Raw genomic sequence first — 51,769 nt, 5'->3', positions numbered from 1 at the left:
GCTCGCCTCCTTCCCCTCCCACCCGCACGATTATCATTACCATCTAATTTATTTTGAGTATTTTAACTGATTGACAAAATGCGCTTTATCTTAACCTATCACCGATGGGAGCTAGTTCAAAGGTTTGGCTTTGAAGAGTGCGATCGCTGCCCTTGATTACTGATATTAAAGTATAAATATATACCAAAATATCTGAGAGTTATTTTCAGTACATAATTATCGTATATTATGTCGGATAAAAGATAAGAGTACCTTATTTTGTGTTGTGGCGTTATCTGGTCGTGGGGGGAAGTCGGAAGTCGGAAGTCGGAGGTCGGAAGTAAGAATGTAATAATATGGAGTGAGTGTAATTGTGTAATTGTGGATAAAAGCGTTAGTATTACTGACAGGACTAAGGTATTTGCGATTAGAATCATCAAAGCTTGCAGCTTTCTTGATGAGAAAAGTGGAGTTTGTCGCACGCTATCAAAGCAACTGTTGCGTTCTGGTACAAGTATCGGTGCTAATGTACGGGAATCTCGTTCGGCTCAGTCAGATAAAGATTTTTTACATAAGATGGAAATTGCTTTAAAAGAGGCGCGTGAAACCGAGTATTGGCTGGAAATACTGATTGAGTCTGAGCTTGTAGAAAAATCTAAATTTTATCCGTTGCTTCAAGAAGCTGATGAAATAGTGAAGATACTTGTATCCTCTACACGCAAAATCAAGGAAAGATTAAATGGCAGCAAATCCAACGGCAGGATAATAGAGGCAACAAGCGAGAATCAATAATTTAACTCTGCATAGAAAATAAATATATAGATAATTACTTCCGACTTCCGACTTCCGACTTCCGACTTGAGATGTTGTCACTGTAAGTATAAGATGAGCAATTTGCTCACTTTATGGTTTCAAACCGGGTTGCTCAAGTTATGCGCCCCAAAGTGAAGAAAGTGAACCCAAAGAGTGAGAGTAGCTCTGTTACTTTATCTGAGCCGTTTTGATAGAGCGTAGACGCGCAAGCGGCTTGTCGCAGACATCGCTTGAGTATCTGCTTATCTCAAAGTTCTATTCTTTTATGTTTGATTGTCATTAAAGTAAAGTTATTGAAAATAAGCTTTAGTGTTAAACTCCTGCTATGTCTAGCTTTCACGGTTTGAAAGGAGAAATCAGGTTGTTTAATATTCTGCGATAGTATGTTTGCTCAGATTCTGGTTACAGAACAGCACCTTCGCTCAAGTCATGATTTCAAAACCTATTTTTGACGAATAATTCCTAACGCAGTTAAAAGGCTTTGAGTAACTTAGTTGCTCGACTTATGGTTTCAAATTTGCTCATCTTATCCTTACAGTGACAGCGGTGTGACTTTAGCCATAAGTTGTCACAATCGGACAACTTATGGCTTGGATTGATGTGATTTAAAGGAAAAGATTGCCAAACCCAGAGCCTAATATAACTAGCTTCTGTCTTTGTCATAGCACGATAGCCGAAGGCTTAAGCTTCGCTTATCGCAAAACTTAACTCCGGAGAATATTTGAAAATTTGGAATGCCTTAGCATTATTGCACTCAACCCTTAATTTCATCCTAATTTCATCTCTACATGAAACACTAGTGTAAGAGTGCATTTCTCAAACCTAAAAGCACTTTTAACAGCTTGCAATTCCTGATGCTTCGTACTCAAAAACCTAACAAGCGCAATGTCTAACCCAGAGCGTTCCCAAATACCTACAAAGATTTGTTGTGTGTCTAGCACATTCCTCAGTCTGCTGTTATTAGCAAGTCCCACACTTGTTATGGCTCATGCCGGACATGGAAACGAATTTCACCAAGAAAGTGAAGCTACTGGGACTAGTAATTCCATCCAGGTTGATGCTGACACAGCTAAACGACTAGGAATTAAAGTCGAGTCAGTCAAACGTCAGCAGTTAGCCATCGGCATTAAAACCACTGGGCAAATCGAAACTCTTCCCAGCCAAAAAGTAGAAGTTACTACCCCCATACCAGGGGCGAAAGTGGTGGAATTATTGGTAGAACCTGGTGCATCAGTAAAGAAAGGTCAGCCTGTGGCTGTAGTCACTAGTCCTGACTTAGTAACATTGCGCGTAGAATCTCAGGAAAAATTAGCACAAGGTCAAGCTGATTTACAACAGGCCCAAGCAGACTTAAGACTGGCTCAACAGAATTACCAAAAATACCAACAAATAGCCACCTCGGAAATTGCCCAAGCACAAAGTCAAGTTGACTTTGCTCAAGAAAAGTACAGCAAAGACAAGCAGTTAGCTGATGATGGTGCTTTACCTCGTCGCAATGCTTTAGAGTCCCAAACTCAGTTAGCACAAGCAAAAGCCGAACTCACTAAAGCCAATAGTCAAAGAGAGGTGATTGAGGCAGAAAATCAACTTAAACGCGCTCAAGCAGCAGTTGAGTTAGCAAAGTCAAATATTAGTCGCAGTAATAATATTTATCAAACCCGACTTGCTCAATTGGGGACTCTTGCTAATGCTAAGGGATTGGTTATAGTGACTGCTCCTATCTCCGGCAAAGTGGCAGATCGAGAAGTTACCCTTGGTCAAACCTTTGAAGATGCTGGTGGCAAATTGATGACGATTGTCAACGACACTCAGGTATTTGCTACAGCTAATATTTATGAAAAAGATTTAAGCAAGATAAAAACTGGTCAAAGAATTAGTTTACGAGTTGCCAGTCTACCTGAAAGTACATTTTCAGGACGAATTTCCCGGATTGGGACATCGGTAGAAGGAGAAACACGAGTTGTACCAGTACAAGCACAGGTGAATAACTCTAACAGTCAACTCAAACCTGGAATGTTTGCAGAACTCGAAGTTTTAACAAACCAAACATCAGCACCTATTTTAGCTATTCCTACCTCAGCAGTGGTTGAAGCGAATGGTAAAAAACTGGTTTATCTCCAAAATGGTAATGCTTTCCAAGCCGTTGAAGTAACTTTAGGGCAAACTTCTGGAGATATGGTTGAGGTCAAAAGTGGTTTGTTTGAGGGAGATATGATTGTGACTCAACGCGCACCACAACTTTATGCCCAATCATTGCGGGGTGGTAGCAAATCTGCATCTGGAGATAAAAATGAAGCCCATACCAATACAGAAGTAACCCAAGCAAAAACAAACTTACCTATACCTTTGTGGCTATTGGGAACAGGAGGAGTAACACTTTTTGGTGTTGCTGCTTTTACAGCAGGTAGTTTTTGGTCAAGTCGTCGCATACGTCAGCGTTTTGTATCAGTTGGTCATCCCGAATATGATGGCTTTACTTATGAAACTGAAACTCATATTGATAACCATAAAAAACCAACCACATCAAATTCTGCTGCTGTCTTTGATCAACCAGACAATAACATTTAGTAATTTCAAATTTCCAATCTAAAATGCTGAATAACATCGTCAGGTGGGTGATTGACCGACGTTGGCTCGTTTTCTTAGCTACAGCGATCGCTGCATTATGGACATTCTACGTCATTCCCCAAATGCCATTGGATGTGCTACCACCCTTTGCACCGCCCCAAGTAGAAATTCAAACCGAAGCACCAGGACTCGCGCCGGAAGAAGTTGAATCTTTAGTAACTTTACCCATCGAGAGTGCAATTAATGGTACACCAGGAGTAACCGCAGTTCGTTCATCTTCGGCAGCAGGAATTTCTGCTGTGAGGGTAATTTTTAACTGGGGGACAGAAATTTATCAAGCACGTCAGCTAGTTACTGAACGATTGCAACAAGCTGCAAGCAAGCTTCCTCCAGGAGTAGAAACGCCGCAAATTTCTCCCACTACTTCACCTGTTGGTTTAGTGGTTCAATACGCTTTTACAGTCGAATCAGAAAATAATAATTCTCAAGTCAAAATAGACTTGATGGGAGCTAGACGAATTGTTGATTGGCAAGTCACAAATCGTCTTTTAGCTGTTCCAGGTGTGAGCCAAGTAGTAGTTTTTGGTGGTGATGCTCGTCAATATCAAGTTTTAGTAGATCCAGCAAAATTAGCAGCCTTTAATATTTCTTTAGAGCAAGTTACTAATGCCACAAAATCTGCCAATGGTAATGCACCGGGCGGTTATTTAATCACACCAGATAAAGAAACATTAATTCGAGGTATAGGACGCATTGAATCAATTGCAGATTTGCAAAAATCAACTATTACTGCACGTAACGGAGTACCTGTTAGACTGCAAGATGTAGCAGAAGTAAAAATTGGTGGCGCAATTAAACGGGGTGATGGCAGTTTTAATGGCAAACCAGCAATTATTGTAATGGTTAACAAACAGCCACTTGCGGATACTCCTACTGTTTCCCGTGCGATAGAAGCAGCGATGAAAGAAATTCAGGCTGGTTTACCACCAGAGATTAAAGTCACAACGACATTTCGCCAAGATAGTTATATTGATTCCTCAGTTCAAAATGTTAGTTCATCATTAATTCAAGGCAGCATCATTGCGGCAATAATTCTTATTCCCTTTTTAATGAATTGGCGGACTCTTGCCGTATGTTTACTAGATTTTTTCTTAACTTTACTGTTTGGATTGCTAGCTCTTTCTTGGCTAGGTATAGGTTTGAATACAATGACACTAGGAGGTTTAGCAGTAGCGATTGGTACGGCAATTGATGATGCTATTGTTTATGGAGAAAATACTTATAGAAGATTGCGAGAAAATAAAATTTCTGACAATCCATTACCACCATTAGAAATTATTTTTGCAGGTTCGGAAGAAGTACGAGAATCATTGATTGGTGCAACTATTATTGGCATTATTGTTTTTTCACCAATTTTTACTCTGCCAGGTGTAGAAGGAAGAATTTTTACACCAATGGGAATCTCTTATTTAGTGGTAGTTGTTATTTCTAGTTTAGAATCGCTGTTAGTCTCCCCTGCTTTGTGTGCAATTTTATTACCTAATGTCAAAGTGATAAAAAGAGAACCTTGGTTGGCGAGATTATGTAAGACAATTTATAGTTACTGTCTCAACTTTTCTTTTCGCAATTCTTTACCAATCATTGGTGTTGCATTGGGTTTAACAGTAACTGCGATCGCAGTTATTCCTTCATTCGGTAGAGCTTTTTTACCAGAGTTCCAAGAGCAAACGATGGTAAATACTTTAACTTTATATCCTGGTGTGTCTTTAGAAGCGACAACAAAAGCAGGTTACGTAGTGGAAGATGCGCTCAAAAATGATAACCGCTTCAAATTTATTCAAACACGAGCCGGACGTGCTGAGGGAGATGCAGATGCGGCGGGTGTGAATATTGCACACGTTGATATTGAACTTAGTGACGAGGGGATGAAAGACCGCACGAAGACTTTAGAAAAGCTGCGGCAAGAGTTTGATAAGATACCAGGAGCAGCACCGAATGTAGGCGGATTCATCTCCCACCGCATGGATGAGGTTTTGTCTGGAGTCAGAAGTGCGATCGCAGTTAAAATTTTTGGTTCAGACTTAGCACAACTCCGTCAGATTGGGGAACAAGTAGAAGCCCAGATGAAAACGATTGACGGTGTTGTAGATTTATTGCTAGAACCACAAATTCCCATACCGCAAATTCAAATCAAATTTGATCGAGATGCAGCTAGCCGTTACGGTTTATCAGTCGGAGAAATTTCTAGCATTATTGAAACCGCACTCAACGGACAAGTTGTTTCTCAAGTTTTAGAAAACCAACAATCATTTGACCTTTTAGTGTGGTTAAAGCCGGAAGCACGACAAGATTTGTCCACCATTCGAGATTTATTAATTGATACGCCCAATGGACAGAAAATTCCTTTAGGGAATGTCGCAATAATTGACAACGGTACTGGCCCGAATACAATCAATCGTGAAAATGTTTCCCGTTTGATTGTAGTTTCAGCTAATGCTAAAGGTAGGGATTTACGCTCGATTGTCAATGAGATTGAAGCCAAAGTCAAAAGTAATGTCCAAGTACCTGCGGGTTATTTTATCCAATACGCAGGTCAATTTGAAGCAGAAGAACGCGCTACCCAAAATATCCTGGTGTTCAGTGCGATCGCGTTTGTGGCGATTACAGTTCTCATGTATATTTCAGTGAAATCTATACCTTCTACCATCATGATTATGATTAATTTACCAATTGGTTTGGTAGGAGGTGTAATCGCGGTAGCTTTAACTGGAGGCGTGATTTCTGTTGCGTCTCTGGTTGGATTTGTTTCCCTGTTTGGCGTAGCAACTCGCAATGGTTTGTTATTAGTGGATAACTATAACAGTAAATTTGCCGAAGGAATGCCTTTAAAAGAAATTATTTTTAAAGGTTCAATGGAACGACTTAACGCTATTTTAATGACGGCTTTGACTTCTGCATTAGGTCTAGCACCAATGGTATTACAAGGTGGCCCAGGACAAGAACTTTTGCAACCACTTTCTATTGTTGTTTTTGGTGGATTGTTTACATCGACAACGATAACTTTGGTTGTTTTACCTGCTTTGTATGCCAAGTTTGGTAAACATTTATTTCCCAAGAAAACGGAGGAGAGTAAAGCAAAAGACGAAAAATTTTTTATGCACATGTAGCTACTCAAAACTTCTGCACATATATATAGAGAGGAATAAACCAATGAAATCACTTAAATCTGGCTTAATTATTCTTGGAAGCGTGGGACTCCTATTTTTAGGATCTTGCAGTAATGCTAATCAAGCAGCTAATACAGAAAATAGTCCAGATGCTTCCAAGGCGACTACTCAAGCACCATCTGTTTCTGCCTCACCAGCAACTAAAACAGATAGCGAACATGGTGCATCTCATGGAGGCCAAGTTGTAGAGACAGGAAGCTATCATTTAGAATTTGTTCCTGATAAAGAAGCAAATGGAACTCACATGGATTTATATTTGCAAACAGGTGATAACCACGCCACAGTGCCTAATGCAAAAGTAACGGCTCAAGTGCAGCTACCTGATGGTCAACAAAAGACGATTCTTTTTACTTATGATGCTAAAGACAAACACTATACTGGTCTACTGAATGAAAAAGCATCTGGTCAGTATCAAGTGAAAATTAACACAGATATTAAAGGTGAACAAGCAACCGGGCGTTTCAACTTTAATCGCTAACTAGTGTTTATAATGCTTTGATTTCGACGCTGATTATTCTAGTTTTCGGAGCAATCTCACTTTTCAACCGTACATTTTTACACACAAATACTATTTTCATCAAAATGAAAAGTTTTTTGACTGCACTGGCTATCACTTCAACTCTTGCATTGACTCAAGGTTGTGCTTCACAAGTTAAATCTGGGGAAATTTCAGACACTAATCCCACCAGCATAAGTAATGCGAATCCCCATACTGGTCACAATATGGAGGATTCTAAAAAACCAAAAGAAAAAGATAATCCTCATAACGGCCATAACATGGGGGATTCCCATAATGAGCATTCTGGTCATTCCCAGTTAGAACCTGCGAACGCTACTGCAAAGCTTACCCTTCCCAGCAAAATAACTCCCAACGCTCCTGTTCCTATAGCGATTGAAATAAAAGACAAAAATGGTAAAGCCATTGCTAATTTTGACAAATTTCAAGAAGAACTAATGCACTTAATTGTCGTTAGTGATGATTTACAATCTTTCCAACATATTCATCCTGCATATAAAGGGAATGGACGCTTTGAAGTTCAAGTTGATTTTCCCTATCCTTCTAACTATACTCTTTTCAGTGATTACAAAGTAGCAGGAAAAGCAGAACAAGTTTCAGTTCTCAAAGCACCAGTTCCAGGTCAATCATCAGCTAAACCAAAAATTGATTTAGCTACTACTAAAACTTTTGATAACACTCAAGTTAATCTCAAGTTATCTCAATCCACCATTAAAGCTGGACAAGAGGTACATTTAATTTTCAATTTACAGGATGCTGCAACTAAAAAACCACCTACAGATTTAAAACCTTATTTAGGAGAAAGGGGACATTTAGTTATTCTTAAGCAATCATCACCGTTAACACAAGCAGACTATATCCATGCTCATGCTATGAAAAACACTCCAGATTATGAGGTTCATTTTATCACCCGTTTTCCAAAACAGGGAAAATATAAAATGTGGGGACAATTTAATCGAAACGGGAAAATTATTACTGCTGATTTTTGGGTAACCGTTATTTAAATACATTGATATATCCTAATTTCATCTTGATTTCATCTATACTTTGTATAATCTAAATTAGAAACATACTCCTCATGTTTACACCCCACCAAGCTTTTTAGTTGTGCCACTTTCAACCATGACTAAAACTTGGCTCTTATTGATCAATTCCTAAATTAGAGATAGTCAGAAGCAAGAATTCACAACCTAAATAGGTTGTGAATTCACATAGGTGCTATGTACATCCAAAGTTAGAAGACAGGAAGTCTTGCCCTTCTTGTTTTATTAAGAAATCATCAGCTAAATTAAATCACATTAATCCAGAAATCAGCAGTAATAATTTTCCCGTTGCGATTGAATTGTCCCCAAAGTTTATACTTTCCTGCTTGCGGAAAACTAGTCATAAAATGAACCTGTCCAGTTGGAGTATTGTTGAGTGCGTGAGCATGGATGTAATCTGTTGCTGTTAATGAGCTTGACTGTCGCAAGATAACTAAATGTCCTTTTTCTCCCAAGTAAGGCTGCAAGTCTGTAAGCGGTTGATTGTTAGCAGCATCTTGTAATTTAAACATTAAAGTTACTTCTTGGCCTGCTTTTACAGTGGTTGTAGAGAGAGCAAGATTGACTTGAGTATCATTGAAAGTTTTACTACGCTTAATGTCAATTTCTGGAGCAGCAATACTGTTTCCAGGAACTTGTGTTTTCAATACTGAGATTTGTTCTGCTTGTCCAGCAGGTTTGTAGTCACTAAAGAATGTGTAACCGCCTGCTTGCGGAAAACTAGCTTCAACTTCAAACTGCCCATTATCTTTATATATGGGATGAAGATGGCTGAAAAACTGAAGATCATCACTGACAATAATCAAGTGCATGAGCTTTTCTTGGAAAGTGTCAAACTTGGCGATCGCTTTTCCTTCTAAATCTTGAACATCAATCAATAGCAAAATATTTTTATTCGGGGTGATGTCACTGGGAACTTTAAGTTTTGCTTGAGTCAATGCTTTCTTCTCACCATGAACTGTGCTACTTGTTGAATGTTCTCCATGATGACTTTCATTGATTGAAGGCTCTTGATGATTATGACTTCCGCTCGTTGAACTCTCCTCATGCTGATGTGTACTAACAGACATTGCTTTTTCTTCAGCTTTAGGTAATGATGAGCAAGCTTGAACTAGTACCAAAGTAGTAGTGATAGCGATCGCATTTAGAAATCTATTCATTGATTTTCTCCTTTTCGTAACGGATTAAGTTATTCAAAAGACTCAAGTTGAGTAGTAAGGCTATACGAGAAGCAAGAGTTTTGTTGATTAGAAATAGATAATTTCCTAATCTTGTCTTGGGCTATGCCTTGAAGATGACAAGTATTAAAATCAAAATCTTTAGTTGCCAAGGTGTTAATATTACACTGACAATTAGGCAAGCAATTGTCAATAAAACTGTTAATTCTGCTAATTCATCAGTAGAATTTTTAAACAGATAACTCACTCCTAAAGCAATCATTAGCGGAATCAGAAAAAGTAAGCCCATAGAAATTACGTCTTTTACTAAAAGCAAAAGGGCTTTTCTGAATTGAGTTTTGTCTACCATCAGTAATTAGCATTTCAATAATTATTGAGACTAGACAAAACTCAAAAACTAAATAGATAGCCAACATCAGCTATTGATTAATTATTTAATCTGTGTCTCAGATGCTTGAATTGCTATACTTACAAGTTTTGTGGTTGGTTTAGCTGAAAATGTGGTTATAGAATCGATAAATTTAATTGCTGTGGTAACAGTATTCACACAAACAGAACAAACTAGCTCAAGAATAGTAAATTGTATGCTCATAATGTTTAACCCTCATCGAACATGACTAATTTTTGAAGATCAGCGAGTGATTTATGAATCATCTACTCAACATAAAGTGAGTTTAAATTGTCTAGTTGAGTGGAGAGTCAAGAGGAAAAATCAAGAAATTCTTAGTTTTTTGATTTGAATCAATAAAAAATACGTTCATTTTCTAGTGAACGTATTGTTAAAATATATTTTTTAGATTAACCCTAATTTTTAATTAATAATGGGGCAAATTGTTGGATGATATGTTTCGGATTGGATTTCCCAACCAGACAGCATCCCTGACAAATCTTGTCTCAAAATAAGTAATTGCTGAATTTGATCATCAATAGCTTGTACCTTATCCTCAAGCTTGATTTTTATATGTTCACACGGTAATTCTCCCTCATCATGAACATTCAAAAATTCTTTGATTTCGGATAAAGTTAAACCCAGACTTTGGGCGCGTTTAATAAAGTGCAGGCGAGCTAAAACATCAGTGTTAAATAATCTAAAACCACCTTCAGTTCTGCCTGATGATTTGAGTAGACCAAGCTCCTCATAGTAGCGAATGGTTTTAATCGGTACTCCACTTTCTTTAGCAACTACACCAATCTGTTTTGACTTTTCTTGAACTAGCATAATTACTTCTCTTAAATTTAATCGTCTACTTTATTCTAGATTCTCCAGTCAGATGGAGAGTCAAGTATCAACTCGATTAAAAATAATGGGGTAAAGTGAAAACCCCCTAAGCTCAAGCCAGGGGATGTACGCCAAGTTAAGAATTCTCGCTTATTTTCAACGGAGTATGTCAATTCCTGATTGTTTTGCTAACTTACTCTCTTGATTCCTTAACTTTGGTATACCTACAAACAGTAAGCGAATTTGGGTAATCACGATATACAGGATAGGTACTACAAACAAACTCAAGAAAGTTGCAACGAACATTCCACCAAAGACAGCCGTACCCAGAGATTGTCGGCTGGCCGAACCTGCTCCTGTAGCAACAACAAGCGGCCAAGTTCCCAATAGAGTAGAAATAGCAGTCATGATAATTGGTCGTAAGCGTTCTCCAGAAGCTTTTACGGCTGCTTTGGTAATTGAAAAACCTTGTTCGCGCAATTGGTTAGCAAATTCAACAATTAAAATTGCATTTTTACTAGCTAAACCAATTAACATCACTAAACCGACCTGACAATAAACATCGTTATACAAACCGCGCCATGATTGGGCTAACAATGCTCCTAAAACTGCTAAGGGAACTGATAATAAAATAATCAAAGGGTCAACAAAGTTATTGTATTGAGCAGCCAGCACTAAGAAAACAAAGAAAATTCCTAGACCAAAAATAATTGGTGCTTGACCACCAGATTCTAATTCTTCTAAAGTAATACCTGACCACTCATAGCTCATGTTTTTTGGTAAGACAGTAGCCGCTAAATTTTTCATAGCTTCTATTGCTTGTCCAGAGCTAAAACCAGGAGCAGCTGCACCGTTGATTTCTATTGAGCGATAGAGGTTATAGTGATTAATTGTTTGCGGCCCGGTGGTTGGTGTAACCTTCACCAAACTACTGAGGGAAATCATCTCTCCCCGTCCAGAACGCACATATAGTTGTCCTATATCTTCTGGGTTAGAGCGAAACTGTTGATCTGCTTGGACATAGACTCGGTAAGTGCGACCAAAAGCGTTAAAGTCGTTGACGTAGCGGGAACCGATGAAAGTTTGTAATGTGCTAAAGATATCGCTGACAGGAACTTGTAACGCTTCGGCTTTTTCTCGATCTACTTCGATCAGTAACTGCGGTGCATTAGCGGTGTAGGTGCTGAATACGCCTTGCAATCCTGGGGTTTGATTTGCTTTGCCGATCAAATCGTGGCTAATTTTGACTAAATTGTTAATATCACTATTATTGCGATCGCCTCTATCTTGCAACTGAAACACAAAACCGCCCACGCTCCCTAAACTTTGGATAGTTGGAGGATTCACCGCAAACACGGCTGCGTCTTTAATTGCTGACAGTCCACCTCTAGCTTGATTCACAATTGCTGATGCGGTTTGTTCGGCTGTTTTTCGGACATCCCAAGATTTTAGCGGTGCAAATATCAAGCCTCGATTGGGAGTATTACCACTAAAACCAACACCACCCATTGCAAAAGTACCTTGAATCTCTGGAATTTTCAGCAGTGCTTTTTCTGCTTGCTTCGCAACGTCACGGGTGTAATTGAGTGAAGTGCCATCTGGCCCCTGCATTAAGTTAATAAAATAACCTTGGTCTTCTTCTGGTAAAAATGCTGTCGGTACGCGCAGATAAAGCCAGCCTGTCCAAACCAAAGATGCAATAAACAGTACCACAACAACGATTTTAAAGTTTATCAGCAACCGGAGAATTTGTTGGTATCCTTTTTGCATCCAGTCAAGTAACCAATTAATCGCTCCAAAAATCCAGCCTAGTAAACCACGTGGTTTTTGAGTTTTCCGCAACAACATAGCTGCCAGAGCTGGAGTTAAGGTAATAGCAATAAAAGTCGAAAGTACAATTGAGAAAGCGATCGTCAGTGCAAATTGTTTATATAGTTGCCCCGTTGTTCCAGGGAAGAATCCCACAGGAATAAACATAGCCATGAGTACGAGGGATGTGGCAATGACCGCCCCAAACAGTTCTTTCATTGATTCACTAGCTGCTTGGCGGGGATTCATCCCTTTACTCTGGATAAAGCGGTTAATTTGTTCGACAATGATGATTGCATCGTCTACCACCATCCCCGACCCTAAAGTCAAACCAAACAAAGTCAAGCTGTTAAGTGAAAAATCGAAAACCTTTACAAAGGCAAACGTCCCAATTAAAGAAACTGGAATTGTAATTGCGGGAATGAGGGTGGTGCGCCAGTCTTGTAAGAAAACAAAAATTACTAAGACAACCAGCACAATTGATTCCAATAAATTTTTGACAACTTCCTGACGAGAAGCTTCGACAAATAGTGAAGAATCATAGGGAAATTCATATTGCAAACTAGGTGGAAAGTCCTTTGCAATTTGCTCCATTTGGGCTTTTACCGCATTGGCAATCTTTAAAGCATTGCTCCCAGGAATTTGCAGAATTTGATAGCCAACAGCAACATGACCACTATAGCGAGCAAAGGAACTGTAATTTTCTGCCCCAAGTTCAGCACGACCAACATCTTTAAGCTTGACCAATGTGCCATCTGTACCCGCTTTGATGACCATGTTTTCAAATTCGTCAGCTTCTTTTAACCTGCCTTGAGTTTGCAACTCAATTTGATACATTTGCCCATTGGGTGCAGGTGGCTGTCCAATACTCCCAATACCTAACTGTAAATTTTGTTGGTGAAGTGCGTTAATTACGTCCTCAGTCGTGAGTTTACGATTAGCAAGTTGAGTCGGGTCAAGCCACAACCGCATTGCATAGCGGCGATCGCCAAAAGTCGCAATGTTCCCGACACCTTTGATGCGTCTGAGGCGGTCTAAAACATACAGGTCGGCATAGTTACTAATAAAAGTGTCATCGTACTTATCGTCTTCACTATACATAGCCATCGCTAAGACAATGCCACTGGATTGCTTAGTAACAGAAACTCCTGTTTGTCGGACAACTTCTGGCAGTTTTGGTTCTGCAAGCAAGACGCGATTCTGCACATCAGCCGCAGCAGTATCAATGTCATAGCCTTGGTCAAAAGTGACGATGATGTTACTTGTACCGTCACTGCTGCTGGTTGAGGTGATATATTTTAAACCTTCGACACCATTAATTTGCCGTTCTAAAACTGTTGTGACTGTCTCTTCTACAACTTGCGCGCTCGCACCAATGTAATTGGCGGTGACATTGATTTGCACAGGACTGATATCTGGGTACTGCTCTACTGGTAGTAGCGGAATGCTGATTATACCTACCATGAGCATGACAAGAGCGCAAGCGATCGCGAATACAGGTCGCTTAATAAAAAAATTCGCAAACATATACTTATTCTTTCTGGGTAAAAATCTCGATTTAACTAAGGTTCAGGAATAATAGATGCGCCATCTCTTAAATTGATCAAACCGGAAACAACGATTTTCTCGCCTGCGGTTAACCCTTTTAGCACTTGATACTGATTACCCTGGATACTACCTAGCTCTACGGGTTTGAGTCTTGCTACTAGCTGTTTTTCTTTGGGGGATGATTCGGCTACATAAACAAAGGTTTCCGCACCCAAACGGATAACAGTTGTTGTAGGAATTAATACTCCTGGGCGTTTGTCCCAAATCACTTTAGCTTTCACGAATTGGTCGGCTCGCAACTGTCTGCGAGAATTATCAAACAGTGATTTGACTAAGACTGACTGAGTATCGTTGGCTGTGTTGGGAGCTATAAAAAATATGCGACTGCTACCGAGATTTTTACCCCGTTCGTCAATTAACTGTAATGTCATTCCAGGACGCAATCGGGTTGCTTGCTGAACTGGTACGGAGATATTGACTTCTAGAGTTTGATTTTCGGTAATAGTTGCCAATTGAGTAGAGGTATCAACAAAATCACCGATTTTGATGGGGATGTCACCCACTTTGCCAGCAAAAGGAGCAGTAATTTTGTAGTATTTCAATTGGACTTGTTGTTGTTTGGTAGCTGCTTGAGCTTGCTGTACAGCTTTTTCGGCTTGAGAGATAGCAGCTTTTTGGGCTTGAATTTGGGCATCAATTGTACTCAAACTAGCTTTAGCTGTAGCTAGTTTGTTAGCGTATTGATCCTGAGTTTGGCGAGGTATAGCACCTTCCGCAGCCAAGTAAGAGTACCTTTGATAGTCCAACTCGTTTAGCTTGACATCAGCTTGCTTAGATAAACGTTCAGCTTCTATAGATTTGAGAGTCGCTTTGGCATTTTCGAGTTGCGATCGCGCCGCCATTGCAGCTGCATCCACACCGCTAACTGCTGCTTTTTGTTCTTCTGCATCTATTTGTAGAATTGGTGTACCTGCTTTTACTTCATCGCCGGATCTGACAAAAATCTGACTGATTTGTCCTTGAATTCTGGGACGCAGAATGACTGAACGACGCGATTGGAGGTTAGCAATAAAATTTGAACTTTGTTCAATTGTGCTGGCTTTTAAGGAAGATAATTTTACTTGTACACCAGGAGGCGCAGCAGCAGTAGCTACTGGGGGTTTTTGACTGGGAGTTAGTATACGCCAAACTGCAATTCCTCCACCTGCTAATAGTAGAGTGAGCAATAGCCAAAGCCAAGGTCGCTGCGATCGCGGTGATGGTGATTCATCTGTTAAATCATCGTCATTTGGAATGAGAATCTGATTTTCCAAATCATTGTCTGAATCTAGAATAGTCGTTTGGTTTTCCAAAGGGTTCATGTTTGAGCAATTTCCTATAATTTCAATTGAGTCGAAATAATTCCTAATTGATAAATTTTTTATCAACAGTTAGCTTTTGCGAACTGTTGATATATGTTTGAAAACCTCTAGATGGATGGATAACCAACAGAGGCGAGTGCTTCTTTAATCGCCGTCTCTGATGCTTGAGTTTCTACACTGATAGTTTTGGTTTTTGTATCAGCTTTTACAGTGGCAGCAGCATCAACTTTTTGAATTGCTGTGTTGATAGTATTTACACAAGCTGAACAAGCTAATTTAGGGATAGTAAGTTGTAGTGTCATCTCTAAAAACTCCTGATTTTTTTACTACTAAAGCGTGGTTTGTTTGAGTAATTTTTTAATTTTTTACTCAACCTGGAATTAGCTTAAATTCTCCATCTGCCTGGAGAGTCAAGAGGAAAAATAAAAAAATAACTACAGATAAAAATAGATGCACACAGATAAATCATCACTGTTTATCTGTGTGCATCTGTGGTTTTATATAAAATTGGAATTTTTGTTCTTGTAATTAGTGAAAAGCTTTTGAAAGTATTAATTTTAGTAAAATTAAAAGTGTATAAGCAGCAATAAAACAACTTAATTCTTGAGAATTGCTGTAGCTACCATCAACCCCCATACAACACCAAAGCGAATTCTGGTTGCGCGATAAACCGCAAAATTTGCATCTTCAAGCAAGCGGTGAAATTCATTTTGGGTATAACACTGCTGATGAGCCGGATCGAAACCTTTAAGGATAATGTCACATATTTTACAAAGTAAATAATCTCTACACCAATCCAGGATAATAACTTTACCATCAGGCTTCAGGACTCGTCTCATCTCCTTTAATGCAGCAAGTGGATCGTCAAAGTAGTGAAACGCATTGGCAGACACAATCACATCAAAACTATCATTGTCAAATGGCAAATTTGATGCACTCGCAATCTGGAATGATACTTGAGGATAAGCACTACATTTCTGTTTGGCGTAGGCATAGCCCGTCGTAGACATCGCCAGCATTTTATCTGAAATGTCTATCCCAACAATTTGTTGTGATGAATATTCAGCTAGCAGTAAACGTTCAAACTCACCAGTACCACAGGCAACATCAAGTATAGTATCTGTTGGTGATATCTCTGCCCATTTTTTGAGGAAAGATAGTGTATTAGTTATATAACTTTTCCAACGTAAATCGTAAACACCCGCTAACTGGTCGTACTGTTTGCGAACTATAGTTTCACTCATATTATTTTTTGTAATATTTATTCATGTTCAATAATTGGACAAATTGTTGAATGATCATTATCAAGCTTTATTTCCCAACCAGATAGCAATCCTGATAATTCTTGTCTCAAAATCAGTAATTGCTGAATTTGTTCATCAATAGCTTTTACTTTATCTTCTAGTTTAGTTTTGATATGCTCGCAAGGTAATTCTCCACTATCATGAATATTTAAAAAGTCCTTAATTTCTGACAAGCTTAATCCTAAGCTTTGAGCGCGTTTAATAAAGTGCAGTCTTTCTAAAACATCAGAGTTAAATAATCTAAATCCGCCTTCTGTTCTTCCGGATGATTTGAGTAGATCAAGTTCTTCATAGTAGCGAATAGTTTTAATTGGTACGCCGCTTTCTTTGGCAACTACACCAATCTGTTTTGCTTGTGCTGGAGCTAACATACTTACCAAACTTCAGTGAAATATGATTACTGAATCATATCCTAAACTCTCCATCTAACTGGAGAGTCAAGGATAAAAAATATCATTTTTGAAAAAACTGCTCTCTAATGATTTGGGCTTCTCTGGCTTATACAAGTTAAAAGCCAGAGTTTAATCTAGCCATTGGAGCGATCGCGGCTGAAACTTCAATTCCTGCTTGGCTTTGAGATTAGATGCCCCTCGCAGTTGAGTGGCATAGGAAACTGCATCTGCTCCTTGAGTTTTGAGTGTGTCTTCAACGGATACCCTTACAGGTGGCTTTGCACCTAACCAATCAGCATAGGCAGATAGCCATATTCGCAATTCTAAAGGGCGATCGTCAACGATGTTATAAACCCCTGGTTTACCTTGCTCAACAGCCGCAACAGTGGCAGTAGCAGCATCTTCAACGTGTATCCATGACCAAACACCCTGTCCGTCATCAACAATGGGAAATTGCTGTTGTCGCACAAGATTTGCCATATCTCCGTCTGATGCGTACCAAGTTCCTGAACCATAGAGAAAACCATAACGCAGGACAACACCTTCTAAAGTATTTGCAGACAAGAGGCGATGTTCTATATTTGCATACATCCGTGTTCCTGCTGCTATGGCAGGTGTGCTATCAAAGGCAAAGGGCGTTTCTTCATCGGCTAAACCTACACCTGGAGCATACCAAAATGCGCTGGACTGGAGAAGATAACGCCGGACTCCTGCTGCTTGCGCCGCCATTTGCAGATTTGCACCTCCTTCTCTGCGGGTGCGATGGTCTAGGGCAGTTGCAGCACTCATTGACTCAGGAGTATAGTTTTTGGGTAAAGCAGTGAGTAGGTCAATGACAACTTCAGGCTGAATATGGCTAAGGGTAGTATGAACAGCATCAGCATCAAAGATATCAATGATTTCGGATTTTGCTCCCTGCTGAGTAAGAAAATTGGCGTTTTGGGGGGAACGAGTCAAGCCAGTTACATCATATCCAGCTTGAATTAATTGTGTGATGAGTGGACGACCGATCGCACCGGTAGCTCCAGCAATTAATACTTTCATAGTCATCTCTGAATTAGAATACGTTGAATTAAACGAGATGAAAAATTAATTTGTGATACCCAATTCATCTAAAGTTGTAGATAATAAGATATCAAGAATAATTAACCGCAGATAGAAGCAGATGAGCGCAGAGAAAGACGGATAATTAAACCCATTAACGTGGTCGCCAAGCAATGTTGCCAGAACCGTACTGAATGACCATTAGTAACCCACCGATGATGCACAGATTTTTCATGAACATGATCTGCTCAATTGGGTTAGCAAAGTTGCTATGGAAAATAAAGGTAGCGATGAAGGTGAATATGGCTAAAGCCGCAGCTCCTAAGCGTGCATAGAAACCCAGGAGTAAAGACAGTCCAGCCGAAATTTCTAGGGCGATCGCTACTGGTAAAAATAGCCAGGTGAAAGGCATCCCATAGGCGGCCATATATGCTTGTGTATCAGCTGGGTGAAGAATTTTATTGAACCCTGACCACAAGAATAAGCTAGATAAAAGAATGCGGGCAATCAATGGCAAATAATTGCGAGTTGCATGAAGTCCGGTATTGTATGGTTTTTGTGGTTGTAAATTTGTGGCTTGGGTAGTCGAGCGCAGATGATCGCCTTTCATAAAAATTCTCCTATTTTTTCAAAAATGTGTGCTAAATATTCCCCTGCTCCACTGTTAGACCAATCTCCTGGCCGTAAGATAATTCCAATGTGTGACCATCTGGGTCTCGCAAGAATGCCCAATATCCGACCGGATACCCAGAATCTTTGGGTTCGTCAACCAGTACCCCCGCTTGACGAGCCTGATCACACAAAACATCCATTGCTTCACGACTCTTACAGCCAATTCCCAGATGTGCTAATGGCGAGAGAACAGGATGTATTGACTTAGTTTCAATGAGAACAATTGCAAATGGGCGAGTATGGTCTGTTAGCCAAGCAACCACAACTTCTGTGTCAGTATCAATGCGACGATGAACCACTTGCATTTGTGCGTAGGTAGCGTAAAACTCAATACTTTGTTCAATATTTGAGACAGGCAGAGCAATATGCGTAAGTCCAATATCAATCATTTTCGATTCCTTAGAAAGTTAACGAATGAATCCTGTCCCCTAAACTGACTTCAAGGACAGCTTGACAAAAAGCATACATATCTCCGAACTAGGCATTCACTAAGCTAGACGAGATAGGCAATCCAGTTGTGACAGCAGGGGCAAAATTCACCTGCTTTCACCATGCTCAGGAGAAACTAATTTGAGTAGAAGTAGTTTTTTCACTATCATCTGTGGCTTGGACTGAAATTGCACCACGAAACATATTCATCCCGCAGGTGAAAGCATACTCGCCTGGTTTTTCGGGTGTAAACTCAATTGAGGTTAATTGATTGACTGGTAAATCAGCAGCAATACCAAAATCAGGAATTAGCACTTTCGCAAGGCAATTACTGGGATTTTCGCGCAGAAAGTTGAGTTGTACTCTTTGTCCCGCTTGGACAACAACATGATTCGGTGCATATCCCTTATCTACATTGATGGTGGTTTTCTGAATTCTTTGCTCTACAGTTGTTTCATGCTCATCGATTGAACTGAAGGATTTGGGTTGTGGTTCTTTCATCGTTTTTTCTTCCTTTATGACTGTTGATTGAATGTCTGAAGCTTCGGCTTGAATTTCACCGCGAAACATATTCATGCCACAGGTAAAGAGATAAGTTCCAGCTTGTTTGGGTGTAAATTCCACAGTGGTTACTTGATTAAGCGGTAAATCTGCGGCAATGTAAAAATCTGGAATCAGCACTTGTTCTAAGCAACTGCTGGGATCTTTGCGTTCAAATTTCAGCCTTACTGGTTTCCCTACTTGCACCACAATTCGGCTGGGATCGTATCCCCCATCTACAGTGACGGTGACTTCTTGAATACCTCCACCCGCTGCAACTGCTTTCTGAGACTTGGGTTTACTCAGCAAGAACCACCAAAGTTCTAAGCCAAGTAGTCCTAATCCGCCGAGGGTGACGGCTATTTTGTTACCTAATGGCTGATCGATACGTTGAAATTGATTAGTTTGGGTGGTTGCAGATGAGTGTGCATCATGGGATTTTTGTGCGGCTGCTTCACCAGATGCAATTCCTAATACAATTCCTAAACTGGCTATACTACCGATGAGTGCTGCTTTGTTCACCATTGAAAAACCTCCTACATGGATATAATTCGTAGTTCGTAATGGGCTACGCCCCGCTACGCTAACGTAATTCGTAATTAAGAAAGTCAGCTATGGTCTGAGTTTTGGGGATTGAAAGAAAATTGGTGTAAATTGTTAGCTATACTAAAGTTCCTGAAATCACTCCCAACAGAAATCCAAATCCTGCTAAAGTCCCGAAAAATATGGTTTGATTGAACATTGTTATTTCCTCTATGCGAGTGTTTTAGGTTGGAAGTTACGTAAACGCAGTGCATTAGTGACTACAGAAACTGAACTAAAGGCCATTGCTGCACCGGCGATGATGGGGTTCAGTAACCAACCGAAGATGGGGAAGAGAATCCCGGCGGCGATAGGAATACCAGCAACGTTGTAAATGAAGGCGAAGAATAAGTTTTGGCGAATGTTGCGAATTGTAGCGCGGCTGAGTTGAATGGCTGTAACTATGCCTTGCAAATCACCAGAGATTAAGGTGATATCACTAGCGGCGATCGCCACATCTGTACCTGTACCAATTGCAATTCCTACATCGGCTTGAGCTAAAGCTGGTGCATCATTGATACCATCGCCAACCATCGCCACAATTTTGTCTTCTGCTTGTAATGCTTGTACTGTCGCGGCTTTTTGGTCGGGACGCACTTCTGCCAAAACCCGCTTGATACCAACTTCACGGGCAATACTTTCTGCGGTGCGGCGGTTATCACCTGTGAGCATCACAACTTCTAAACCAAGTTTTTGTAATGCTCTCACAGCCTGGGTGGAAGTAGGTTTAATGGCATCAGCAATCCCCATCAATCCTTGTATTTTGCCGTCAACTGCCAACCAAACTGCTGTTTTACCCAGGTATTCTAAGCGTTCTTTGTCTTGTTGCAAGGTTTGGGTGTAAATGCCTAACTCTTCCATCCAGCGTTGTGTACCAATTTGCACAAGACGGTTAGAAACGATACCTTGGACACCGCTACCTGCGATCGCTTCAAAATCTCTGACATCCACTGATGGCAGTTGCAGAAATTGAGCATATCTGACAACTGCTTCTGCCAAGGGGTGTTCCGAATTGCGTTCTAAGGATGCAGCTAGTTGTATCAGCTTCATTTCGTTGCCGTTACGTGTACCGTCAACTGTGAGAAAATCTGTAACTGTGGGTTTACCTTGGGTAATTGTGCCTGTTTTGTCCAAGACAATTGTTTGAATCTGGTGTGCTATTTCTAAGCTTTCCGCACCTTTAATTAAGATGCCGTTTTCTGCACCTTTACCTGTACCTACCATCACAGAAGTCGGTGTAGCTAAACCCAATGCACAAGGACAAGCGATGATTAATACCCCAACTGTGGTAATCAACGCCAGGGTGACATTGCCCATGATGTTGTACCAGATGATAAAGGTAAGAATGGCGATCGCAATTACCGCCGGCACAAACCACCCCGTAACTTGGTCTGCTAGTCTTTGAATAGGAGCTTTTGAGCCTTGAGCTTGCTGCACTAGTTGGACAATCTGCGCCAGTACGGTATCTTTACCAACTCTTGTCGCTCGAAATTTAAAACTTCCAGTTTTGTTGATAGTAGCTCCGATGACTTCATCCCCTGGTTGCTTCTTCACGGGTACACTTTCCCCAGTCACCATCGCTTCATCAACTGTGGATGTCCCATCAACTACTTCCCCATCAACGGGAATCTTTTCCCCTGGACGCACCAGCACCACATCGCCAATTTGTACTTCTTCAATGGGTACATCTATTTCTCGTCCGTTGCGAATTAACCTTGCTGTTTTCGCCTGTAAACCAATCAGCTTACGAATAGCTTCTGAGGTTTGCCCTTTGGCGCGATTTTCAAACAGTCGTCCCAATAGAATCAGGGTAATTACAATCGCCGCGGTTTCGTAATATACATCTGGCATCAATCCCTGAGCAATGAAAAAGTCAGGAAATAAGGTGGCGAATAGGGAATATAAATAAGCTGCACTTGTACCTAACGCTATTAAGGTATCCATTGTGGCAGCATGACGTTTGAAAGCTTTCCAGGTATTAACGTAAAAGGAGTAACCACACCAGAACTGTACAGGAGTGGTGAGGACTAATTGCAGCCAAGGGTTATGCAACCATGTGGGAATAAAAGGTAGGTTTAACCCTGTCATCATTGGTAGTGAGCCAATCACCAGCACTATGCTAATGATGCCCCCTACTGTTACTTTTTGTTGTAAATCACGGGATTCTTTCAGGCGATATCTTTTCTCTTCATCATCTTCTCCCGCCATCAGATTTTGTTCTTGGAGGGGATAGGCAGAATAACCTGCTGCATCTACTGCCTCTTGTATGGCTTGTAAATCTGTTTTTCTGGGGTCATAATCAACTGTTGCCTGTTCTGCACCAAAATTCACACTACATTCATTTACACCAGGGACAGAACTAATCGCATCTTCAATACTTCTGGCGCAGGAAGCGCAACTCATACCGCGTAGTTTAAGTGTGGCATTCTCCATTTCAAAGCTCCAATTATCAAGTCGTGTTCAAGACTGATTTCATCTTGAATGCTCCAGTGAACTGGAGTGTCAAGAGGGTAGAGGAAAAAAAATTGGAACTACGCAAAAAGTCCTTTCTCAACTAGCTTTGCAGCTATTTCCCATACATTAACTGAACTGGGGAAAAATTTCTGTTCAAGTCTCTTGACTCTCCAGTGAACTAGATATTTGAAGATAAACTCCAGCAAACAATAACCAGCTTGATCTAAAGTTCGGAAAGCTTTTGGAATGCGCTATTGGCAAAATTTGCCTATGGTTATACCATTTCAGCTGTTCTGGCATAGTTCAGCGTCGGACTTGTAATTCACTGGACTAACAGCTATGAGCATCATCCATCTACCCTCAACAAAAACCACTGTTTCAAAATCTCCCACTGTTTCAACCTTAATTCGTCCCCCTTCACCTTCTCTGTTAATTGCTTTCTTTAATGGAGCCGTACTGCCTATTCAAGCAGCAATTAATGCTCAGTTAGCTCGGTCAATAGGTTCTTTCCCTCTAGCTGGAGATATTTCCTACTTCGTAGGCACTATAGTTCTCGTAAGTCTTCTATTAACTGGCAAATTCGGACGACCAAATTGGTCTGCGTTACCCAAAGCACCTTGGTGGGCTTTTTGTGGCGGATTGGTGGGTGCTTGGTACATAACCTCAAGTGCATACTTGACAACTAACTTGGGAACTACGCTCACAATTGCGTTGATTGTCAGTGGTCAATCTTTCATGGGTATGCTGGTAGATCATTTTGGATGGCTCTCAGTGCAGCCTCGTCGTCTCACGCCTAACCGACGCATTGCTGGAGCATTATTACTCTTAGCCGTTTTCTTTCTCACTTTGAAATAAGAGTTTTTAGTTTGGAGTATTAGTATGGAAATTTTGCTAGCGATCGCTGGTGCTGGTTCTGCTGGCGGACTGCTTGCTTATGGTAGTGCTGCTAATGTTCGATTAATGCAAGTAATTCGTTCCGCGATCGGTGCTGCTACTGTTAATTTCACTATTGGATTTACAACTTTAGCACTACTGATGGTGCTGAGAGTCATCGGCCCGCTATCCCTCAACCAATTGTCTCAAGCTCCTTGGTGGGCTTTCTTTGGCGGTGCTTTGGGAGCAACTTACGTAACGCTCAATACTCTCAGCATTCCTAAATTAGGTTTGACAAACACAACAATGGCTGTAGCATTTGGACAGATGCTGATGTCACTGATCATTGACCAGTTTGGTTTATTTGGGGTTATGAGTCATATCGTCAGTGCGCCCAGATTATTAGGAACTGGGCTTTTATTAGCCGCAGTTATACTTACACAATTAGATGCTAAACACAACAGATAACTGACTAATGATATATCTGAATATCTGCAATAATTCAATCCATCATAGTTGAGATTTTCTTTGTTCATGATTACTGAAGGATTTTATCGTCGTCCCTTACCTCCTCCTAGTATTTCTTTTGCTTCCCCTGATGGACGACAAATCTTTCAGGAAGCGATCGCATTAGGGGGTATGGAGGGTTATTTTCCACTGGCTGAACAATTTCATACTCAGTCAGAGCCAGCTTTTTGCGGGTTAGGTACTTTAGTCATGGTTCTCAACGCCTTATCCATTGATCCTGGGCGAATTTGGAAAGGTGTATGGAGATGGTACGGTGAAGAATTTCTCGAATGTTGCCAACCACTGACAAATGTTCAAAATCAAGGCATTACTTTCGACGAATTTGTCTGTTTAGCGCGTTGCAATGGAGCTAAAGTACAACCCTATCGTTACGACCAAAGCAACCTACAAGAGTTCCGAGAAGCTGTTAAGCAAGCCACCTTTCTAACTCAAGGTTTACATTTAGTTATTTGCTATTCACGACAAGTTGTAGGACAAACTGGGGATGGACACTTTTCACCAGTGGGAGGATACCATCCGGAACGTGACCTTGTGTTGCTTTTAGATGTAGCTCGTTTTAAATACCCACCTCACTGGGTTCCCCTAAATGTTTTATGGGATGCTCTACAACCCATTGATACTGCAACTGGTAAGTGTCGTGGCTATATCCTTATTTCTAATAAGAATATTTCCAGTCAAAACTTCTTTCATGTAGGAGTTGATATACATCAATGGGCGAAAGTTGCGCCTTATTTTAAGGATATTGCACCAACTTTACTGGCTCAAGAACAGCCAGATTCATTATTTGCGTTACTGGATACGATATTAATAAATTTGCCACTAGAGTTAACTTCTGTTCTCTGCATTACTGGAGATAATCTATCAAATGAATTTTTTGAGATATGGTGCTGTTTATTGGAAGAAATTAAATCGCATCCTTTATGGACAGTTGCTCAAGACGTACTGTTGACTAGAAATTTCCCTGAAACTTCTGTTACAGAAAAGTGGCAACTCCAAGAGAAAAACTTAGCTTATTTGCTAACAATGTTTCTTTTATCTTGTCCAGAGGAAATTTATCAACCGCTAAATGAGCATTTGCGTTCTCAGATATATCAACTCCGAGAAGTCGATACGCTGCCCCCACTGATGCGTCAGGAAGTAGTTAGCTTAAAAGAACAAATGTTAGCGTTACAGAATTTATTTCAAACATTATCAAATTAAATGTACAACAGTTTGCATATTTGTGTAATATGTGTAGAGACCTTATACGTAAGGTCTCTACATTTCTTCCTGTTTAAGTTTTTTCTCTTTTAGATGAGTGTATCTTCATACACAATTGGTATTACCTCTGCCTTTCTGTTTCTGTTTGTTATAAACTAGATTTTTTTGATAATAAAGTCTACATCACTTGAAATACTTTGTGATGAGTTAGGTTTAGCATAGTGATTTTGTGCAAGCCAAGCAAGAACTTCCTCTTCAGATAACGCATGGAAACGATTTCCGATCAGTGAATCATCAATAATCCACCAGATATTTCCCATGCGATCGCTTGTCTGCCAAATAAAAGCAGTTGAATTGTCCATCAAAGCTAGAGCGATCGCTCTAGCTGCATGATTCAAAGGTTGGCTGACTTCATGAAATTGAGGTCTAAATCCATCAGAAACATTTGAAGGTGTCCATTCTTGTTTTTGGTAAGTTTGAAAATCATCAAAAAATTTATCGGGTATTATTCTCATAACTAATCTCCGTAGAACTAAATATTCTCTTAGGCTTTGCTTTACCATCTATGTTTGTTAGCAGCTAAAGTTTTTTGATAATAAAGTTGCTCAATCCAAATTAAAACTTCTTGTTCCGAACCCAAAGAAGCAGATTTTCCTGTTGCTGGATCATAAGCAAACCACCATGTATTGCCTTGGCGTAGGCGCAGCCCGCCGTAGGCATCACGCCGTTCCCAAACTTCTGGTTCGGGTTCTTTATAGAGGAAGTCAACAAACCATCTCCAGAATTTTCCCAATAATAATTGAATGCTGAATTGATCCTGATAAGGTACTTTAGAATCAGAACTTGATGTGAATCTCTGATGTAACTGTTGTCTGCTTGTCATAAATAAATTCCCAGGTATAACTATTGAAAGGACAAAAAGTTATCCTTTCTTTTGGCAACTCAATAATTTAATTTTTAATGCTCCATTTAACTGGAGAGTCAAGAAATCACAAGAAAAATTTTATGAAGCAAAACATAGTTATAAATTTAGATAAAGAAAGTTGATTTGTAATTAATATCAAAGAAATTTATACGAATTGTTAAGATTGTATTCATAAACTTGAATCTCCACCTAACAGGAGAGTTGACAATACTAGTAAAGTAATTGTTGGTGGGGATTATGCCAAAATGCTAAATTAATAAAACATACAATATTAAATTTTCCATAAATTATGTTTTTAAACTCAATTTACCTCAAAGTCATACTGTGAACACAGTGAGCCTTATCTGACTTTTATATCTCTTTTATTAGTTCTTTGTTATTCAACTTTACTTCTGATTATTTTTAGTTATCTTTATCCAATTTTATTGTTAAATACTATTGCTTTTCACGCACTCACTGTTCTCGATATGACTGCTTTTTATAGTTAAAACTATTGCCATATATAATTTCTGATTTTTTACTTTTTTGTTAAGAAGAATTGCGACTATGGGAGGAATCTTCCCTATTTCAATCCAGACTATTCTTTGCTCTTAATCTTTTTATTACTTGAAAATTTTAATATTTCCTTTATGAAAAAGAAAGCAGCAGATACTGCTAAAATCTTTTCTACGCCAGCCGATCTGAACTTCGATGGGGACGCAGAGTTTTATTTAATGAGGAAAAATTAAAATGACAGTCAATCTACAAGGAGTGCTACAGCAACCAGGGCAAGGTTCATCATACTGGGTGCTGGGAGACTTATACACTATTAAAGTAGTGGGCGAAGATACTGGCAAAGCCTATGCTTTAGTTGAGATTACCGTTCAACCGCAGAGTGGTTCACCACCCCATATTCATAGTCACGAAGACGAAGCTTTTTATATTCAAGAGGGAGAATTAGAATTTCAGCTTGATGAGCAGATAGTTATAGCAACTCCTGGAACTTTTCTTCATTCTCCCAAAGGTCAACTCCACAGGTTTACAAATGTCAGCACACAACCAACAAAATTATTGTGTTGGGTAACACCAGCAGGATTTGAGCAGTTTTTAATGGAAGTAGGTGTGCCAGTAGAAGACATAACACAGCCACCGACAGCTAGCCCCGCAGATATCGAAAAAGTAATTGCAGTAGCGCCAAGATATGGGATGGAGATTATTCCTCCACCAAGTGCTACGCCCGCAGGTTAGAAGCTTTGCTATTACTGAAGTTTTCATTGTCAATCAAAACATATTAGGTAAAAAACAAATTTCTAGAGACATCAACATAAAATGTCTCTAGATTAGACTATGCAGCGATCTCATCACTCGATGATTGATTTCAGCATTTTGAGGAGATCCAGAACCCTACCTCTCAACTGGAAACCACCGCATCATCTCCTGCAACTCCACCGCCTCCCCATCGGGTGTATACACGGCCCCATCAGACATCGCCAACACAATCCGCTGCCACCGCGCCCACGCGAACTATGTGCTGACATATTATACAAGCGATTGCTGAAGCTGCGTACAAGTGCGATCGCATTTAGCTCTAGACCAGTAAGAATGCGATCGCCTTGATTATGTAAAGAAACGTGTATAAGAAAAATATTTCATCCTCTTTTCATCTCTAGATGTAAATCTTAAAGTATAGGTTTTTGTTGAAGATAAAACGATCTAGCTATTTGATTGGAAAAAAATAACTTGATTTTTGCAAGAAAAGTGGAGTCAACAAAACTTGCATATTACTTGATTTCTGAGCAATTTTATTGAGTTTAATTTAAGATTTTTCGTCTCACAAGTTCCTCACAATCTCTCGATAATTTCATAAATATAAGTTGTCTTTAACTCCTAAAACGAGGTGGGGCTATGAAAACAAAAACATTTTTGTATGGCTTGGCTGGTCTATTAACCAGTGGTACGCTCGCTGGATTAGTAATTTTAAATAACGCACAAGCTCAGGTTTCAAACTCAGAACACAATACTCATCACCCATCTACAGAAACTACTCCTCCTCCCCAAAGAGGGATGATGACTAATATGGATCAACATTTCATTGAAATGATGATTCCTCATCACACTCAAGCAGTGGAAATGGCTGATATCGCATTAAGTCGCGCTCAACACCCAGAAATTAAAAAGCTAGCTCAAGCTATTAAACAAGAACAAAACCGCGAAATTCAGCAAATGAAATCTTGGTACAAGGCATGGTACGGGAAAGAAGTACCTGTAACAGCCATGACTCGTCAAGAAATGATGGCAATGCATCAGCGTATGTGCCAACAGATGAACCCAGGCATGATGAAAATGCCGATGAACTGCAACATGATGGGTATGAATGTAGATTTGGCAGCCTTGAAAAATGCACCAGATTTCGACAAAGAATTTATCCGTCAGATGATTCCTCATCATCGTATGGCTCTAATTATGTCGCAGATGGCTACTAAAAAAGCTACCAAACCAGAAATTCGTAACTTAGCTCAGTCCATGATTAAAACTCAAACGGCTGAAATTAACCAGATGCAGCAATGGTATCAGGCTTGGTATAAATCCAACCCCGAAGAAAGTTGAATTCCGGAGAGATTTTGACCTGACACGATTGACATCTGCTCTCAAGGAGGTCAATTATGTGGAATTTTTTTAGACGCAAACGCCCACAAGATAGTGAAAAGACTGCTGTAGACCCAATATGTGGCATGACTGTAGAAAAGGCTACAGCATTGAAGTCCGAGCGAGACGGACAGACTTACTATTTTTGCAGCCAGACTTGCCTGCATACCTTTGAATCACAACCAGCATGATGAAGGAGTTCACTGAAAGATGGCAAGAACTCACGAGCATCGCGGACATAAACACGCAAGCGTTATACCCGAACCAGGCGGGATGGCGAAAGACCCTATCTGTGGCATGACAGTACCTAAAGCCACATCCTTGAGGACAGAAAGAGGTGGACGCAATTACTATTTTTGCAGCCAAACTTGCTTAAACACATTTTTAGATCCTGAGAGGGAACTCAAATCAATGCGGACTCGCGTTACCGTTGCGATGACGGGGGTACTGCTTTTAGCAATTATGCGAGCGGCTGCATTTTTGGGACTGGCAGCAGGCATCAGTATCTTAAGCTGGGTGCCGATTTCTGCTCTACCCTGGTTTACTTGGGGAGTCTGGCTTTTTATCCTGGCTACACCTGTACAGTTTATTGGGGGCTGGTCATTTTATGCAGGGGCGTGGAATGCCATCAAAAGCCGCAATGTAAACATGGATTTCCTGATTGCTTTAGGAACTAGTGTTGCCTATTTCTATAGTGTGGCAGTGATTTTCTTTCCTAATGCTCTACCTGTCGGTGTTGAGGAGCGAGACGTTTATTTTGAAGTTTCTGCCGTCATCATTGCCTTTGTTTTACTAGGCAAGTATATGGAAGAAATTATCAAAAAGAACTCCTCGGCAGCAGTACGCAAACTTCTAGATTTGAAACCTGCTACCGCTAGAGTGATTCGAGATGGTATGGAGATGGAAATTCCGGCAGAGCAAGTAATGGTAGGTGAAACCGTGATTGTCCGTCCGGGAGAAAAAGTACCAACGGATGGAATTGTGCTGGATGGATCTTCATCTGTAGATGAGTCAATGCTGACAGGGGAATCACTACCAGTAGAGAAGCAAGCCGGAGCGGCGGTGATTGGTGGGACTTTGAACAGAACAGGAGCGTTCAGTTTCCAAGCGACTCGTGTAGGTTCAGAAACTGCTCTGGCTCAAATCATCAAAATTGTGGAGGAAGCCCAGACAAGTACGGCTCAAGTCCAACGTTTGGCGGATAAAGTGACGGGTTATTTTGTGCCTGCGGTGGTGGGAATTGCGGTACTGGCATTTCTCGGTTGGTTACTTGTCGGGAACTTTCCCCAAGCTTTACTCGCATTCATTGCTGTGTTAATTATTTCTTGTCCTTGTGCTTTGGGTATTGCTACTCCCGCCGCATTGATGGTTGGTGTGGGTAAGGGAGCAGAAGCCGGGATTTTAATTCGGGGTGGTGAAATTTTAGAACGAGCTGAAAAACTCTCTACCGTAATTTTCGACAAAACTGGAACTTTGACTCGTGGTGAGCCTAGTGTGACGGATATTGTAGCCTTGGCAGAACGCCCAAACGATGAAATTCTGCGGTTAGCGGCGGCTGTAGAAGCGGGTTCAGAACATCCTTTGGGTGAAGCAATTGTGCGAGCAGCCAGACATCAGATGCTAGATATTCCCAAGGTGAGTAATTTTGAGGCAATTCCCGGACATGGGATTCGGGGAGAAATCAATCGAGATAGGATTTTACTTGGTAATCGCCGTTTGTTCGGTAAGCAAGGCTATCAGATAACTCCGGCAACAGAAGAGATACTGACTCGTTTGGAATCTGATGGTAAAACAGCCATGCTGGTTGGTTGTAATGGTCTGCTAATGGGGATTGTGGCAGTAGCGGACACCATCAAACCTGAAGCCAAGGAAGCGATCTCTGCTTTGCGTCGGGAAAAAGTTAAAGTCGTGATGCTCACTGGAGACAACCAGCGTACTGCCGAAGCGATCGCTCGTCAACTAGGAATCGATCAGGTAATTGCTGAGGTATTACCCGGTGATAAAGCCCAAGTCGTTAAAGATATTCAACGACGTGGCGAAGTTGTGGCAATGGTGGGAGATGGTGTTAATGATGCACCAGCCTTAGCAACTGCTGACATTGGGATTGCTATTGGTTCTGGTGCAGATGTGGCCAAGGAAACAGGCGGCATCATTCTGGTTAAAAACGATGTGCGCGATGTTGTCACATCAATTCGCCTATCTCGTGCCACGATGCTCAAAATTAAACAAAACCTATTTTGGGCATTTATTTACAACTCCATTGGCATTCCTATCGCTGCCTTCGGTTTACTCAACCCAATGATTGCCGCAGCTGCGATGGCTTTGAGTTCCTTGTCAGTGATTGTTAATTCATCGCTGTTGAAAGGATTCAAATTATCAACAAGTTGAATTGCAATTGCTAACTGCATTGGGGGAAAAATTCTATGAATCATCAATCTAGTCAAGATAGTTGGTGGAGATCGCCCGCCAAAATAGCCTTATATATTTTCCTGGCCATTGCTGCATTTTTTCTCATCACTGAACACTTAGCACATCTAGCTGGAATTCTGCCCTACTTGTTACTTTTAGCCTGCCCATTCATGCACTTATTTATGCACGGAGGACATGGTGGACACAGCGGACATAGTGGCGGAAACGATCGTTCATCTCGGTAAAAAATATCAATCAACAGGAAATAAGAAATGAACAACGCACCCGCCTACGGTCTTTGGTCTTTGGTGATTATCAACTCTTTGGTATTTATTATCTTTGCCTTCAGCTTTACAAAACCAAAAAGTCCCCGTGATTGGCGAGCCTTTGGTGCTTTTTCTGCCTTTATCATGGCTTTGTTCACTGAAATGTACGGCATACCTTTAACAATTTACCTACTTTCAGGTTGGTTGCAAAGTCGCTATCCAAAGTTGGATTTACTCTCCCATGATGTAGCACATCTCTGGTGGACAATGCTGGGGATGAAAGGCAATCCTCACTTTAATGTGTTGCATATTTTGAGTAACATCCTCATTTTTGGTGGGTTTATCTTATTGGCATCAGCTTGGGAGGTTCTGTACAAAGCCCAGCGTTCTCACACATTAGCTACTACTGGCCCTTATGCAACAATTCGCCATCCCCAGTATTTAGCTTTTATCAGTATCATGGTTGGTTTTTTGCTTCAGTGGCCTACAATTCTCACATTGTTGATGTTCCCAATTCTGGTGTGGATGTATACCAAGTTGGCACGCCAGGAAGAACGTGAGGTACGAGCAGAATTTGGCGAAGAGTACGATCGCTATGCCAGCAATACACCAGCTTTTTTCCCTCGTCTTGATGGCACTGCCAAGAGAAGTAATACCTAAAAAATTGGAGAACTGAGGTGAAAAGACAGGAAAGAATCAAAATCCTGTTTAATCGTCAAAATGGATTAGCAATTGCAATTTTACTGCTATGTTTAGCCGTCTGTTATTGGATACTGAATCCCCAGGTAAATATATTAACACCGGAAGGATTTAGACAAACTGTAAAGAATTTAGGGTTACTTGGCCCATTTGTCTATATTGGTATCTTGGCTTTATCTGTAGTTATTAGTCCTATTCCCAGTGCGCCACTCGCAGTTATAGCAGGCACTATTTGGGGAGCGGTTCTAGCAGGAATCTACAGCATAATAGGAGGTTTTCTAGGTGGTTTAATTGCTTATTTTTTGGGTCGCACTTTGGGGCGATCGGCAATGAAAGCTTTAACTGGTAAAATCATTTATTTCTCGAAAAACAAAGGAGAGACATATCTAAGCTGGTTAATTTTTATTACTCGGATGCTGCCAATATTTTCTTTCGATTTGATTAGCTACGCTGCGGGAATCGCTGGTATTTCTCTCCCTAAATATGCCATTGCTACTTTTTTAGGTATGATCCCGTCAACATTTTTACTTACATATATGGGAGGAGCATTAAGCGTAGGAACACCTTTAGGAATGGCTATTTCTGTTATTTTCCTCATTGTAATTATAGTGTTGCCTTGGTTGATTCGACGCTATAACTGGCTAGGAATGAGAGATATTGTGCGTGAAAGTATGGATTTGTCTCATGCAGAGACCTAGAAGCACAAAGTTATTCAGAAAAAGAGAAGTAATTTTGGCATTTCATATTATGATTCAGCAACACCGAACTTCTGTTTACTTATCGAAACATAAGGAGTTTTTTTATGTTTCAGAAAATTTTAGTTGCAATAGATTGTTCTAAAGTTAGCAAGCGTGTTTTTGAAAAAGCACTTTCTCTAGCAAAGCTCACCAAGGCTAACTTGATGATATTTAATGTTGTATGTCCTGAAGAAGATGGATATTTAGATAACTCTGAACTGTTAAATTACTATGAGCCAGATAAAGACAGCGAAGCCGTAAAACACAGCCAAAAAATGTTAGATAAATTCTCACATCCAAAGTTAGAAATGCTGCATTTATATACAGCAGAAGCAACAGCAGCAGGTGTAGAAGCAGAATATAAACAACACGTTGGTCAACCTGGCGAAACCATTTGTGAATTTGCGCGAAATTGTCAAGCCGACTTGATTGTAATTGGACGGCGGCGGTGGCTTTCGGGTATGGAAGAATTTGTTTTGGGTCGTGTTAGCAATTATGTACTTCATCATACTTTTTGTTCCGTGTTAATAGTGTCATAATGGCTAGTCATAATTGATCTGATTATTGTCTTTGAAGTGCGAAGAAAAGCACTATTATTTCACTAATTACACCCGCAAGCATTCCATAAGCTGCTGAATTAGCTCCGCTATGTCTGGTAAAAATTAGGGTTCCGCATACTACTAAAGTAAAGGTCGCAGCAACTAATGTTGCCAAGTTGATGAACCAGTTCTTGCCCTTGTGAATAAGTAGCCCTTGAAAAGTATTTTGCAGAGCCAAGAGCAGAGGTAAACATGAGAGTATTTGTATAACTGGACGAGATGCTTCTACAAGAGAGGGATTATTCCCCAAAAACTGACTCAGTAAAAATAATCCTTGCTCTGTATACCCCAGCCAAAACGGTATTAAAGTAAAACTCAGCCCGACAATAATTACAAAAGCAGCAAGTGTTCGCTTGGAAGTTTCTTCATAAGCAGAAATTACCACTTGTTGAATCATACGTGTACCGTTAGCGATCGCCAGCACAAGTCCCCAGGCCGCAGGCCAAACAGCAAGTGCTAAACTACCATCGAATGCGCGAGCAATAAGACTCAAAAGTATGGCTCTTGCACCCCAAACCAAAAGCATGGTTGAAGCTAAAGGAAGATAGTAAAAGCTGACTCCAGCAAAGGTTTGAGGCAGTTTCTTAGTTTCAGAATATCCTTGTTGATTAAGAATAGAAATAGCACCCAAATGCCAACAAAACCATGTAACCAGTACCCCCTCAATAAGTATGGCTCCCATCATGGTGATACCTGCGAGCATTGCTCCATCTAACCGTAAACTTACTCCCACTGCCAGCGACACAATTACCCAAGTCAATCGCGCTACACTTGCCCAACCCACAGCTATGCTCTTCTGGGCGCGAATTAGCAACCCTTGAAAGAATCGCCGCCAAGCAATCACGAAAGGCCACAGAAACATTAATAAAAAAGCAGTTCTTCCTCTGGCAGCAATTGATGAGCTAACGCCGAATACATCAAGCAATAGCCAGTTATACAAGGGTTCCCAGGTGAGTAACAGAAAGATACCACTTAGAGACAATCCCGCAATTATCGTAAACTGCCAAAGTGCGCGTCGAGATTTGGCTTGGCCTCCCAGTGCGGTTGAGGCATGAAGAATCATGATTATCGGGCTTTCCAGAAATACCGCAACTCCTTTGACTACCCCGACTCCAGCTAATGTCTCTTGCGGATAGGCTAGGCGACTGAGTGCAGATGTCTGAAGCGGATCTCCAAGAGTCATTGCCACATCAGATAAAGAAAGTGGAATAAACTGCGTCAGTAGTGCTAACAGCGATCGCCCTGAAGTTATTTGATTACTTTCTTGTTTGGGCTGGGGTGAGGTGTTCATGATATTTTTCAGCACTACTTAAAATAAATGGGAGTTAGTGAAGCGATCGCATCCTCAAGAAGTTTCCCTTGTTTGAGGGTAAATCCATGATGGTCGAGCCAATCGGCATCGTAGATTGTCTCCAGGTATCTATCGCCTCGGTCTGGATTGATCATCAGAATCCGCGCACCCTCACCCATTTCATGCGCCAGATGCAAGCCACCTGCTACAATTGCGCCTGTTGACGCACCTAGAAGCAATCCCTCACGACGTGCCAGGATGTGACATACTGAGTAAGCCAAATCCTCTGGTACTATATAAGCGCGGTCAAGCAAGGAAAGATCCAGATTTGGCGGAAAGAAAGATAACCCAATACCCGTCATCTTGTACGGTTTTGCTGGCGTTCCCATAATTACTGAACCCACCACATCAACGCCAACAATGCGTATGTTTGGGAATCGCGGTTTAAGATAACTAGCTATTCCCATGATCTGTCCCGCCGTACTCACACCAACTACTACAGCATCAAGCTCATCAGCAAAGTGGGATTCAATTTCCCGCGCAGTGTAATACGAATGTGCCTCAGTATTCAAAGGATTCAAGTGCTGACATGGATACCAAGCATCGGGAATAGTTGCTGCAAGCTCACGCGCTCGTTTCATTCGTGCCTTCTGCATTGAGCCTGATTCGTCTGCCTCATGAAGTGGTACATCCACAAGTTCTGCACCGTATGCTTTCAACATTCGTCTAAAAGGTGGAGGAGTTTTCGCATCGACGACAATCATCACTCGATAACCGCGAACTGCTCCTACCATCGCTAGCCCAATGCCGAAATTCCCTGAGCTTGACTCGATAATCGTACCACCAGGTACAAGCAGCCCTTCTTCCTCCGCACGCGTAACGAGGTAGACTGCATTTTTTTCTTTAATTGAACCCCCAGGATTACAACTTTCCAATTTCAATAAGCATTCTGAGATAGCACATATAGGAGAAATATTCTTGAGTTTTACAATTGGAACATTTCCTATAGCCTGGGTAACATCAGCAGCCGTAGTATTTTTCCATTTACGATGATGATTCCACTGAAAGTTGAAAATGCTTTCAAAGGATGAAGACTTTGCCAGATAATTCATATTAAGTAACCAAAAATTCAAAAATTAGTACAAATTTTCATAGCTACATGAACTTGCTCATTGGGGTTGATTTTATTGGAACATTGTTACTAGATTGCTTTCTTTAAAATAAAAAGATTAAAAACTATTTACCGTATAGTTAATTACCTCTTTAATCTGTTTAGATTTACTTAAAAATAGATAGCAATTAAGTTTGAATTGGTAACTAACTAAGTATTTCAGTTACCCCCCATAAAAATATTGACACCCATCACGAACTCGACATATTTTTATGTTGAAGGAAAAATATGAAATCAAGATGAAATTTTTTATTTAATATTTAAAATTTCCAAAAATCAGTAGTGATAATTTATTTGTGCCAATTAATTAACTTGAGCAGAACGCAAAGCATCAACAAAAAAGAGCTAGTGAAGATGTATAGATAAGATACTAGCCTACTATCGGGTTTTGTATAGCCTAATCCTAATTTTTAAGAATTTCATCCTAATTTCATAAATTTCTGCAACCCTATTAATAGAGGTAGCCCTATGGCGAACTATGCTAAAATCACAAATTTACAATGAAATTTTAAATATCTATTTTGATATGAGGGTGCTACTAGTCGAAGATGAGCCAGATTTGGGGGCAGCTATGAAGCGTACTTTAAATCAACAAAAGTACCTGGTTGACTGGGTTATGGATGGGAATGACGCATGGACTTACTTAGAAAATAGTTCGGCGCAATATACAGTAGCGATCCTTGATTGGATGCTCCCAGGAATTAGTGGTTTAGAATTGTGTAAAAGACTACGTTATAAGGGTAATCCTCTTCCTATCTTGATGCTAACTGCTAGAGATAGAATGGAAGATAAAGTTGCTGGACTAGATGCAGGTGCTGATGACTATTTAGTAAAACCCTTCGGTATGGTGGAACTGCTGGCACGATTGCGAGCTTTACAACGTCGTTCTCCACACTTACAACCTCAACAATTAACTGTTGGTAATTTGACTCTAGATTACGGCAACAGTACAGTTGTTAGACAAAATACAACAGGTGAACAGCAAAGTATTCCATTAACTAATAAAGAATTCCAACTATTGGAATATTTCATGAACCATCCTAACCAGATTGTTACGACTGAGCAAATTCGTAATCAAATTTGGGAAGTTAATGCGGAATCTAGTAGTAATGTAGTGGCAGCGCAAATACGTTTGTTACGTCGTAAACTCACAAGTAACGACTGTCCTAACCCAATTGAAACTTTGCACGGTATGGGGTATCGTCTTAATTTCTCAGATGAATCAAAATAAACTGTTTCGGCTCACCCGCGTTCGTTTAGCTCTGTATTATGCTATTGTTATGGGTTTGATTTTAAGCCTATGTGCCTTTAGCTTTTACAGGTCTGTGTTTCATGCTCATGTGGTAGCTTTAGACAGTGAAATTGAGACTGTAGCGGGAACACTGCACGACAGTATTGAACTAAAACTACAGTCACCTGGACGTTTGGAACCATTAGTAAATCAGTTATTTCCAAATACAGGTAACTGTAGAATTGGGGCTAGTAATTGTATTCAAGAACAGCCGCATCCTAAACGTCATCTTCTTGGTATTGTCACTAAAACTAGCTACTATATACGTTTTTTTGATATTTCAGGAAATTTAATTGCTAATGCTGGTTATTATCCAGAGGGATTACCTAATATTTTTAATCCAAAAACTTGGCAATTTCTCAAAGATAGCAAAGGCAACGAATACCATCAAATTACTTTATCTCTGCATACCCAAAATTATCAGGATTGGGGATATATGCAAGTAGGGCGAAGTCTAGAAGAGTTTAATCACTATTTGGATAGTGTCAAGCTAATTTTGATATTGGGGCTGCCGATGGCTATGGTTATGATTGCATGTGCCAGTTGGTGGTTGTCAGGATTAGCGATGCAGCCAATTTATCAGTCATATCGACAAATTCAACAGTTTACAGCCGATGCTGCACATGAATTACGAACGCCTTTAGCTGCGACAAGTGCAACTGTAGAATCAGCACTTTTAATGCCAGAAATAGATGAACAAGAAACACGAGATATATTGCAAACTATACAGCGTCAAAATCAGAGGTTAACAACTTTAGTTGTTGACTTATTGATGTTAGCACGTTTAGATAGACAAGCTCAAAAGTTACAGCATGAAGTTTGTTGTTTAAATGATGTTGTTAGCGATTTAATTGAAGAATTTGAAGCGATGGCAACTACCGCAGGAGTAAAGTTGACATCATCAATCCGAGTTAAGCAAAATATGAATGTTATAGGGAATTCCGATCAGCTTTATCGATTGGTTTCTAACTTAATTGTCAATGCAATTCAATATACACTCAAAGGAGGGGAAGTCACAGTTATCTTAGAAAGCAGTGATAATTATGCTGTAATTAAAGTTCAAGATACAGGTATTGGTATCCCACAACATGAACTGAGGAGAGTTTTTGATCGTTTTTATCGGATAAGTAGCGATCGCTCTCGTAACACTGGTGGTTCTGGATTAGGATTAGCCATTGCTCAAGCAATTGTTCAGGCACATCAAGGCAAATTAAATGTACAAAGTGAATTCGGTAAAGGTAGCATTTTTACAATTCAATTACCCAGGTAACATGAGCTATAATAATTTAATTGCAATTTTGCTTTTCTTACATATTTAATTATTAGTTTTCTAATTTAAATCATACTTAAAATATTTAGAATCTACTACTAATATTTATGCTTGCAAATGTGTATTATGAAATTTATTTCAAGGGGCGACAATCGAGATAAAGTGCTTGCTGTATAAGCGTCATAGCCTGAAAACTCGCTGATAATATGCCTGCTTATTGCGAATGGAACCGACCAGTTCCTCAACCCATGCTTGGTATGAATGCCAAGCGACTATCCAATTTTGACCATATAAACCTATCCAGAAATTACTGTGACGCTTCTCAGCTCTATTTTTTTTCTTGAGTGCGACAAATATAAGAATCAAGTTTTTGAAATTTAGTTCTTTGCCCGTTTAACCAAGCACTGGTCATAGAAGACAGCGATTAATAATATTCAGGATTAGCTTGAGAAGCTTCTAGATTGTAGCCACCTGTTTTGTAATCTTTGAACATTGCTTCAATGCCAAAACGTTGACTATATATTTTGATTGCCGTGTTTAAATCTGGTAAATTAGTTAATAAATACCAAGCTTCTTTATCTTGCTTACCTCTATATTTTCTTTGCCAATACACAGCTAAATTAAACCAACCAAAACCTTGTTTTTGAGTAGCTTTAACATTGGGGTAAAAGGAGCAAATACCAGGATAAATCTCAATACTACTTAAAGGCTGAAATTTCTGTCTTTTCTTCCGAAAAGTAGTATCCTTCTTTTGACGAAATACAAAACTGAGGTTCTGCTTGTGGAGCCAATTCGCCAGTTCTATGCTAATTCTCTATACACAATTTTTTCAAGGGGTCTGTGACTCCTAAACCTTTATCTGGCGGGGTTTAGAGGCGATTGTCGCCCCTTGAAGTCTACGGTTGAGAAACTTTTGCTCCACCTCTAAAAGTTGAAGATACCAAATCAACCAATTATTTTACCTTGGTAAAGTGTCCGATTAAGGCGGCTAATGACGGACACTTGCCATAACCAACTCCTCTACAGATTTCAAACGATATGCCTCACCAGCAAGAGGGAGCAAACACATCTAGTAGTTCACCAACCCAAAAATGCTACGTGGAGGCTCTTAAGGGGGCAGGGGAGCAGGGGAGCAGGGGAGCAGGGGAGCAGAGGAGCAGAGGAGAAACTGACAGTAAGTTTTTCCCCTCTGCCCCTCTGTACCTCTGCTAACCAGAACGCAAAATTCACTTGGCAGACTACTAGCGACGAGGCAGACAACTTTTAACTTCTGCTTTGGGCAAGTTCTACCTGAAGTCGCATACAATTTGGGGTGTTGCTTCCACTGTGCTTCCAGGCGCTCGCCGCGATATGGCAAATAACTCCCAGTTTGACAACCTACCACAGATCAAACTTATTCCCTTAAATGATGAAGCTGTATGTATGGAGCAGCGAACAGGGAGGGATAGACCAGCAAAAATAGCTGCGCCGACTGATATTCGCCTTGTAAAGGTGCTGGAGTTTTTACGCAGCAACAACCTAGCGCCTAATAGCCGCAAGCTCTACGAACGCGAACTAAAGAGATTCTTAGGATGGACCCAACTGCACTATCACGAGCTACGCCCGCGTCACTTTGGATTGTACAAAGAATATCTCAGGGATGAAGTAAAAACTGATGTACAAAAGCCGCTTTCAAAAAGTAGCATCAATGCGGGAGTTGCTGCACTGAAAAGCTTTTTTAAATGGATGTGTTATACGTACCCAGATATAATTGCTACCAATCCAACACTGGGGATAAAACTAGAAAAAGTACCATTGCCACCAGCGCAAAGCCTAACACCAGAACAGATGGAAAGGGTGTGGGCAGCTTTAGAGCTACTGGGAGAAACTAAACTTAGGGATACAGCACTGGTACACATTCTCAGTCACGGGTTGAGGGCAGGGGAAATTGTCGAATTAAATGTCGGGTCATTTGATGGCAAGCTACTATTTTTGCCAGATACCAAAACGAATGAACCACGCTTAGTACCACTAAAAAAAGAAAGCCGAGAAGTTTTGCAAGAATATTTGCGATCGCGTATTGAATCAGGGGAAGAATTGAATAGCCTCACACCGTTGATGATTTCACATCATGCTTCATTTAAAGGCGAACGCTTGAGTTACCACGGCATTTACTTTGCTGTGGAGAAAATCGGAGAAATCGCAGGCATTGAAGATTTACATCCGCACTCGTTTCGGCATACCTACGCTACTGATTTAATATTACTAGGTCTTGACCCGGCTCATGCAAGGAAGCTAACAGGACATCAATCTGACAGAGCTTTTCGGCGATATACACTTCGTGGTGAACAACAAGCAGCGATCGCTGCTTACTATCGTGCGATAGGCGAAGATGAATCGGAGTAACCCATGCCCAAGCCGCTCGATCCTAAGTGTCAACTGTGTGCTAAGTTGCCAACATCTAAGGCTAAGGTGTTGCACGGGCCAGAAGGTGATGGCTGTTGGAATCCGAAGGTTTGTCACAATCGCCGTTCGTTCTACCGCAACCGAACATTAGATGATTCTGGGCAGATTGAAGCGATCGCCGTTGAGCCACCAGCCAACTATTTTGCTGTATTGTACTTATATAAAGAACCAGGGGATAAACCATTGCACGCTTTAGGTGCAGAGTTATGGCTGGGGCAAAAGCCGATTTGTCGTTTAGAGCCAATTCACTGCTTTGGGCTAACGGCTGGCAAAATACGTGCCTACACAGATAAGGTGTTGCAGGCGTTTGCTAAAGAATACAATATTTCCCTGTATCAGTATAAAGATATGTTTGAGGTTAGTCCAACGCATTGCCCAGTGCGACCTTGCCCAAAGCAGCCACAAGTTTAATCATGACCAGCTATCGGCAATTAACTATTTGGGATATTTTGGATGAGATATCAGAAGCGCCAACGACATCAACACTTGATGCAGTGTGGGAATGCTTAGATACTGAGCTAACAAATTTACCTGTAGAAGCACAGTTAACAACAGCCGCGGCCGCATTTTATCAAATAGCAGATATTCTCAAAACCCGCGCCCAGTTGTTGTTGGAGGATATACGCGCTAAGAATGATACAGACGGGCCAGTAATCAGCACCGACATCTTTGCTGGTTTGGTGCGGACAACCATGCACCTAGAATTGGATGACCTAATCGAAGAACCGCCAGCGCAGACTTTTAGACCGCATGGGCCGCATCAGTTTTCCAATACTGCCCAAAATAATGATTCAGTGGCAGCGCCTGTTGACAAAGCGAACGTCCTAACAATGCTAGAACAAGTGACAACTTTAGAAGATGTTCGCAACTTAGCAAGCGATGAAGATGTGCAAAAATGGACTGCTGCGATCGCACAGTATCTTGCACAAGTAAAAGATGAAATCGCCCTAACTAAACTGCAACGCGCTTTGAAAATGCCGATGGTGGAGGTGTGGTTGGGATTATTGCTAGGTGGCTTTAAATTAGAGCAACGTGGGGATTTTTACAATAGCCAAAATATTTGGGTAATAGGAAGTTCTTCTGGATGTTGGATGCACGAACAATAACCCACCCGATCTTTTAACAGAGCCAGTTGTAATTAATCGCCTGGCTACAAAACTAAAGATATGGGGGGCTAGCGCTTATTTTTGCCGACCAATGGTCGGCATCATCTTTCAATGGACTGATTGATTTGGTCAACAGGGGAGATCGATAAAAGAGGAGCTTTCATCCCTCAAAGGGATGAAAGCGAAGGCTGGCTTTCCTTATTTTTGAACAGGTGCTAAAACTGCGTTTTCTTCCATTCTTCAAAGTTCAGACAGCTTTTCCCGGTTGGGATCATTCCTGTGGTTGCTGACACACCGAAATTTGTCAGCGCATAATTTTCAACTTCTGCGTCTTTAAAAGCTTGTTCTACTACTGTTTGTTTTTCTTGTTTTGACAAAACTTCAACTTTCACATTCTCTGCTGTAGGAGTAGTGCTTGTTTTCTGGAGCATGAAATTTTTCACATTGTACAAGCTTTCTTCTCGCGGCTTCCCTAAAATTAAGCACCCTGTTGATTGTACAAATAGTCCTGTAGTCCAAAAATTTCTGACAAAATCCTGTTTGTTAACAAACTGAACTCCATTGGCTCCCCACACATAAACAGGCTCGAAATATCCCTTAGTTCGAGGGATTCTGGTTTCGTTGCACCTTGTTCCGTCTTTGTACGGAGCGTTCCAATCCCCACATACTTTCCAACTTATTCTGTACAAGTCCGGCGTTTCCTCTACATACTGCCTAATTTGCTCCTGCACTTCCTTATCTTTTAGGGTTTGCACATCAGTTAACTTAGCCGGATAATTATTATCTGTCTGAGCCACCTTGTCTCCATCAGACTGGCAAGCCCCTAATACTGTACCTATCAAAGCAAGGACAGTGAATAAAGTAATTTTATTTTTATTCATAAATACTCCAAAACTTGATGCGCGAAAATTACTTATCAATTTTCTTGCTTAAACCAATATCTACTTGGCGAAAATGCTAGCTCGCAAACTGCAACTATTATACATATCTGTTCTATATATCTAATCAATTCTTAACGATTTTTTGGAAACCAGATAGGCGTGTCAAAGCAATTCGCTTTTTCTCGTTGACAATTTGTAATTATTTTAAAAAGCAAATTGGGAATTCACAATTGTTTTGGTCAGACTACTATTTTATGCAGTATAACAGCCTGAATGTTCCCAAATTCCTGATATTGGGTGCGATTTGAGCATAGATGACATATTTTGTAAAAAAGTAAATCAAACATCATATAACAATTATGAATAAAGAACAAGTTACTTTCGTACTAAAAAAAACAGCACGAAAGTTTCTTTATCTTTTTAGGCGGAATATGTCATAGATAATGGGGCAGGTTGAAGAAATAATTAGTTCATAAACGCAATTGAGGTAAGTGACATCTAGAAAAATAGCGATGAAAAAAGTATGGACATTTTGGGAATTTGACCATCCGTTGGGTAGCACAGTGCGAGTAATCTCTACTCCGTTAGGGCTAGAGATATTTGCCGAAGATGTATTTAAAATTATTGCTCCAGAGTTAAATAATGAAAAGATAGTGCCGATTAATATCCACAGTCAAGAACGTTATGTGGTTATTGGAGAGCAATTAATAATAGTAAAAACCTTAAACTCTGGAGGTGTTTACAAATTGAGAGGCATAGGAGAAGAACAGGTAATTAACAATTTTAGGCAATGGACAAGAAGCAAAATCTTACCTATATTTCAAAAAGATTTTTTGTAAATAATTAAGAACTAACACAAATGATGAACAAAAGGAGAAGAAGAGAAATGACACAGATTATCGACAATAATCAAAATAATAATTTTATTGGGATTCAAGCTGATATTTCTGAGATTGAACTAACAAAAAAGATAACGTTAGATGATTTAAAACCAGAGCAGCAGTTAGAATCAGAAAAACCAGCAGTAGATATAGATATAGCTCCAGACCTAGATAAGGAGTCAGAAGAAATTGATAATAAAACAGAAGTAGGGACTAAAACTAGCATAAAAAGATTAGTAATAGTAGACGGGGGAAAAGGTGGAGTTGGTAAATCAATGTGGACGAGAGGATTTTTACAAACTTGTATAGATACGAGCAGAAGAATTGTAGCAGTAGATGCAGATAATTCTAATCCGGATTTGTTGAGATATTATGGTGAATATGGTGAGCATTGTCAGATACAACAGCTAAATATCTTTAAAGATGGTAGTATAGATAGATTTTTTGACCAGATAAAGAGAATGATTGAGCCAGAGCCAGATACATATAATCAAATGCCACCACCAGAATCACTATTTTTATTAGAGTTGCCGCCACAATCAAGACAAATATTCAAAGGATTTATAGAACAAGAGTTCTTAGAAACAGCCGCCAATGATTACGATATCAGAGTAACAATAGTCGTGGTAATCAGTCGAGTATCAGATTCAGTAAAACAATTAATAGATTTGTATAGCTTTTGCGGAAATCAAGTTGACTATATAGTTGTTAAAAATTTATTCTACGGTGAAGAGGAAGAATTTTCTAGATACAGCAACTCATCAAGAGTTCAAGAGATAAAGCAAGAGTTATTCGAGGCAGGAATCCCTCTATTTGATATTACAATGCCGGATTTACTTGAATATGCCTATGATTATTTAGATGAACACTCACTGACCTTTTCTGAAGGAATAAAGCAAAAAGAATTACCGGGAGTGAAAATGCGTGTAAAAAGTTGGCTAAAAAATTTTAAACAGCAAATTAGTCCAGTAAAGCATATTTTAGGACTGGAGAATATAAATGTCTAAATTATCTAAAAGAATGGTGATAACTGTAGGAGACTCTCGTATAGGTAAGTCTACAGTTATTAAATTGCTAATTGAAATTTATCAGCTACGAGGCAAGAAAATCAAAGTATACGATCATGATAATCGTGATAGGCTTTTGGCATATAAAGAGTTAGCGGTTATTGAAAGAATAGATTTTTTCAATAAAGGAACTGATAGGATTTTTGATGATTTGGTAGCTGATGATGTAGATATTATTTTGGTGGATATGCCGGGGCAATATATAGACAAAATTTGCCAGTATATTGTGCAATCTGAGCTATTAGAAGCATTGGTTGAATATGAATGGAAGCTAACATTTATCCAACCTATTTCTCACAGGGTAGACTGTATAGATTACTTAAATCAAATCATCCAAACCACGACTAATAACGCTAATTATGTAGTGGTAAAAAACTACCATTTTGCGCCAGAATTTAGAGAATATGAGTCAAAGATACGGAAAAACTTGTTAATGATAGGAGGTACAGAAATAGAATTAGCGGCGCTACATAGGAATCATTATCAAGCGATGGAAAAGACTGGTAAACCATATTCACAAGTTTGTCAGAATTTCTCAATAATTTTGTTCTGGAGAAGTTTCATTTTTCAGTGGATTAAAAATTTCCGCAATTCAGTGATAAATAACAATTTGGCTATTAAATATTTAGGACTTGATTGATGACATCACAAGATATATTACAAGGTTATTCTCCATCAGAACAAAGGCGCATAGTTGAAGGGGCGTACCAATTAGGAATCACACCAGATGACCCAACATTTAGGATGATGGCAACGCTGGGTCGATATGAAGAAACGATGATAGACCTCCAGGCAAGAATGGAGGCAATGATAGAAGCATGGGCAGCATTAATAGACCAAAAACTGGAGAAGACAAGTAAATCCGCCGAGTCAATGCACTATACGGTTGTCTCCAGTGCTGTGCGTGATGAGATGAAAAAAATTAAGCCGAATGGCACAGCAGGGATGAAAGTGCAAGCAGGCTGGGGGTTAGGAACAGTATCAGCAGTATGTGGAATAGTCGCGGCGACCAGTACCTTGCTGGGTTCGCTGACCACCTGGAATTTGGTGCAAAATATAGGAACGAATCAGTCAGTAGTAGTATCACATAACGATCTCAAGATTCTGCAATGGGCAAAATCCCAAGAGGGTAAACAGATGTATCAATTACTATTGAAGAATCAAGCAGCAATTGAAGCCTGTCAAGAAAGAGAAGATAAAACCAAAGGTTATTGTTTAATTCAAGTAGGAAAGTAAAAAGCACTTAACTAACGTGAAGAAGGTTTTTCGAGATATAGCCGAGTTCAGAGGCTTTGAGAATAGCATTGATGCGACTATCAACACCTAATTTAGAGTAAATATTCCTAGTATGATTTTTGACAGTGTTCTCGCCAATAAATAACTTTTCCCCGATCTCCTTATTAGAAAATCCAGCAGCAATTAATGTTAAAACATTAATTTCTCGCTCGGTTAAGCGGTCATCAAATATCTTGCCTTTGATTTTCGGCTTAGAAAAAAAGCTTAGAAAACCTTTTTTAACAATTTCCGAATCAAATAAACTTTTATTATTATAAGTAGTTCTGATGGCTTCTAAAATTAAAGAAACATCATTTTTTTTGAGAATGTAAGATTCAGCGCCATTGCCGATAGCAGCAGTGACAATTTCTTGAGAAAAATTGGAGGAAAGAACAACAACTTTAATGTTGCCCCTATAAACTTTGATTTGTTTAATAACCTCGACTCCAGAGATGTCGGGTAAACCAATATCCACGAGGACAACATCAGGCTGCAACTGTTGGACTAATTTAATCCCCTGCTCACCAGTAGAAGCATTAGCTATCATTTCCATATCTGGTTGTTGATTAATAGCCGTAGTTATGCCAAGTCTGATTAACTCTTCATCGTCAATAATTATTAATCGAATCATATAAAGCTCTGATTGTTTCAATTATTGGGTATCTCAATATTTATAACATAGTTACTGATGTAAAGTGTTTGATTTTTTATGTATAGATATATAAACTGAAAACAGTTGAGTGAGAAAAGTTAGCAAATCGAAATCAAGTAGAAAAAGTAATACTAAAATCTGATTGTATAAAAAGTTTTTCCAGTATAAAATAAAAATACTCTAAAATTTAGAAAGAGAATTAGTATTCATAAAAGTAGTAAAAATAACAATCTGTCTGAGGAAGCATATATGCAACAAGAAGTTTTAAGTAAACAGTTGGATTTTGCAGCTCTGTTACACGACGTATCAAACATTTTTAAAGGAACATCGTTAGTGCTGAATCAGATAATTGATGGTGCATATGGACATTCTTTAGAAGAAATCAGACCGTTTTTGATAAAGCTACAAGAAATGAATGAGCGGGGAAAGAGCTTGGCTGATAGAAAAACGATTTTTTTAGAACATAATTCGATGGCAGCAGTGCAGTTTGATATGTTTGATTTTTTACAAAGAAATTATTTTCAATACCAGGCAATAGCGCAGTGTCATAGCTTAAACTTGCACTATCAAACCCAAGCGTTATACAAGCATGGAACCCAAGTTAGGGCTGACAGCATCAGTATTGAGAGAATGCTATGCAATCTTGTGACAAACGCTATTAAGTACACCAAAAAGGGAGATATCTTTTTAAGACTGCTCAATCAAGAAGATGATTTAGTTATAGAGATCGAAGATACCGGCTGTGGGATTGCTGCTGAACAACTCTCCAATATATTTATTCCGTTTTGGCGATCGCCTCAGAGTAGGTTATCTGATAAGCCGGGCAGAGGAATGGGGTTGTATATTGCTTGGATGGTGGCTTATGCTCACGGACTGAGTATGAGAGTAGATTCGGTAGCCACACAAGGAACCAAATTCACCATCATATTTCCTTGCAAAGATGATGGGATCTATGGGATTGATGATAGGATGCTCCCTAAATCACCAAAACAAGTCGGAAGTCGGAGGTCGGAAGTCGGAAGTTTTGATATTAAAAAGGTTTGAAACTCCTGATTTTAAGGAGAAAGATCAGAATTATGGTGAGGCATTTAGTGCCAGACATAAGGTGTCTATGCTTCAATCCTCTAACTTTAGTTACGGGGTATTACTTCCGACTTCCGACTTCTTACTTCCAACTTCTGAAAGAGGTTACAAGATGCATTACCTATATGATGTTCAACTTTGGGACAGGATTGAAACAGGAGTGGAATTTCTAATTTTTGTGGCTTTGATGATAGCGGCAATCATCAAACTGGGGCACAACGATTTTCTACAAGCATTGTTTTACATAGTATTAGCTGTCATCATCTCACCCTGGTCAGGATTCGAGCGGGTGACGAAGCGCTATATCCTGGTAAGTGTATTCTTCCTGGGTTTATTTGTGGGATATTTTAGCTAGTCGAACTCCGGCCCATCATAAGAATTAATATTTTGTTCTGGCTGTGGTAGTTGCTGTTGTTGCCGTTGTTTTTGGTCAAAGTCGATCAGCTTTTGTGTTTCTTGTGGAGAAAGGTTGTTGTGGATAACCTTGTATTCTTTGTCACTATCTTTGTAAGCACTAAAAGCCGACAGATTATCACTTTTACGCCAAACAGTCAGACGCTGCATCCCCTCTCTCATCAATAAATTTAATCGATAAGTCATGCCTTCATAAACCCGACCGCCAATAGTATCTTGTCCCTTTGTAACAATAATATTCATTAGTGCAGGAATGAGAGACTTTTTAACAACCTGATTATTTTCAGTCTCCTTTGGTGTTGGCTGTTGGCTATCGACTAAAGGCAACTTACGCCCTTCTTCATCTAACATTTGTTGTAAAAAAGTCTTTTTCTTCTCATTGATTAAATTTTCAACTCTGGAACTATTATGTTCTGGGGTGTCAGCTTGATGTAGTCGTAATTTTTGTGTGTACTCCTTGAGGTATTTATTCTTGAGAGAGCGCCTGTAATCTTCAGTGCTTTGAGCATTTTGTGTAAGAGATAGAGTGGCTTTCATCTCATTAATAATATTTTCGCGCTCTGTGATGTCTAGTGCGGGGGTTGACTGTATTGATTTTGAAGGTGTATGTGGATATTTCTCCATCATTAGCGCCAGTCTGTAAGCCATTTGGTTGTCAGAAAAGCTACTATCGCGGTTGATGAGACTAATTGTTTGGGACACTGAGCTAGATTGCATAGGTATTATTATTCTAATTCCTGTGAATTAGTAGCAAGTTGTTGTGGAGTGTGAGATTTTTGATGTTGGGAATGTACTTCAACAGAGGGCGTATAGGTATTATTAATAATCTGGCTACGAGCATTCATCAAGTCCTGAACAACATCACTCAAGGGAGGAAGAGAAATATTCGTTTGCCCTTTGTCGTGCTGCTCGACAAGACTTTGAAGTAGAATTTTCTGATAAAGCTCGCGTTGCTCCCCAATAGTCAGCTTGCCAGTTGTAGTAAGCTTTTGGCGCATTGGAGAATTAAAGCAAGCTTGTTGTGGGTTTGATTGTGTCTTGCGATCTGGTACGTTGGGCGTAGATTGAGTAGATTGGTGTGACTGCTCCTTGTCTAAATTACGGGTAATTTCGGGATGAACGGGCAAGTCGATGTCACGGGTATCATTAGGGTCGCCTTCATAAGATTGATAATTAATATGCAGTTTTTGTGCCAACAAACCCAACTTTTCCAAATCAGCTTCAGTGATAGCCAAAGCTTTGACTTGGTGAGTCATCCCAGTTTCAGTACGCTCAAATTCAAATCTTACAGCTTCCCTTTGCAGACCCCCAAGTTCAGTTTTGAATAGCTGTAGTGTAGATTTGCCATCCGCTCCTTGCTGAAAAAGAATGCGGTAATTACCCAAGATTAAGTCATCTTTCTCAAAGTTACGGATAGCACCCATCATGATTTGTAACACTTGAGGTTGTTTGAAACTTTCTAAAATATTGTGTGTGCCACTAGGTGAAACCGAACTCAAGACACAAGCAATTTTACGTGAATCATCATCCACTGAAGGTAATTGTTTACCAGATTTGAGATAATCTGCGATCAACAAAAATTCTTGCCTCTCAACAGGCAGGATATTAATCGGATGATTTTCGGTATTAAAATCTTGAGCCAGATTCACCCGTCGCACCTGGCTCCAACGATCTGCCATGAAGGTCATCAACGGCTTACTATCGTGGCGACGGTAAATAGTGTAATCTTCGCCTTTTTTGTTAATAGTAAAAGCATCGGCTTGGTAAGTTAGCTGATTGTCCTTGGTTGCCACACCGTATTTTTTGACTAAGGCAACAGCCGCCTGTGCGATCGCTTGATTTTCTTTATCCTCAAGTTGTCGTCGTCGGTAGTTGCCCTGGTAAAGGATAACATCCTGTGTTTTAGCCCAATTGGGAATTGGTTTTAGGGGAGGAGTTTCACTGGAAAAGGCAGAGGGCAGGAGGCAGGAGGCAGAAGGAATGTCTCCTGCCCTCTGCCCACGACCCAAAGGAGTAAGGGTCTGAAGCCTCTCCCAAATCAAAGATTTGGGAGCTTCCAATTGGGAGGAGTCACAATCCCCTGACAATTGGTTCCTTCTGCCCTCTGCCTCCTGCCTTCTTGAATTATTGATTTGTTCCTCTTCCAAGGAAACCAGCTAAATGAACCAGCATCAATTTCTGTTTGCTCTAAGGGTAAGTGAATTTGTGAATTGGTTGGTTGTTGATTCTGATCTGTTGTATTCGGTAGTGATTGTTGCTTCTTTGTAGTATCAGATATTTCGTTAGTAGTATTTGACGGCGGAGATTGCTTATTGTCGGTTGATACTGCTGCAACAGTCTGATCTTTTGGACTAACTTTCCGTACTGTGCCATCTTTTAACTTGATATTTGAGCGTAATTCCAGACAGCGTTGATTATCCCATTCTTTTATAGGTAAGGCTTGGGCGTGTAATTGTGCAAAAGCTTCACTTCCTTGTGCGACGATAAAATCATCCACGCCTTTATCTGGGCCGGGTAGAGAAATCACACTCACTTCGCCACCATTCGCCTCTAGTAATTGTCCAGTACGCAAAGTGGCAGCATCAACATTTTTTTTGGTTTTAGGGGTAGTGTCAAAATCAAAGCAGATTTTGAAGTCTCGCCCCGTAGTAGCAAAAACCGCTAACTCAGGATGCAAAATGTGGGTCTGATTGCCAACAAGTTGATTGTTCTGCGCTTTATTAGTATCGTCTTGTGTTTCGTCGGACTCAATTTCATCGGGTTCAATCACAGCCAGGGTAGGATCGGACTTAATTTCATCTTTCTTGATTTCATTATCAATGCGATTGTCAAGCTGATTGTTGGTTTTGTAGTAGCCGCCGTTAATTCCCGCTAGCCCAATTGCTGCATGACCTTGGCTTAACAAACTGGCTGCTTTTTTGGCCCCCTCAGTAATGGTGATGGGAATGTTGTGCTTCCAAACGCAGTACCAAAATCCACTGGCGCGATCGCTATCGGTGGGATTGACTTGCGCTTTTTGGTAAATCTGTAGTGCAATATCGTCTGGAATATCAAGTAGAAAGATACTTTTTTCAATTCCTGGTGGATGTTCATATTTGGTGAATTTTCCGGGGATGATCTCATGTGTGTCCTTATCTCGTTTTGGACGTGGTTGATTGGGCTTATAGCAACCCCAAGCTTTCCAACTTGATTTCGCTGCTGGTGCTAACTGCTCAAATTTGGTGGGGTCTACACCAGACTTACACCACCAACCACCAGCTTCGATATGAGAATATGCGTCACGCCACCCCTTAGACCCGGATTTCTCACAAAGATATAAAAAAAAGGGGTCAAAAACTGCGAAAATGTATATAGGATAAGCATTTCAGCAGTTATTAAGCATGACCCCAGCATTTACAGATC

At 40.1% G+C, this 51,769-nt stretch carries 52 protein-coding genes; 28 read left to right on the top strand and 24 right to left on the bottom strand.

What is annotated here, in order from left to right; translation table 11 throughout:
- The first annotated feature begins 360 nt into the window (after nucleotides 1-360).
- The 5 genes from H6H03_RS30785 (at nucleotide 361) to H6H03_RS30765 (ending at nucleotide 8,108) form a co-directional block, all read left to right on the top strand.
- Nucleotides 361-771, top strand: a complete 411-nt coding sequence (locus tag H6H03_RS30785; protein WP_190958839.1) for a four helix bundle protein — start codon at nucleotides 361-363, stop codon at nucleotides 769-771.
- Nucleotides 772-1,677: 906 nt separating this feature from the next.
- Nucleotides 1,678-3,360 carry an efflux RND transporter periplasmic adaptor subunit gene (locus H6H03_RS30780; RefSeq protein WP_190958838.1) on the top strand — a complete coding sequence of 561 codons (1,683 nt, stop codon included), beginning with the start codon at nucleotides 1,678-1,680 and terminating at the stop codon, nucleotides 3,358-3,360.
- Between the two features lie 23 nt (nucleotides 3,361-3,383).
- Nucleotides 3,384-6,527 carry an efflux RND transporter permease subunit gene (locus tag H6H03_RS30775; RefSeq protein WP_190958837.1) on the top strand — a complete coding sequence of 1,048 codons (3,144 nt, stop codon included), beginning with the start codon at nucleotides 3,384-3,386 and terminating at the stop codon, nucleotides 6,525-6,527.
- A 43-nt stretch (nucleotides 6,528-6,570) separates the two neighbouring features.
- On the top strand, nucleotides 6,571-7,065 hold the full coding sequence (locus H6H03_RS30770; protein ID WP_190958836.1) for a hypothetical protein: 495 nt from the start codon (nucleotides 6,571-6,573) through the stop codon (nucleotides 7,063-7,065).
- Nucleotides 7,066-7,169: 104 nt separating this feature from the next.
- Nucleotides 7,170-8,108 (top strand): hypothetical protein, encoded by a 939-nt coding sequence (locus tag H6H03_RS30765; RefSeq protein ID WP_190958835.1) that lies wholly within the window; start codon nucleotides 7,170-7,172, stop codon nucleotides 8,106-8,108.
- Between the two features lie 284 nt (nucleotides 8,109-8,392).
- Here H6H03_RS30765 and H6H03_RS30760 read toward each other — a convergent pair whose 3' ends face one another.
- From H6H03_RS30760 to H6H03_RS30700, 13 genes are all read right to left on the bottom strand, one after another.
- A complete protein-coding gene (locus tag H6H03_RS30760; protein WP_190958834.1) occupies nucleotides 8,393-9,307 on the bottom strand; it encodes a hypothetical protein in 915 nt (304 codons plus the stop codon).
- A 121-nt stretch (nucleotides 9,308-9,428) separates the two neighbouring features.
- The gene (locus tag H6H03_RS30755) at nucleotides 9,429-9,614 is read right to left on the bottom strand and encodes a hypothetical protein (protein ID WP_190592102.1); all 186 of its coding nucleotides are present in this window, start codon (nucleotides 9,612-9,614) and stop codon (nucleotides 9,429-9,431) included.
- 522 nt (nucleotides 9,615-10,136) lie between these two features.
- On the bottom strand, nucleotides 10,137-10,544 hold the full coding sequence (locus tag H6H03_RS30750) for a heavy metal-responsive transcriptional regulator (protein ID WP_190958833.1): 408 nt from the start codon (nucleotides 10,542-10,544) through the stop codon (nucleotides 10,137-10,139).
- A gap of 156 nt (nucleotides 10,545-10,700) precedes the next feature.
- Nucleotides 10,701-13,880, bottom strand: a complete 3,180-nt coding sequence (locus H6H03_RS30745; RefSeq protein WP_190958832.1) for an efflux RND transporter permease subunit — start codon at nucleotides 13,878-13,880, stop codon at nucleotides 10,701-10,703.
- Nucleotides 13,881-13,915: 35 nt separating this feature from the next.
- Complete coding sequence (locus tag H6H03_RS30740) at nucleotides 13,916-15,262, bottom strand: efflux RND transporter periplasmic adaptor subunit (protein WP_190958831.1); 1,347 nt, start codon at nucleotides 15,260-15,262, stop codon at nucleotides 13,916-13,918.
- Nucleotides 15,263-15,369: 107 nt separating this feature from the next.
- Nucleotides 15,370-15,564, bottom strand: coding sequence for a heavy-metal-associated domain-containing protein (locus H6H03_RS30735; RefSeq protein ID WP_190592050.1), 195 nt, complete (start codon nucleotides 15,562-15,564; stop codon nucleotides 15,370-15,372).
- A gap of 294 nt (nucleotides 15,565-15,858) precedes the next feature.
- Nucleotides 15,859-16,506 carry a class I SAM-dependent methyltransferase gene (locus tag H6H03_RS30730; RefSeq protein WP_190958830.1) on the bottom strand — a complete coding sequence of 216 codons (648 nt, stop codon included), beginning with the start codon at nucleotides 16,504-16,506 and terminating at the stop codon, nucleotides 15,859-15,861.
- A gap of 17 nt (nucleotides 16,507-16,523) precedes the next feature.
- Entirely contained in the window at nucleotides 16,524-16,937 is a 414-nt protein-coding gene (locus H6H03_RS30725; protein WP_096585246.1) for a heavy metal-responsive transcriptional regulator, read from the bottom strand.
- A gap of 150 nt (nucleotides 16,938-17,087) precedes the next feature.
- Complete coding sequence (locus tag H6H03_RS30720) at nucleotides 17,088-18,002, bottom strand: NAD-dependent epimerase/dehydratase family protein (RefSeq protein WP_190592048.1); 915 nt, start codon at nucleotides 18,000-18,002, stop codon at nucleotides 17,088-17,090.
- A gap of 154 nt (nucleotides 18,003-18,156) precedes the next feature.
- Complete coding sequence (locus tag H6H03_RS30715) at nucleotides 18,157-18,612, bottom strand: DoxX family protein (RefSeq protein ID WP_190958829.1); 456 nt, start codon at nucleotides 18,610-18,612, stop codon at nucleotides 18,157-18,159.
- Between the two features lie 31 nt (nucleotides 18,613-18,643).
- Nucleotides 18,644-19,063: a VOC family protein gene (locus H6H03_RS30710; RefSeq protein WP_190592046.1), complete on the bottom strand. Its 420-nt coding sequence runs from the start codon at nucleotides 19,061-19,063 to the stop codon at nucleotides 18,644-18,646.
- Nucleotides 19,064-19,229: 166 nt separating this feature from the next.
- Complete coding sequence (locus tag H6H03_RS30705) at nucleotides 19,230-20,168, bottom strand: cupredoxin domain-containing protein (protein ID WP_190958828.1); 939 nt, start codon at nucleotides 20,166-20,168, stop codon at nucleotides 19,230-19,232.
- 228 nt (nucleotides 20,169-20,396) lie between these two features.
- Entirely contained in the window at nucleotides 20,397-22,658 is a 2,262-nt protein-coding gene (locus H6H03_RS30700) for a heavy metal translocating P-type ATPase (protein ID WP_190958827.1), read from the bottom strand.
- Nucleotides 22,659-23,018: 360 nt separating this feature from the next.
- On the opposite strand from H6H03_RS30700, the gene H6H03_RS30695 reads away from it, so the two are divergent.
- From H6H03_RS30695 to H6H03_RS30685, 3 genes are all read left to right on the top strand, one after another.
- Entirely contained in the window at nucleotides 23,019-23,534 is a 516-nt protein-coding gene (locus H6H03_RS30695; RefSeq protein ID WP_082370731.1) for a DMT family transporter, read from the top strand.
- A 24-nt stretch (nucleotides 23,535-23,558) separates the two neighbouring features.
- Entirely contained in the window at nucleotides 23,559-24,020 is a 462-nt protein-coding gene (locus tag H6H03_RS30690; protein ID WP_190958826.1) for a DMT family transporter, read from the top strand.
- Between the two features lie 66 nt (nucleotides 24,021-24,086).
- Nucleotides 24,087-25,280: a phytochelatin synthase family protein gene (locus tag H6H03_RS30685; protein ID WP_190958825.1), complete on the top strand. Its 1,194-nt coding sequence runs from the start codon at nucleotides 24,087-24,089 to the stop codon at nucleotides 25,278-25,280.
- A gap of 155 nt (nucleotides 25,281-25,435) precedes the next feature.
- On the opposite strand, the gene H6H03_RS30680 is transcribed toward H6H03_RS30685, so the two are convergent.
- On the bottom strand, nucleotides 25,436-25,795 hold the full coding sequence (locus tag H6H03_RS30680) for a hypothetical protein (RefSeq protein ID WP_190958824.1): 360 nt from the start codon (nucleotides 25,793-25,795) through the stop codon (nucleotides 25,436-25,438).
- A gap of 41 nt (nucleotides 25,796-25,836) precedes the next feature.
- Entirely contained in the window at nucleotides 25,837-26,163 is a 327-nt protein-coding gene (locus H6H03_RS30675) for a hypothetical protein (protein ID WP_190958823.1), read from the bottom strand.
- A 771-nt stretch (nucleotides 26,164-26,934) separates the two neighbouring features.
- On the opposite strand from H6H03_RS30675, the gene H6H03_RS30670 reads away from it, so the two are divergent.
- The 9 genes from H6H03_RS30670 to H6H03_RS30630 all read left to right on the top strand — a co-directional run bounded on the left by H6H03_RS30670 (nucleotide 26,935) and on the right by H6H03_RS30630 (nucleotide 33,480).
- Nucleotides 26,935-27,432: a quercetin 2,3-dioxygenase gene (locus tag H6H03_RS30670; RefSeq protein ID WP_190958822.1), complete on the top strand. Its 498-nt coding sequence runs from the start codon at nucleotides 26,935-26,937 to the stop codon at nucleotides 27,430-27,432.
- Between the two features lie 99 nt (nucleotides 27,433-27,531).
- On the top strand, nucleotides 27,532-27,801 hold the full coding sequence (locus H6H03_RS30665) for a hypothetical protein (protein ID WP_190958821.1): 270 nt from the start codon (nucleotides 27,532-27,534) through the stop codon (nucleotides 27,799-27,801).
- 288 nt (nucleotides 27,802-28,089) lie between these two features.
- Nucleotides 28,090-28,791 (top strand): DUF305 domain-containing protein, encoded by a 702-nt coding sequence (locus tag H6H03_RS30660; RefSeq protein WP_190958820.1) that lies wholly within the window; start codon nucleotides 28,090-28,092, stop codon nucleotides 28,789-28,791.
- A gap of 56 nt (nucleotides 28,792-28,847) precedes the next feature.
- A complete protein-coding gene (locus H6H03_RS30655; RefSeq protein WP_190958819.1) occupies nucleotides 28,848-29,021 on the top strand; it encodes a YHS domain-containing protein in 174 nt (57 codons plus the stop codon).
- A 19-nt stretch (nucleotides 29,022-29,040) separates the two neighbouring features.
- Nucleotides 29,041-31,218, top strand: a complete 2,178-nt coding sequence (locus tag H6H03_RS30650; RefSeq protein ID WP_190958818.1) for a heavy metal translocating P-type ATPase — start codon at nucleotides 29,041-29,043, stop codon at nucleotides 31,216-31,218.
- A gap of 35 nt (nucleotides 31,219-31,253) precedes the next feature.
- Complete coding sequence (locus tag H6H03_RS30645; RefSeq protein WP_190958817.1) at nucleotides 31,254-31,484, top strand: DUF2933 domain-containing protein; 231 nt, start codon at nucleotides 31,254-31,256, stop codon at nucleotides 31,482-31,484.
- A 27-nt stretch (nucleotides 31,485-31,511) separates the two neighbouring features.
- Nucleotides 31,512-32,165 (top strand): methyltransferase family protein, encoded by a 654-nt coding sequence (locus H6H03_RS30640; protein ID WP_190958816.1) that lies wholly within the window; start codon nucleotides 31,512-31,514, stop codon nucleotides 32,163-32,165.
- 17 nt (nucleotides 32,166-32,182) lie between these two features.
- Nucleotides 32,183-32,902: a TVP38/TMEM64 family protein gene (locus tag H6H03_RS30635; RefSeq protein ID WP_190958815.1), complete on the top strand. Its 720-nt coding sequence runs from the start codon at nucleotides 32,183-32,185 to the stop codon at nucleotides 32,900-32,902.
- A 104-nt stretch (nucleotides 32,903-33,006) separates the two neighbouring features.
- Nucleotides 33,007-33,480, top strand: a complete 474-nt coding sequence (locus tag H6H03_RS30630) for a universal stress protein (protein ID WP_190958814.1) — start codon at nucleotides 33,007-33,009, stop codon at nucleotides 33,478-33,480.
- Between the two features lie 22 nt (nucleotides 33,481-33,502).
- Here H6H03_RS30630 and H6H03_RS30625 read toward each other — a convergent pair whose 3' ends face one another.
- Nucleotides 33,503-34,831, bottom strand: coding sequence for a hypothetical protein (locus H6H03_RS30625; RefSeq protein WP_190958813.1), 1,329 nt, complete (start codon nucleotides 34,829-34,831; stop codon nucleotides 33,503-33,505).
- 14 nt (nucleotides 34,832-34,845) lie between these two features.
- The gene (locus H6H03_RS30620; protein ID WP_190958812.1) at nucleotides 34,846-35,943 is read right to left on the bottom strand and encodes a cysteine synthase family protein; all 1,098 of its coding nucleotides are present in this window, start codon (nucleotides 35,941-35,943) and stop codon (nucleotides 34,846-34,848) included.
- A gap of 537 nt (nucleotides 35,944-36,480) precedes the next feature.
- Between H6H03_RS30620 and rppA the strand changes: the two genes are divergently transcribed.
- Nucleotides 36,481-37,233: a two-component system response regulator RppA gene (gene rppA, locus H6H03_RS30615; RefSeq protein ID WP_190958811.1), complete on the top strand. Its 753-nt coding sequence runs from the start codon at nucleotides 36,481-36,483 to the stop codon at nucleotides 37,231-37,233.
- Nucleotides 37,220-38,563, top strand: a complete 1,344-nt coding sequence (gene rppB / locus H6H03_RS30610) for a two-component system sensor histidine kinase RppB (RefSeq protein ID WP_190958810.1) — start codon at nucleotides 37,220-37,222, stop codon at nucleotides 38,561-38,563. Before rppA ends, rppB begins: the two co-directional genes overlap by 14 nt.
- Nucleotides 38,564-38,987: 424 nt before the next feature.
- On the opposite strand, the gene H6H03_RS30605 is transcribed toward rppB, so the two are convergent.
- Entirely contained in the window at nucleotides 38,988-39,362 is a 375-nt protein-coding gene (locus tag H6H03_RS30605; RefSeq protein WP_199339144.1) for a transposase, read from the bottom strand.
- A 551-nt stretch (nucleotides 39,363-39,913) separates the two neighbouring features.
- Between H6H03_RS30605 and H6H03_RS30600 the strand changes: the two genes are divergently transcribed.
- From H6H03_RS30600 to H6H03_RS30590, 3 genes are read left to right on the top strand one after another with little or no spacing between them, the layout of a single operon-like run.
- Nucleotides 39,914-40,948, top strand: coding sequence for a tyrosine-type recombinase/integrase (locus tag H6H03_RS30600; RefSeq protein ID WP_190958809.1), 1,035 nt, complete (start codon nucleotides 39,914-39,916; stop codon nucleotides 40,946-40,948).
- Between the two features lie 3 nt (nucleotides 40,949-40,951).
- The gene (locus H6H03_RS30595; protein WP_190958808.1) at nucleotides 40,952-41,419 is read left to right on the top strand and encodes a hypothetical protein; all 468 of its coding nucleotides are present in this window, start codon (nucleotides 40,952-40,954) and stop codon (nucleotides 41,417-41,419) included.
- A 2-nt stretch (nucleotides 41,420-41,421) separates the two neighbouring features.
- Nucleotides 41,422-42,114, top strand: coding sequence for a hypothetical protein (locus H6H03_RS30590; protein WP_190958807.1), 693 nt, complete (start codon nucleotides 41,422-41,424; stop codon nucleotides 42,112-42,114).
- A gap of 215 nt (nucleotides 42,115-42,329) precedes the next feature.
- On the opposite strand, the gene H6H03_RS30585 is transcribed toward H6H03_RS30590, so the two are convergent.
- Nucleotides 42,330-42,995 carry a hypothetical protein gene (locus tag H6H03_RS30585; RefSeq protein WP_190958806.1) on the bottom strand — a complete coding sequence of 222 codons (666 nt, stop codon included), beginning with the start codon at nucleotides 42,993-42,995 and terminating at the stop codon, nucleotides 42,330-42,332.
- A 491-nt stretch (nucleotides 42,996-43,486) separates the two neighbouring features.
- Between H6H03_RS30585 and H6H03_RS30580 the strand changes: the two genes are divergently transcribed.
- Genes H6H03_RS30580 through H6H03_RS30565 form a run of 4 tightly spaced genes read left to right on the top strand, consistent with a single transcriptional unit; the run spans nucleotide 43,487 to nucleotide 46,179 of the window.
- Nucleotides 43,487-43,834, top strand: a complete 348-nt coding sequence (locus tag H6H03_RS30580) for a hypothetical protein (protein ID WP_313931962.1) — start codon at nucleotides 43,487-43,489, stop codon at nucleotides 43,832-43,834.
- A gap of 47 nt (nucleotides 43,835-43,881) precedes the next feature.
- Nucleotides 43,882-44,883 (top strand): hypothetical protein, encoded by a 1,002-nt coding sequence (locus H6H03_RS30575; RefSeq protein WP_190958805.1) that lies wholly within the window; start codon nucleotides 43,882-43,884, stop codon nucleotides 44,881-44,883.
- Entirely contained in the window at nucleotides 44,876-45,583 is a 708-nt protein-coding gene (locus H6H03_RS30570; protein ID WP_242058065.1) for an ATP-binding protein, read from the top strand. Before H6H03_RS30575 ends, H6H03_RS30570 begins: the two co-directional genes overlap by 8 nt.
- Nucleotides 45,583-46,179: a DUF6753 family protein gene (locus H6H03_RS30565; RefSeq protein WP_190958804.1), complete on the top strand. Its 597-nt coding sequence runs from the start codon at nucleotides 45,583-45,585 to the stop codon at nucleotides 46,177-46,179. Before H6H03_RS30570 ends, H6H03_RS30565 begins: the two co-directional genes overlap by 1 nt.
- Before the next feature lie 7 nt (nucleotides 46,180-46,186).
- Here H6H03_RS30565 and H6H03_RS30560 read toward each other — a convergent pair whose 3' ends face one another.
- Nucleotides 46,187-46,849: a response regulator transcription factor gene (locus H6H03_RS30560; RefSeq protein WP_190958803.1), complete on the bottom strand. Its 663-nt coding sequence runs from the start codon at nucleotides 46,847-46,849 to the stop codon at nucleotides 46,187-46,189.
- Nucleotides 46,850-47,119: 270 nt separating this feature from the next.
- On the opposite strand from H6H03_RS30560, the gene H6H03_RS30555 reads away from it, so the two are divergent.
- Entirely contained in the window at nucleotides 47,120-47,914 is a 795-nt protein-coding gene (locus H6H03_RS30555; RefSeq protein ID WP_190958802.1) for a sensor histidine kinase, read from the top strand.
- 151 nt (nucleotides 47,915-48,065) lie between these two features.
- On the top strand, nucleotides 48,066-48,308 hold the full coding sequence (locus H6H03_RS30550) for a hypothetical protein (RefSeq protein ID WP_190958801.1): 243 nt from the start codon (nucleotides 48,066-48,068) through the stop codon (nucleotides 48,306-48,308).
- Here H6H03_RS30550 and H6H03_RS30545 read toward each other — a convergent pair.
- The 4 genes from H6H03_RS30545 to H6H03_RS40680 are packed head-to-tail and all read right to left on the bottom strand — an operon-like array spanning nucleotide 48,305 to nucleotide 51,460.
- Entirely contained in the window at nucleotides 48,305-49,084 is a 780-nt protein-coding gene (locus H6H03_RS30545) for a hypothetical protein (RefSeq protein WP_190958800.1), read from the bottom strand. The genes H6H03_RS30550 and H6H03_RS30545 overlap by 4 nt on opposite strands.
- An 8-nt stretch (nucleotides 49,085-49,092) precedes the next feature.
- Complete coding sequence (locus H6H03_RS30540; RefSeq protein ID WP_190958799.1) at nucleotides 49,093-50,376, bottom strand: hypothetical protein; 1,284 nt, start codon at nucleotides 50,374-50,376, stop codon at nucleotides 49,093-49,095.
- 29 nt (nucleotides 50,377-50,405) lie between these two features.
- Nucleotides 50,406-51,302, bottom strand: a complete 897-nt coding sequence (locus tag H6H03_RS30535) for a DUF3854 domain-containing protein (protein WP_313931964.1) — start codon at nucleotides 51,300-51,302, stop codon at nucleotides 50,406-50,408.
- Nucleotides 51,266-51,460 carry a hypothetical protein gene (locus tag H6H03_RS40680; RefSeq protein ID WP_242058066.1) on the bottom strand — a complete coding sequence of 65 codons (195 nt, stop codon included), beginning with the start codon at nucleotides 51,458-51,460 and terminating at the stop codon, nucleotides 51,266-51,268. Before H6H03_RS40680 ends, H6H03_RS30535 begins: the two co-directional genes overlap by 37 nt.
- Between the last annotated feature and the right edge of the window lie 309 nt (nucleotides 51,461-51,769).

Origin of the sequence: Nostoc paludosum FACHB-159 (assembly GCF_014698835.1) — a bacterium.
Taxonomy (GTDB): domain Bacteria; phylum Cyanobacteriota; class Cyanobacteriia; order Cyanobacteriales; family Nostocaceae; genus Nostoc; species Nostoc paludosum.
Note: the sequence above shows the minus strand (reverse complement) of the source record. Positions and strands in the feature narration are given on the sequence as shown.

Bases quoted from the DNA above. Each gene is read 5' to 3' on its own strand.
- H6H03_RS30780 (WP_190958838.1), top strand. From the start codon at position 1,678: ATGTCTAACCCAGAGCGTTCCCAAATACCTACAAAGATTTGTTGTGTG.
- H6H03_RS30775 (WP_190958837.1), top strand. From the start codon at position 3,384: ATGCTGAATAACATCGTCAGGTGGGTGATTGACCGACGTTGGCTCGTT.
- H6H03_RS30770 (WP_190958836.1), top strand. From the start codon at position 6,571: ATGAAATCACTTAAATCTGGCTTAATTATTCTTGGAAGCGTGGGACTC.
- H6H03_RS30765 (WP_190958835.1), top strand. From the start codon at position 7,170: ATGAAAAGTTTTTTGACTGCACTGGCTATCACTTCAACTCTTGCATTG.
- H6H03_RS30760 (WP_190958834.1), bottom strand. From the start codon at position 9,307: ATGAATAGATTTCTAAATGCGATCGCTATCACTACTACTTTGGTACTA.
- H6H03_RS30755 (WP_190592102.1), bottom strand. From the start codon at position 9,614: ATGGGCTTACTTTTTCTGATTCCGCTAATGATTGCTTTAGGAGTGAGT.
- H6H03_RS30750 (WP_190958833.1), bottom strand. From the start codon at position 10,544: ATGCTAGTTCAAGAAAAGTCAAAACAGATTGGTGTAGTTGCTAAAGAA.
- H6H03_RS30745 (WP_190958832.1), bottom strand. From the start codon at position 13,880: ATGTTTGCGAATTTTTTTATTAAGCGACCTGTATTCGCGATCGCTTGC.
- H6H03_RS30740 (WP_190958831.1), bottom strand. From the start codon at position 15,262: ATGAACCCTTTGGAAAACCAAACGACTATTCTAGATTCAGACAATGAT.
- H6H03_RS30735 (WP_190592050.1), bottom strand. From the start codon at position 15,564: ATGACACTACAACTTACTATCCCTAAATTAGCTTGTTCAGCTTGTGTA.
- H6H03_RS30730 (WP_190958830.1), bottom strand. From the start codon at position 16,506: ATGAGTGAAACTATAGTTCGCAAACAGTACGACCAGTTAGCGGGTGTT.
- H6H03_RS30725 (WP_096585246.1), bottom strand. From the start codon at position 16,937: ATGTTAGCTCCAGCACAAGCAAAACAGATTGGTGTAGTTGCCAAAGAA.
- H6H03_RS30720 (WP_190592048.1), bottom strand. From the start codon at position 18,002: ATGAAAGTATTAATTGCTGGAGCTACCGGTGCGATCGGTCGTCCACTC.
- H6H03_RS30715 (WP_190958829.1), bottom strand. From the start codon at position 18,612: ATGAAAGGCGATCATCTGCGCTCGACTACCCAAGCCACAAATTTACAA.
- H6H03_RS30710 (WP_190592046.1), bottom strand. From the start codon at position 19,063: ATGATTGATATTGGACTTACGCATATTGCTCTGCCTGTCTCAAATATT.
- H6H03_RS30705 (WP_190958828.1), bottom strand. From the start codon at position 20,168: ATGGTGAACAAAGCAGCACTCATCGGTAGTATAGCCAGTTTAGGAATT.
- H6H03_RS30700 (WP_190958827.1), bottom strand. From the start codon at position 22,658: ATGGAGAATGCCACACTTAAACTACGCGGTATGAGTTGCGCTTCCTGC.
- H6H03_RS30695 (WP_082370731.1), top strand. From the start codon at position 23,019: ATGAGCATCATCCATCTACCCTCAACAAAAACCACTGTTTCAAAATCT.
- H6H03_RS30690 (WP_190958826.1), top strand. From the start codon at position 23,559: ATGGAAATTTTGCTAGCGATCGCTGGTGCTGGTTCTGCTGGCGGACTG.
- H6H03_RS30685 (WP_190958825.1), top strand. From the start codon at position 24,087: ATGATTACTGAAGGATTTTATCGTCGTCCCTTACCTCCTCCTAGTATT.
- H6H03_RS30680 (WP_190958824.1), bottom strand. From the start codon at position 25,795: ATGAGAATAATACCCGATAAATTTTTTGATGATTTTCAAACTTACCAA.
- H6H03_RS30675 (WP_190958823.1), bottom strand. From the start codon at position 26,163: ATGACAAGCAGACAACAGTTACATCAGAGATTCACATCAAGTTCTGAT.
- H6H03_RS30670 (WP_190958822.1), top strand. From the start codon at position 26,935: ATGACAGTCAATCTACAAGGAGTGCTACAGCAACCAGGGCAAGGTTCA.
- H6H03_RS30665 (WP_190958821.1), top strand. From the start codon at position 27,532: ATGCAGCGATCTCATCACTCGATGATTGATTTCAGCATTTTGAGGAGA.
- H6H03_RS30660 (WP_190958820.1), top strand. From the start codon at position 28,090: ATGAAAACAAAAACATTTTTGTATGGCTTGGCTGGTCTATTAACCAGT.
- H6H03_RS30655 (WP_190958819.1), top strand. From the start codon at position 28,848: ATGTGGAATTTTTTTAGACGCAAACGCCCACAAGATAGTGAAAAGACT.
- H6H03_RS30650 (WP_190958818.1), top strand. From the start codon at position 29,041: ATGGCAAGAACTCACGAGCATCGCGGACATAAACACGCAAGCGTTATA.
- H6H03_RS30645 (WP_190958817.1), top strand. From the start codon at position 31,254: ATGAATCATCAATCTAGTCAAGATAGTTGGTGGAGATCGCCCGCCAAA.
- H6H03_RS30640 (WP_190958816.1), top strand. From the start codon at position 31,512: ATGAACAACGCACCCGCCTACGGTCTTTGGTCTTTGGTGATTATCAAC.
- H6H03_RS30630 (WP_190958814.1), top strand. From the start codon at position 33,007: ATGTTTCAGAAAATTTTAGTTGCAATAGATTGTTCTAAAGTTAGCAAG.
- H6H03_RS30625 (WP_190958813.1), bottom strand. From the start codon at position 34,831: ATGAACACCTCACCCCAGCCCAAACAAGAAAGTAATCAAATAACTTCA.
- H6H03_RS30620 (WP_190958812.1), bottom strand. From the start codon at position 35,943: ATGAATTATCTGGCAAAGTCTTCATCCTTTGAAAGCATTTTCAACTTT.
- rppA (WP_190958811.1), top strand. From the start codon at position 36,481: ATGCTAAAATCACAAATTTACAATGAAATTTTAAATATCTATTTTGAT.
- rppB (WP_190958810.1), top strand. From the start codon at position 37,220: ATGAATCAAAATAAACTGTTTCGGCTCACCCGCGTTCGTTTAGCTCTG.
- H6H03_RS30600 (WP_190958809.1), top strand. From the start codon at position 39,914: ATGGCAAATAACTCCCAGTTTGACAACCTACCACAGATCAAACTTATT.
- H6H03_RS30595 (WP_190958808.1), top strand. From the start codon at position 40,952: ATGCCCAAGCCGCTCGATCCTAAGTGTCAACTGTGTGCTAAGTTGCCA.
- H6H03_RS30590 (WP_190958807.1), top strand. From the start codon at position 41,422: ATGACCAGCTATCGGCAATTAACTATTTGGGATATTTTGGATGAGATA.
- H6H03_RS30585 (WP_190958806.1), bottom strand. From the start codon at position 42,995: ATGAATAAAAATAAAATTACTTTATTCACTGTCCTTGCTTTGATAGGT.
- H6H03_RS30575 (WP_190958805.1), top strand. From the start codon at position 43,882: ATGACACAGATTATCGACAATAATCAAAATAATAATTTTATTGGGATT.
- H6H03_RS30570 (WP_242058065.1), top strand. From the start codon at position 44,876: ATGTCTAAATTATCTAAAAGAATGGTGATAACTGTAGGAGACTCTCGT.
- H6H03_RS30565 (WP_190958804.1), top strand. From the start codon at position 45,583: ATGACATCACAAGATATATTACAAGGTTATTCTCCATCAGAACAAAGG.
- H6H03_RS30560 (WP_190958803.1), bottom strand. From the start codon at position 46,849: ATGATTCGATTAATAATTATTGACGATGAAGAGTTAATCAGACTTGGC.
- H6H03_RS30555 (WP_190958802.1), top strand. From the start codon at position 47,120: ATGCAACAAGAAGTTTTAAGTAAACAGTTGGATTTTGCAGCTCTGTTA.
- H6H03_RS30550 (WP_190958801.1), top strand. From the start codon at position 48,066: ATGCATTACCTATATGATGTTCAACTTTGGGACAGGATTGAAACAGGA.
- H6H03_RS30545 (WP_190958800.1), bottom strand. From the start codon at position 49,084: ATGCAATCTAGCTCAGTGTCCCAAACAATTAGTCTCATCAACCGCGAT.
- H6H03_RS40680 (WP_242058066.1), bottom strand. From the start codon at position 51,460: ATGAACATCCACCAGGAATTGAAAAAAGTATCTTTCTACTTGATATTC.